Raw genomic sequence first — 56673 nt, 5'->3', positions numbered from 1 at the left:
TCTCCGTCATCGACAAGGCCACGGCCGACGGCGGCGATCTCGTGGTGCACACTTCGGTCCCGTCCCCCACCCTGCTGAGCTACCTGACCACGCTCTCGGTGGTGCCGAAGGCCTACGTGCAGCGCGTCGGGGACAAGCAGTTCGCCGTGAAGCCGATCGGGTCCGGCCCGTTCGTGCTCCAGTCGGCGACGGCGGGGTCCGAGGTCGTGCTCACCGCCAACCCGAAGTGGTGGGGCCCGCCCACGCAGATCCGCACGGCCGTGTTCCGCGCGGTGCCCAACGTGGCCAGCCGCGTGGCCGACCTGCAGTCGCGCAAGGTCGACCTCGCGACCACGCTCACGCCGGACGCCGCGGACCAGATCCGCCGCGACCCGACGCTGGCGATCCTGTCCACGCCCACCGAGCGAGTGGCCTACCTCGCGTACAACACGATCAAGGGCGGCGCCACCGACGATCCCCGCGTGCGCAAGGCCATCGCCGAGGCGATCGACTACGACGCGCTGATCAAGAACCTCCAGCGCGGTTACGCCAAGCCGATCAACTCCATGGCCACGCCGCTGGCGTTCGGCTACGACAAGTCGCTGCCGGACAACCACCACGATCCCGAGGACGCCAAACGCCTGCTGCAGGAAGCGCACGCGGTCGGCGCGAAGCTGGTGATGGCGACCTCGCCGTCGTTCGACCCGCAGGTGGTGCAGGCGATCCAGGGCGACCTCGCCGCCGTGGGGCTGCAGGTGGAGATCCAGAACAGCGACCAGGCGACGTACCTGAAGAAGGTGCAGGACCCGTCGCACGAGTGGGGCTCGATCCGCTTCGGCAAGTGGTCGTGCTCGTGCCTCGACTCCGACGGCGTGATCTACCCGCTGTTCCACACCGGCGAGATCTGGAGCTCCTACAGCAACCCCGACTTCGACAAGATCGTGGAGCAGGCGCGCGAGACGATCGACCCCGCGCAGCGGACCAAGCTGTACTCGCAGGCGTTCGAACTGCTCAACCGCGACCTGCCGGGCATCGGCCTGTTCCAGGCGTACGCGGTGTACGGCGCGAACTCGCGTCTGCAGTGGACACCCGACGCGTCGGAAAGCCTGTTCCTCGACCAGATGAAGGTGAGCTGACATGACGGCGATCGCAGTGCCGGCCCGCCGCGGGCGGACGAGGAGCCTGCCGGCCACCCCGCGCTACGTCGCGGGCCGGCTGGGCCAGGCCGTGCTCGCGCTGTTCGGCGTGACCACCATCGTGTTCTTCGCGCTGCGCCTCTCCGGCGATCCGGCGCGGCTGCTCGTACCCGAGGGCGCCACGGCGGCCGACATCGAGCGGGTGCGCGAGCAGCTCGGGCTGAGCGATTCCCTGTGGCACCAGTACCTTTCGTTCCTCGGCAACGCCGTGCGCGGCGACCTCGGGTACTCCTACGTGCAGAACCGGCCGGCGACGGCGCTGATCGCCGAGCGGCTGCCCTACACCGCGAACCTCGCGGTGGCCGCCCTGATCCTGTCGGTGGTGTTCGGCGTGGTCGTCGGGGTCGTCACGGCACTCAAGCGCGGCCGCTGGCAGGAACGCGTGCTCATGCCCATCGTCCTCATCGGACAGGCGATGCCCGCGTTCTGGACCGGGCTGCTGCTCGTGCTGGTGTTCTCGGTGGCGCTGCGCTGGCTGCCTTCCACCGGGTACGACGGGCCGCTTTCCCTGCTGCTGCCGGCCGTCACGCTCGCCTCGCTCTCGGCGGCCGCGATCGCGCGGGTGACACGGGGCGCGGTACTCGAACAGCTGTCCCAGGACTACGTGCGCACCGCGCGGGCCAAGGGCGCGAGCACCACGCGGCTGGTGCTGCGCCACCTCGCGCGCAACAGCGCGATCCCGGTGCTCACGGTCGCCGCGCTGGAGCTGGCCAACCTGCTCGGCGGCGCGGTGGTGACCGAGGTGATCTTCGCGTGGCCGGGCATCGGCCAGCTGACGATCCAGTCGGTGTCGGCGCGTGACTTCCCGGTGGTGCAGGCGATCGTGCTGTTCGCCTCGGCGGTGTACATCGTGATCAACCTGCTCACCGACCTGCTCTACGGCGTGATCGACCGGCGCGTCGCCACCGGTGGCAACGGAGGTGCGGCGTGAAGCGGCGAGCGATCGTCATTCCCCTGGTCGTGCTGGCGATCTACGTGCTGGTCGCGGTGTTCGCGCCGGTGCTGGCGCCGTTCGACCCGGACAAGGTCACGCTCGCGCAGCGGCTGCTGCCCCCGGGCGCACACCACTGGCTCGGCACCGACGCGCTCGGGCGCGACGTGGCGTCCCGCGTCATCTACGGCACACAGGTCTCGCTGCTCGTGGCGATCGGCGCCGTCGTGGCGGGTGGTGTGGTCGGCATCGCGCTCGGCGTGCTCGCGGGCTGGCGCGGCGGCTGGCTCGGCGCGGTGATCATGCGCGTGGTCGACATCGTGCTGTCGGTGCCGTTCTTCCTGCTGGCGATCCTCGTGGTGGCGGTGCTCGGGCCGAGCCTGCTCAACGTGGTGGTGTGCCTGGCGCTCGTGCGCTGGCCGCGCTACGCCCGTGTCGCCCACTCCGCGACGCTCCAGGCCCGCGGCCGCGGGTTCGTCCGCGCGGCGACGGCGACCGGCGCGCCCGCGTGGTGGATCGTGCTGCGGCACGTGCTGCCCGAGGTGCTGCCGGTGTCCATTGTGGTCGCCACGCTGGAGCTGGGGCTCATGGTGATCTACGAGGCCTCGCTGTCGTTCCTGGGCCTCGGCGTGCAGCCGCCCACCGCCTCGTGGGGCTCGATCCTCTCCGACGGCCAGCAGTACATCGCCTCGGCGTGGTGGCTCGCCACCTTCCCGGGCATCGCGTTGTTCCTGCTCGTGCTGGCCGTGAACCTGCTGGGCGACGCGGCCCGCGACCGACTGGACCCGGCGAAACGCGCCGAGCTGCCGCGACCGCGGCTGCTGCGCAGGATGGCGAGGCAGACCGCATGACCCCCGACTACCGAGGCGAGTTCACCGGCAAGCGCGTCGTCATCACGGGCGCGGCCGGGCTGATCGGCACGTGGACCGCCGAGGCGTTCCACGCCGAAGGCGCCGAGTTGTTGTTGTCCGACAACCGGCCCGGGCCGGTGAAGGAGCTGGCCGATCGGCTCGGTGCGCACGCGGCGGTGGCCGACCTGACCACCGGCGCCGGCGTCGAAGAGCTCACCGCGGCGATCGACGAGCGCTGGCCGACAGCCGACATCCTCGTCAACAACGCCGGCATCTACCCGCGCACGCCGGTCGCCACCACCGAGCGCGAGACGGTGGAGACGATCTTCGCCGTCAACGTCCTCGCGCCCTACCAGCTGGCGCGGCACGTGATCGCGACGATGACCGCGACCGGTACCCAGGGCTGCATCGTCAACCTGTCGTCCGGCGCGGCGAAACGCCCGACCCGCACCGGCGGCGTCTACTCCGCGAGCAAGGCGGCGCTGGAGATGCTCACCCGGTCGCTCGCCCTCGAAACGGGCGAAGCCGGGATCCGCGTCAACAGCGTGGGCCCGGGGTTCGCGCCCGGCAGTGAGGTCAGCGAACTGCCGGAGGAGCACGTCGCCAAGATGCGCCGGGCGATCCCGCTCGGGCGCACATCCGGGCCCGGCGACGCGCCGTCGGCGATCCTCTGGCTGTGCTCCGGCGCCGCGTCGTTCGTCACCGGCACCACCCTCGACGTCGACGGCGGCCGCACCGCCGGCGACTTCACCCCCTCCGGAGGCACGTCGTGACCTACCCCTGGCCCGGCGGCGCCCGCGCGGCCGTGTGCTTCACGCTCGACTTCGACGGCGAGTCACCGCACCTGTGGCGCACCCGTGAAAACCCGCCCGCCTCCGTCGGTGAGCTGGAGCAGCGGCGCTACGGACCGCGGCGCGGGATCCACAACCTGCTGTCCATGATGGACAACCTGCACCTGCGCGCGACAGTCTTCGTGCCCGGCTGGATCGCCGACCGCTACCCGAAACAGGTGGCCGAGGTCCACGCTCGCGGGCACGAGCTGGCTCTGCACGGCTGGTGCCACGAAGCACCGACGGGCCTGACGCGCGACGAGCTGCGCCGCACGCTGGCCCGCGCCGCGGACACGCTCACCGCGATCACCGGCGAACGGCCGGTCGGCTACCGCTCCCCCAGCTGGGACATGACCACTGACGTCTTCCCGGTCCTGCACGAGCTCGGCCTGACCTACGACAGTTCGCTCATGGGTGACGACCGGCCCTACCTCGTCGACGACCTCGTGGAGGTCCCCGTCGACTGGGCCACCGACGACGCGCCCTACTACCGCTACGTCGGCGGGGATCCGCGGCCGCCCACGACCACACCCGAAGTGCTGGCCGGCTGGGCCGCCGAGATCGCGGCGGCCAAGAAGCTCGGCTCGCTGTGCATGATCACCGTCCACCCGTGGCTGTCGGGCCGGCCCGCCCGCGTGGCCACGTTGGAAGCGCTGCTCGCCTCGGTCGTCGCCGACAACGAGCTGGCCACCCCCACCGCCGCCGAGCTCGCCGCACACCACCGCGAGCACGGCACCGGATACGAAGTCCCCCTCGAAGAGTTGGGCAGGCCCGGTCATGACTGAGCTGCTGGAAGTACAGGACCTGAAGGTCTCCTTCGGCGCCGGGCGTGACGCCGTGCGCGGGGTCGACCTCACCGTCGGCCGCGGCGAAACCCTCGCCGTGGTCGGGGAATCCGGGTGCGGCAAGAGCCTCACCGCGCTGTCGCTACTCGGCCTCGAACCCGCCGCCGCGCAGGTGACGGGGTCGGCGACGCTGGCCGGCACGGAGCTCATCGGCCGCGGTGAACGCGAGCTGCGGCGCCTGCGCGGCACCCGCGCGGCGATGATCTTCCAGGACCCGATGAGCTCGCTGAACCCGACCACCCGCATCGGCACGCAGATCGCCGAGGTGCTGGCCATCCACACGCCGATGCGGCGCTCGGCCCGGCTGCGCCACGCGGTGGAGCTCATGGAGTCCGTGGGCATCACCGACGCCGCGGCGCGGGCGCGGCAGATGCCGCACGAGCTGTCCGGCGGCATGCGCCAGCGCGTGATGATCTCGATCGCGCTGGCCGGCAGTCCCGAGCTGCTCATCGCGGACGAGCCCACCACGGCGCTCGACGTGACCGTGCAGGCCCAGGTCCTCGCGCTCCTGCGGGAACGCACGCGGGACACGGCGCTGCTGTTCATCACCCACGACATGGGCGTGGTCGCGGAAATCGCCGACCGCGTCGCGGTGATGTACGCGGGGCAGGTCGTGGAGACCGGCACCGTGCGCGAAGTCCTCGAAGCCCCGCGCCACCCCTACACCGCGGCGCTGCTGCGCTCGGTGCCCGATCCCGACCGCCCGGCGGCCGGGGAACTGCCCACCATCCCCGGGCAGGTCCCCGCCGTCGGCGCGGTGCTCGAAGGCTGCCCGTTCCGGCCCCGGTGCGACCACGCCGACGACACCTGCGCCACCGCCCCGTCCCTCGTCGAGGGTGTCGCCTGCTGGCGCCCGGTGTCCCGCGAATCCCAGGAGGTGGCGTGATGACGGATCTCGTGGTCGCGGAAGGACTGGTCAAGCGTTACCCGGTTCGCGGCGGCACGGTCGCGGCCGTCGACGGCGTCGGCCTGAGCATCGAACGCGGCACCACGCTGGCGCTCGTCGGCGAGTCCGGCTGCGGGAAGTCGACCACCGGGCGGCTGCTGCTCGCGCTGGAACGGCCCGACGAAGGCAGCGTCGAGGTCGCCGGGCAGGCCGTGCACTCGATCGGCAAGAAGCAGCTGCGCGAACTGCGGCGCACGATGCAGCCGGTGTTCCAGGACCCGTACGACTCGCTCAACGGCCGCATGACCGTGGGCCAGATCGTCGCGGAACCCCTGCGCGTGCACCACTTCCGCGGTGACCTCGACGCGCGGGTGCGGGAGCTGCTCGAAGCCGTGACGCTCGCCCCGGAGCTCGCAGGGCGGTATCCGCACGAGCTCTCGGGCGGGCAGCGCCAGCGCGTGGCGATCGCGCGGGCCATCGCGCTCGACCCGGAGTTCCTCGTGTGCGACGAGCCGGTGTCCGCTTTGGACGTTTCCGTGCAGGCGCAGGTGGTGAACCTGTTGCGGCGCCTGCAGGACGAGCGCGGCCTCACCTACCTGTTCATCAGCCACGACCTCGCACTGGTGCGCCACCTCGCCCACCGTGTGGCCGTGATGTACCTCGGCCGGATCGTGGAGGAGGGCGAGACCGAGGAGCTGTTCGCCGACCCGCGCCACCCGTACACGCAGCTGCTGCTCGCGGCCGCGCCCCGGCCGCGCGTGCGTGACCACGACCGGCAGGAACCGGTGGAGCGGCTCGGCGAGGCCACGAGTGCGCTGACGCGCTCGAGCGGCTGCTCGTTCGCCCCGCGCTGCCCGCTGGCCACGGACCTCTGCCGCACCGAAGATCCCGCGCTGCGGCCGCTCGCGGACACGCGCGCCGCGGCGTGCCACTACGCCGAGACCGCGCGGGTCGGAGCCGCATGATCACTCGCGACGAGTACGGAATTCCCTCGGTGGTGGCGGAAACCGAGGATCAGGCGTGGTTCGAACTCGGCCGCGCCGCCGCCGAGGACCGGCTGTGGCAGCTGGAGTACGACCGCCGCCGCGCCCGCGGCCGCTGGGCCGAGGTCGTGGGCGAGCCGGCCGTGGCCGCCGACCGGCTCGCGCGCCGGCTGCGCCTCGCCGACGCCGCCGACCGCGACCTGGCGGCCATGGACCCCGCCACGCTCGCGACGTTCGAGCACTACGCGGCGGGCATCAACGCCCACGTCGCCGAGCACGGCGCCGGCGTCGAGCACGAACGCGGCGGCATCGGCTGGGAACCGTGGACGCCACGGGACTCGCTGCTGATGTTCAAGATCCGCCACGTGCTGATGGGCGTGTGGCAGTACAAGATCGCCCGCGCCGTGCTGCGCGCGACGGCCGGCGCCGAGGTGGCCGCGAAGCTGGACCCGCGGCCGTTGCCGGGCATGCGCGTGACGGTGCCGCCGCTGGGCCGGGTCGACGACGCCCGCGCGAACCTGTTCGAGCAGGCGCGCGCCGACGTCGAGGCGGCGGCCGAGCACCTCGGGTTCCTGAGCGAGTCCGAGGGCGGGTCCAACGCGTGGGTGCTCGGCGGCAGCCGCACCGCGAGCGGGAAACCGTTGCTGGTCAACGACTCCCACCGCGCCCTGGACGTGCCCAACACCTACTGGCAGGCCCACGTGCGCTGCCCGGAGTTCACGGTGTCCGGCGCGACGTTCCCCGGGCTCCCGGGCTTCCCGCACTTCGGCCACAACGGCCGCGTCGGCTGGGCGATCACCAACGCCGCTGCCGACGCGCAGGACCTCTACGTGGAGCACTTCCGCGGCGAGCAGGTGCGCACGGCCGCCGGCTGGGCGGACGCGTCCGTGCGCGACGAGGTCATCCACGTCCGCGACGGCGAGGACCGCGTCGAACGCTGCTGGCTGACCCCGAACGGTCCCGTCGTGCACGGCGATCCGGCGAGCGGTGCGGCCCTGTCGCTGCGCTGGACGGCCACCGACGGCGCGTGCGAACAGTTCGGCGTGCTGCGCCGGATGCTGCTCGCCCCCGACGTACCCACGCTGCTCGACGCTCAGGACGGCTGGGTCGACCCGGTCAACAACCTCCTGGCCGCCGACAACAACAGACACGTCGGGCACATCGGCTACCTGCTGCGCGGGCAGCTCCCGGCGCGCGACAACCACGCCGCGACCCAGCTGCCGGTGCCCGGCTGGGAGCCTGCGCACCGCTGGCGCGGCCGCGTGCCGTTCGGCGAGATGCCGCGGACCGAGGACCCGCCGGAAGACCTCATCGTCACGTCGAACAACACGGTCACCGCCGCGACGCACCCGGTCGTTTCCCACGCCGTCAATGACTCCTACCGCTCCGAGCGCATCCACGAGCTGGCCGCCGCGGCCGGCCCCGCGACCGCCGACGACATGCGCGCGTGGCAGGGCGACACGACGTCGGTCGCGGCCCGGCGCTGGGCGGAGCTGCTCGACGGGCGCGGCCCGTTCACCGGCGACGCGGAGCTGGCCCGCGCCGTGATCGTGGCCGGCCGGGGCGACCTCGGGCCCGGCGAGACCACGGGGCTCGTGCACGCGTGCTTCCGCCGCGAGGTCGCCGCGCGCGTCCTGGACGCCGAGATCGGCGCGGACACGCGGGCGTGGCTGATGAAGTGCGGGCTGCCGGGCATGCCGGTGGTGCTGCGCCGCTGGTTCGCGAGCCTGACCTGGCCGCGCGAGGGCGAGTGGCCCGCCGAGCGGCTCGGCGACGACCTGCTGGCCGACGCGCTCGCCGCGGCCTGGCGCCGAGTGGCCGAAACAGGTCCGCGGCCGTGGGGCGAGGTCCACCGGACGGCGGCCAAGCACCCGCTGCACCCCGTGGCCGGCTCGGAGTTCGACCCGCCGGCCGTCGGCATCGGCGGCGACAACGAGACGATCCAGAACGGCGCCTACGGCTGGGCCCCGGGCGGGCGGTTCGACATCACCAACCTGTCGGTCTACCGCCAGGTACTCGATCTGGCCGATCTCGACGCCTCCGGCTGGGTGATTCCGGGCGGAGCGTCCGGCTCGCCCGGTTCGGCGCACTATTCTGACCAGCTGATCTCATGGCAGCGCCACGAGCTCGTCCCGATGCACCCGACGGGAGCCACAGCAACCACAGCAGCCGCAGCCACGATCGAGGAGCCGCGACCCGGTGACTGACCAGCCCCCCGAACCGGCCAGCCTGGTCCGCACCGCGTACCGGGCGATCCGCGAGGCCGTGCTGGACCGGCAGCTGCTGCCCGGCGAGCGGGTGACCGTGCGGCCGCTGACCGAGCGGCTCGGCATCTCGCCGACGCCGGTCAAGGCCGCGCTGGCGATCCTCGAACGCGAGGGGTTCCTCGTGGCTCGCCGGCACTCGGGGTATTTCGTCGCCGAGCTGACCGTCGCTGACATGCGCGACATCTACGAACTTCGCTCCGCCGTCGACACGCTCGCCGCGCGGGACATCGCCCGCACGCAGCCGGCGGAGCTGCTCGCCCGGCTGGCCGAGCTCGTCGCGGGCCAGCAGGCGGCCCTGGCCGCGCGCGACGTGCCGCGCTACGCCGAGCTCGACCGCGAGTTCCACGCCCTGATCTGGCAGGGCTCGGCCAACCGCCGCCTGCTGGCCATCGCCGATCTGCTCGGCGCGCAGCTGCAGCTGGGCCAGAACGTGACGATCACCGTCCCCGGCCGCCCCGAGGCCAGCCTCGACGAGCACGGGGAGATCCTGGACGCGCTGCGCTCCGGCGATACGGCGGCCGCGGAACAGGCGACGCGCCGGCACGTCGCTCAGGTCATCCGGGCGCTGGAGTCGGCTCTGCCCGAATAAAAAAACTGCCCGAATAAAACTGCCGTCATAACGACACACGGAGGTGGAGCTCGTGGACTTCGGGCTGACCGAAGACCAGGAAGCACTGCGCCGGGGCGCCCGCGAGCTGGCGGCGAAGTTCCCTGACGAGTACTGGGCGCGTTGCGATGCCGAGGGTGAGTTCCCGTGGGCCTTCTACACCGCGTTCGCCGACGCCGGCTGGCTCGGCATCGCGATCCCCGAGGAGTACGGCGGCGGCGGGCTCGGGATCTTCGAAGCCGCGCTGCTGCTCGAAGAAGTCGCGGCGTCCGGCGCCGGGATGAACGGGTGCAGCACCATGCATCTCACGATCTTCGGCCTCAACACCATCGTGAAACACGGCAGCGCCGCCCTGCGCGAGGAAATCCTCCCCCGCGCCGCCGACGGCTCACTGCACGTCTGCTTCGGCGTGACCGAACCGGACGCCGGCACCGACACCACGCGCATCCGCACCTTCGCCCGCCGCGACGGCGACAGTTACGTGATCAACGGCCGCAAGGTCTGGATCACCAAGGCCGGCCAGTCGCAGAAGATGGTGCTCATCGCGCGCACCACCCCGCTCGAGGACGTCGAGCGGCCCACCGACGGCATGTCGTTGTTCCTCGTGGACGTCGATCCGGAAGCGATCACGCTGAACGCGATCCCGAAGATGGGCCGCAACGCCGTCAGCTCCTACGAGGTCGCGATCGACGACCTGCGAGTGCCCGCGTCGGCCCGCATCGGCGAGGAAGGCCAGGGTTTCCGTTACCTGCTCGACGGACTGAACCCCGAACGCATCCTGCTCGCCCACGAAGCCCTCGGCCTCGGCCGCGCCGCCGTGGACCGCGCCGTGGCCTACGCGCGCGAGCGCATCGTGTTCGACCGGCCGATCGGGCAGAACCAGGGCATCGCGTTCCCGCTCGCCGAAGCCCAGACGCGCCTCGACGCCGCCGCGCTCATGGCACGCAACGCCGCCTGGCGTTACGACCAGGGCCTCTCGTGCGGGCGCGAGGCCAACATGGCCAAGTGGCTCTGCGCCGACGCGGGGTTCCAGGCCGCCGATCGCGCGATGCAGACCCTCGGCGGCATGGGCTACGCGAAGGAGTACCACGTCGAGCGTTACTTCCGTGAAGCCCGCCTGCTGCGGATCGCGCCGGTGAGCCAGGAGATGGTGCTGAACTACGTCTCCACGCACGTGCTCGGGCTGCCCAAGTCGTACTGAGACCGACCCGCCGAAGCGGCCCCACCCGGGGGATGCCGGGTGGGACCGCTTCGGTTTTCCTTGCCGCGCCTAGATCTTCGGCAAGGCCACGTCGTTCACAGTGGCCGTGCCCGCCGTCACCTTCACCTGCCGGAACTGCGGCTGGTACCCGTTGGCGGCGACCGTGACCATCAGCGGGTTGTACCCCTTGTCCAGCCACAGCCGGTAGTGGCCCTGCGCGTCGGTCTTGAGGGTGTACGAGACCTCACCGCACACTCCATTGTGGACCATCGTGCAGACCTGCACCGTGGCGTCGGCCACCGGAGCACCGGACGCGGTGTCGGTGACCGTGCCCGTGAGCTCACCCCACGCCTTGGGCGGCGTGGCCTGCAGCGTGACAGGCAGGGCCGCCACCGCGTAGGGCGAGTCGGTGTCGAGCGTGATCGTCGCCGTGTACTTGCCGGGCTGTGTGACCTTGCCGGAGTCGACGGTCACCGCGACCTTCGCGGTGGCGCCGGGTGCGAGGTCCAGTTCGGTGCTGCCTTCGGAGAGCCAGCCGGCGTCGTCGTCACCGCATTGGTCGTAGCCCGGCAGCATCGCCGTGGTGCGCAGCGCCGGCACGAACGAACCGACCTGGTAGAGCGCACACGCCCCGCGCCCGCCGCCGTAGTACTCCTGCGGCAGGTCCGGCAGCGACGACCACTTGTCGCTCACCGGGTCGTACTCGATGGTGTGCGCGGTCTCGCCGGCCTGGGACACGACCGTGCCGGTGCCGGTCTCGCCACCGGCGAGCTGCAGGCGGCCGTTCGCCCCGCTGTAGGCCATCTGGGAGACCTCGTACGGCGCGTCGGCGACCTTCGTCCACGCGGCGCTGCCCGGCTTGAACACGTAGGTCGACTTGATGTTCGTGACGCCACCGATGTACCCGCCGGCGCACACGATCTCACCGTGGATACCGGCGCAGGCCGCGTCGCTCTCGGCCTCCGGGTAGTCGGGCAGTGCCGACCAGACGTTGCGCGCCGGGTCGTAGACGAACGCCGTCTTCACCGGGTCCTTGCCGCACACACTCGCGCAGCCGCCGACCACGTACAGCTTCCCGCCGAGAGTGGCGGCGGTGGCGCCGTAGAGCTTCGCCGGCAGGTCCGCCAGCCGCGACCAGGTGTTCGTCTGCGGGTGGTAGGCGTACGTCGTGGACAGGAGGCCGGGCATCCCGGCCCCGCCGACGACGTACAGCGAACCGTCCAGGAACGCCGCCGCACCACGCATCACCGGCTCCGGCATGTCCGCGATCGGCGACCACGCGGCGGTGACCGGATCGTAAACGTAGCTGCGGGCCGAGGGCGAGAGCATGTGCATGGGCATGCCGCCCGCGCTGTAGATCTTGCCCTGGTAACCGCCGAGCGCGCTTTCGTAGGTGAACTCCGGGACGTTCGCCAGCGGCTGCCAGCCGGCCGCCGCCGACGGGTCGACCCCGGTGAATCCGGTGACGTGCTCGCCGAGCGACACGTGCACCGGTGCCGTGCCGGTGTTGGTGAGCTTCACCGTCTGGTTCGCGACCTGGCCCATCGTCTTGCTCACGGCCAGCGCGGTCGAGCCGACCGCCAGCTGCCCGGCCTTGAGCTTGACGTCCAGGCGGGCCACGGAGTTCAGGCCGGTTGTCGTCGACAACGCCGGTGACGAGTACCGCGGCAGGCTCGCCGTGTACTGGTGCGCACCGGTGGTGTCGAACAGCTCGTAGAAACCGTCCGCCAGCGCGGCGTCGTCAGGCGTGGGCGAGCTGACCGCGGAGCGGGCCGCAGCGGCCGAGTCGGCCACCGTGACGTCGTTGAGCGGCCGGCCGTTGTTGGCGTCGGTGACCACACCGGCGACCAGGCCGCCGTCGCCGGCCGTGCACGAACCGACGACCACGTCGTCGAGCTCGGCGAGCGAGTTCCCGGCACCCTGGAAGTGGAACCGCACGCGCACGGAGTCCTTGCCCGCGGCCTGCGGCAGCGGCATCGACACCTGCGTTTGCACGAGGTCGGTGGTGTGGTGCGCCAGCGGGCTCCACGTGGCACCGCCGTCGAGGGACAGATCGGCGTCGAACGCGCTGTTCCCGTCCGGCACGTACACGCCGCCGAACGACAGCACCGGGGCGTCGTCGCCGGTCAGGTCGAGGACCGGTGAGAGGAACGTGGTGTCCTCCGCCTTTCCGTCGCGGGTGATCGGGCTGGCGAGCGCGTAGTTGCCGCTGCTGATGAAGTTGAACAGCTCGATGCCGTTGTCGAACGTCCAGCCCGTCGAAGCCGGGTCGGCGTTCGTCACGGTCCACCCGTCCTTCGGGGTGGTGCCGAGCCAGCCGTCGAAGCGCGTCAGTGCGGCGTGGCCGTAACCGAGCGCGGTGCACGCGTTCGAGTCGACGGCGGCGGTGAAGTTCTGCCGCACTGCCGAATCAGCGACGGTCACCTGCTTATCGATCGCTTGATATCCGGGCTGCACCGAGGAAACGTGCAGCTGGTAGGCGGCGCCCTGCGGCAGGTCGACGCTGTAGTGGCCGGAGAACGGGTCGGTGTAGATCGCGCCGCCGGGGTAACCGTCGACGGTGATCTTCGCGTACAGCGGCCAGCCGTGGCCGGAGCCGTCGGTCACGGTGCCCGACACCGCCTGCGTGGCGATCTTCGCGACGGCGTAGTCGGAGGTGGTGGCCTGACCGTCCACGAGGGACAGCTCACCGCTGCCGTTCTCGTAGCCGAAGCGGGTGACCGCGATCTGGTAGGAGTCGGCGGCGACGGCGAGGTGGTAGGCGCCCTGGTCGTCGGTTGTGGCGTGGTAGACGTTGCCGGTGCCCTTGCCGGTGGCGGTCACCGTGGCGCCGGCGATCGGCGTGCCCGCGGTGTCGCGGACGTGCCCGGCGACCGTCCCTTGTGGAGTGTAGGCGAGGGTCGCGACGCCGTGGGGCGAGCCGAGGCCGGTGGGGCCGTCCCAGCCCGCGCCGGCAGTGCACAGCACCCCGCCGCACGAGCCGTTGGTGCCCTCGGTGACGTCGTAGAGGTCGTTGCCGTGGTTGAAGTAGGCGTAGGTCGCGGGGTTCGTGCCCGGACGCGGGTCGCCGGCGAGGGCGAACATCGAGGCGATCAGCGGCGAGGACAGGCTCGTGCCGCCCACCTGGCCCCAGCCACCCGTCTTGCCGGAGTCATAGATTCCGAAGCCGCTCGCCGGGTCGGCGATGGCGGAGACGTCGGCGATGGCGCGGTTCGCGCAGCCGGTGGCGAGTTCCTGCTGGTATTCGGGCTTCGGCTCGTACGGGGAGCAGCCGGAGCCGGCGTCGGACCAGGCCTGCTCGCTCCAGCCGCGCGGGTTCGCCGGGTCGCGGTAGAGGTTCGTGCCGCCGGCGGCGACGACGTTCGGGTTGGCGGCGGGCCAGTCCTGCAGGCCGTAGGCGTGGTCACCGGTCGAGGCGACCATCGCGACGCCCGGCACGGTGTAGTGCGAGTCGAGCGTGCCCTCTTCGGGGTCTTCACCGTCGATGCCGTAGGAGTTCGAGACGAACTTCGCGCCCAGGCGCACGGCGGTGTCCACGCCGACCACGATGTCGTACGGGCTCGTGGATGCGCCCTCGACGAGCAGGATGTGGCACGCGGGGCAGGCGGCCGAGACGGCGTCGAGGTCGAGCGCGGTCTCCTGCGCCCAGCCGTCGTCGTCGGCCGGGTAAGCCACGCCGCCGTTCTGGTCCACCTTGCGGAAGCAGCCGTTGTCCGTGGTGCACGGCGGGAGGCCGTACTGCGCGCGGTACACGGCGAGGTCGGCCTCGGCGTGGGAGTCGCCGAGCGCGTCGATGATGGCGACGGTCTTGCCCGCGCCGCCGTCGGGCAGGTCGTAGGCGGCCTTGATGTCGGCCGGGCCGAGCGAGTCCGGCAGCGGGCCGGCGTTGCTGATCAGCGGGCGCAGGTCCTTGCCCGCCTTGAACAGCGAGTTGCACGTGACGGTGTGCGGCTTCGGCTTGGCGGGGTTGCAGCCGGTCGGGGCGTAGAGCGCCTTCGGCGCCTTCGCGGCGGTCTTGCCGGTGGCCGTCCGGGTGGCCTTGTCGGCGGCGACGGGCTTCGCGTCGCCGGAGGTGTTGGCCGCGTCGAGCACGGCCTGCCCGCCGGTGGCGAGCGCGTTCGCGGACGGTTGCGATTGTGACGCGCCGGATTGTGTCGTGCCGGGTTGGGTGATGCCGACGACCAGCGCCAGGCCGGCCAGCACCGGGAGGATGAGCGCCAGCAGGCGCCCCCGGGGGACTCTCAAGGGATAACCTTTCCGTTCGCCCGGGCAGTCACAGGGGTTCGTACCCCGCGGGCAGGTCGCGCCCGGCTTCGTCGGCTGCCCGGTCGGACCGATCGCCGGGCGCCGGTGCGGCGTCGGCGGGATCCGCGGTGGTGGGGTGGGGATCCGTTCCCGCGTCGGGCCGGGGTACCGCGGTGCCGTCCACCGGACGGTCATCGCCGGGTCTCGTCGCGTTCACCGGCGAAGTATCGGGGCGCACACGCTCCGTTCGCGATTGGGCGGATGACCTAATCTCCCGCCCGCGCTTGCTTAGTCCACGGCTCCGGGCCAGCCGGTCCGCCACTTGGTTCAGTCCGGCGCGGTCGGCCGGCTCCCCTCGGCATCACGTTCCGGCCGTCGCCGGGTGGTCGGCCCCGTGATCGGCGCTGGTTCAGTCCGCCGTCGCCGGGGTGATGCCGGCCTGGGTGGCGCTCACCGCGAGCGCCGTGCGGGAGGACACGCGGTGTTTGCGCATCGCGGAGTTCAGCTGGGCCGCCACGGTTTTCGGGGAGCGGGACAGGACCCGGGCGATCTCCGGGTTGGTGAGGCCCGTCAGCAGGAGCCGCACGACTTCCAGCTCACGGGGGGACAGTTGGTCGCCGTAGCCGCGGCGGCCGCCGCGCCACACGGCGGCGCCGGGGAGGTGGGCGCGGACGCGGGAGGCGGCGGCGGAGGCGCCCAACGCGACGCAGTCGGCGTGCAGCTTTTCCAGCTGTTCCAACGCAGGTGCGCTCGAACCGCCGGCCAGCAGGCACAGTGCGGCACGTTCGCGCGCGAGCAGGGCGTCGTACGGTCGCGGCAAGGCGGCCCACGCGGCAGCGGCATCGGCCCACTCCCGCGCGGCGCCGGCGTGGTCGCCCGCGGCCTCGGTGAGCAGCGCCCGGCACCAGTGGACCGCGCCGGTCGCACCCGGGTAACCGGCGGCGAACTCGCCGACGAGCACCGAAGCCTCGCTGACCCGGCCGGCGGCCAGCAGCGCTTCGACCCGCACCGGCGCCAGTTCCGCCGCCCACAGCCAGATCTGCTTGCGCGCCACCACGGCCATCGGTTCCTCGGTGACCGCCAGCGCCGGCTCCGGGCGCCCGGCCGCGAGGTGCAGCCGGGCCAGCGCCGCGGCCGGTTCGAGCGGCATGTCGACAATCCCGCGTTGCCGGGCGGCGTCGAGCACCAGCGTCAGCTTGCGCTCGACCTCGGCCTCGCTGTCGGGCTCGGTGGCCGACTGCAGCAGCGCACCCACCAGCGTGGTGTCCAGCTGGATCAGCGGTTCCTCCGCGAGATCCGCGAACTCGGCGACACGCGAAGCCAGCCCCTGCCACGAACCGGTCAGCCAGTCGAGGCGGATCAGCGTCGCGAGCCCCATGTCGCGCAACCGCTGCAACCCCTGCCGCTCCGCCAGCTCGACGGACCGGGTCAGTTTGGCGCGCGCGTCGGCGTAGCGGCCCCACTGCAGGGCGGCGTCGCCGTAGTTGAGCAGGCCGCGGGTGATCTGCAGCGGGTCGTGGGCGTCGTCCGCTGGCAGGGTGTCCACGACCGTCCAGCCGGCTTCGTCGCCCATCTCGAGCAACGCCGTCGCGCGGTCGACCGTGAACGACAGCCGCTCGTCCTCCGGCACGGCCGAGCGCACGACGGCGTCGGCGCGGTCCAGCCACTCGAGGTGCGCCTGCGCGGGCCACGACGCCCCGGCGGGCCGGCCGAGCACGGACATCGCCTGCGCGACGGCGACTGGGTTGTCCGCCAGATCGGGGATCGCGCGTTCCAGCTCGGCGGCGCCCTCGGCGTAGTCGCCGGCGTGCATCAGCAACCGGCCCAGCTGGCTGCGGATCTCCGCGGTCTCGCGCCGGTCGAGCACGGCGCTGTCGAGCACCCCGCGCACCGTCCGCACGAGGTCGACCCGCCCGAGGTAGCCGGTGAACGCGAACAGCGGCGTCTTGCGCGAAAGTCGGGCTACGGCCGTCGGCGGCAGCGCGGGCGAGGCGAGCAGGCCATGGAGGAAGGACACGGCGGTGTGGTGGTCGCCGGACGCGAGCGCGAGATCCGCCGCGCGTTCCGCGTACTCGCACCACTTCTCCGTCTCGCCCGCTTCGCGGAAGTGGTGCGCCAGCACGGCGACCGGCGCGGGGTCCCAGGCCGACAGCGCCTTGCCCGAACGCCGGTGCAACTCGCGGCGTTCGCGCCCGCCGATGCCGTCGTACACGGCCTTCGCGGCCAACAGGTGCCGGAAGCCGAGCCGCCCGCGTTCGTCCTCCACGAGCAGCCCGCTGCGCGCGGCCTCGTCGATCGCCGTGCCCGCTCGTCCGGCCGGCAGCCCGCAGACCTCGACGACGTCAGGTTCGGCCGCGGGGGTCGCGAGCACCGCGCACGCCCGCAGCACCGCCTGGGCGTCGGGCATGAGCCGCACGAGCCGTTCGGCCAGCGCGTCGCGGATCGTCGGCGGCACGGCGATGTCGGTGAGCGAACGCCGGATCCACTCACCGCCCTGGCGGATGAGGTCGGCGCGGTCGCGCAGCAGCCGGACGGATTCCTCGAGCGCGAACGGGATCCCGTCGGTGTGCCGGTGCAGGAACCGCGCGAACGGCTCCGACACGCGCTCGTCGCCCAGCATCGACGAGACCAGCTGCGCGGTCTGGGCCACGTCGAGCGCGCCGAGGGTGATGCGCGGGTAGCGCGAGGAAAGCCGCAGCAGCAGGCTGTCGTCGCCGACCTCGTCGGGCCGGTAGGTGAGCACGAGCCCCGGCCGCTGCTCCTGCCGGGCGGCGAGGAACAGCAGGAACTCCAGCGTGGTCTCGTCGGCCCAGTGCACATCTTCGACCACGAGCACGTCGACGTCGATGCGGTCAAGCAGCTCGGCCAGCGCGCGCAGCAGGCGGTGCCGGGCCGCGCCCGCGTCGGCCAGCGCCTCCGGCGCCGGCGGCAGGTCCCACTCCGGGAACAACGGCCGCAGCGTGCCCGCCAGCGGGCTCAGCTCCAAGCCGGCGACGCCGGGGCGCGCCTGGCGCAGCGCGTCGACGATCGGGCCCAGCGTGAGCGCCTCCCGCAGCGGCGGGCAGCGCGCGACGAGCACACCGGGCTCCGGCAACAGCTCCCGCACGAGCCGGCTCTTGCCGATGCCGGCCTCGCCCGAGACCAGCACCACCCCCGGCGGCGACGCGAGCGCTGCGGCGAGACGGGCGAGCTCGTCGTCGCGGCCGATGAGCCGGGGCGTGCCGACCGCGGGGAGGTCAGGCCCGTCCGCTGCCACGTGTACCCCGCTCGCCTCGCCGATCACCGCTGGATTCTCGGCACGTCGGCCCGCGCGGGCAAGCGATCCGGACCGTGATTCACACTGCTGTCACACGTTTCCGACAAAAACCGACACGTCACGGGCAAGTGGCCCAGTGCCGTCGGCCGATCGGCGCAACCGTCCGGAGTGGACCTGCGTGCCGGGCGCGTACTTGGGTTCGACGAAGGCCGAGAACCAACCGGGTGCGACCTAGATAGCGAACAAGTTCGGCGATTTGGCCAACGCGAAGACTCTAGATTTTCGCGACGGGCAGGCCCATCGCAGCGCACGTTGTCGCGTCACCGGGGAACACGCCGACCGCGCCGACCGCCGCCTGGTCGATGTTGACGGCCGCGGACGTCAGGACACACGCAACGAGCGGAGGAACGACCCGGGGCAGCCCGGGCTTCTGCCACTGGTAGTAGTCGTCAGCCCAAGCGGTGGTGCAGAGCGAGATGATGGCGGCTGCGGCGTCACCGCGGCCGTTGGCGCTGTTGCCGCTGATGCCGACGGCGACGTGCTGATCGTCCGCGCTGCTGGTGATGTCCGCGTTCTGGTAGCAGTAGGCGATCTCGCGCTCGGTCGGCGCCGCGGTGGTGACCTGCCCGCCGGCGGCCGGGGTCACCGTCTGCGGGGTTCCGCTGGTGAATAGCGCCGCCCCGCCCAGTCCGACGAGGACCACCGCGGCGGCAGTGCCTGCCAGAGCCAGCTTGGTGCGACGCCGCACCGCTCGTGCCCCCTGCGCCTCGATCGCCTCGAAGTCCAGCGACACCGGCGGCTGGTGGGAGCCCAGGGCCTGCTCGAGCAGTTCCCGTTCTGTCGTCATGGCAGAACCCTTTCGGTCGGGCTGAGCGTGGTCGAGTCGTACGACAACAGCGTCCGCAGCGCGGCCAGGGCGCGCGCGGACTGGGACTTCACCGTGCCTTCGCTGATCCGCAGCGTCGCCGCGGTCTCGGCGACCGAGAGGTCGCAGTAGAAGCGCAAGGCCAGCACGGCACGCTGCCGTGGCCCCAACGTGCGGAGCGCGGCGCGGACATCAGCCCCGTCCTCGGGGGCCGCGGCCCGCTGCGTGCGTTCGGGGGGCGTGGTCAGTACTTCGCTGCGGCGGTGCGGCCGGCGGGAGGCGTCGATCGCCAACCGGGCCATGACCTTGCGCGCGTAGGCCTCGATTCCCGCGGGATCCAGCCGGTGCCAGCGCTTGTACAGCCGCAGCAACGTCACCTGCACGATGTCCTCGGCCAGGGCCCAGTCCCCGCACATCAGGAACGACACCCGGCACCACACCGGCGCGCGGTCCCTCGCCACGTCGGTGAAGCTCTTCCGATCCGCCACGTCACCACCCCTCGTCGACCAACCCATACGACGCGGGGGCCCTGTGAGGTTGCATGGCTCGCCAGAAATCTTTCCGGCGCGCGGCGGCTGGGCTCGCCTCGGCGTGGTTACGCCCTCCAGCGCTGGGCTGGGCCACGCAGGATCACCCGCCAAAGTCGTGGGCGCGGGTTCGTGGTCCTACCGAGTGGTCCTCAGGACGACGGCGCGATCTCCGCCGAGTCACTCAGCCGTAGCTTGCGCCGGGCCCGTTGGAAGAACGTGGTGCGGCCCAGCCGCACGACGCGGGCCGCGCTGGGGCGGGCGCAAAGTTCGATCCGTTCGCCCGGCTGGACGTAGCCCTCGACGATCCCGTCGACCTCCACGGCCAGCCGGCCGCTGCCGGGCAGGAGCTCGAGGGCCAGCGTGTCGTGGACGGAGAGCACCACGCCGCGGCCGTACGCGGAGTGCGGGGCGGCCGGCGTGACCAGCAGCGCCTCCACGGCGGGGCTCGTGATCGGGCCGCCGGCGGAGAAGCTGTAGGCCGTGGAGCCGGTGGGCGTCGCGACGATGACCGCGTCGGCCGCGTAGCTCACGAACTGCTCCTCGTTCACGCGCACCGCGACCAGCGCCCCGCCGTCGCCGGGCACGCGGACCACGGCGACGTCGTTGAACGCCGTCACGGTCCGGCCGCCGATCACCGCGTCGACCGCCAGGCGCGGCTCGACGGTGAACTCGTGCGCGTCGATCATCGACAACGCGCCGGGCAGGTCGGGCACGTCGACCTCGGCCAGGAAGCCGAGCTTGCCGAGGTTCACACCCAGCACGGGGGCGCGCTGCCCGTCTGCCAGGCGCATCGCGCGCAGCATGGTGCCGTCGCCGCCGAGGCTCACCAGCAGGTCGGACTGGGTGGCGAGCTCTTCCGCCGACACCCCCACCGCCTTGCAGTCCAGGCGCACGATCTCTTCGGCGATGCCGAGGATCTTGATCCCGCGGTTCGCGGCCCACCCGAGGACGGCCTCGACCGCCGGGGCGGAGTCCCGCTTCGGGTGCAGTACCAGTCCGGCCGAGTGCATGTCAGCGCCCCGCCGGTTCGAACAGCGCTGCCGGTTCGAAGTGCACTGCCGACGCGAAAAGCACTGTCGGTTCGAAACGCGCCGCCGGTTCGGGGCGCACTGGCTGTTCGAGAAGCATGAACCAAGTCTGCCCGGATCCGACGCCTTTGGCGAGCCCCGCCTAAGCTGGGCGTTCGTGATCGAGAGTGCGCGCGGCGCGGCCGCCAACTGGGCGGGGAACCTCACCTACGGCGCCCGCGAGGTGCTGACCCCGCGGACGCTCGACGAGGCCCGCGAGCTCGTCGCCTCCGCGGGAAGGATCAAGGCGCTCGGCAGCCGGCACAGTTTCAACGACGTGGCCGACAGTCCCGGTGGCGTGCAGCTGGATCTTTCGGGTGTGTCGGGTTCGCCGTCGCTGGACACTCGTGCTGCCACCGTGACCGTCGGGGGTTCGGTCCGCTACGGCGACCTCGTGGCCCAGCTCGACGAAGCCGGCTTCGCACTGGAAAACCTCGCGTCGCTGCCGCACATCACCGTGGGCGGCAGCGTCGCCACCGGCACCCACGGCTCGGGCGAACGCCACCCCGGCCTGGCCGCGGCCGTCTCCGCGGTGGACCTGCTGACCGCTGACGGCTCGCTGCTGACCTTCACCCGGGGCGACGCCGACTTCGCCGGTGTCGTCGTCGGCGTCGGCGCTCTCGGCGTGGTGACCCGGCTGACGCTCGACCTGGTCCCGTCGTTCACCATGCGCCAGGACGTGTTCGACAACCTGCCGTGGTCCGCCGCCGTCGAGCACTTCGACGAGATCCAGGCGGCGGGCTACAGCGTCAGCCTGTTCACGAACTGGGCCCGCGACGTCGTCGACCAGGTCTGGCTGAAAAACCGCACCTCAGCCGAGGTTCCGGCTTCGCCGGCCGCCGCTGTCCCGCCTTCACTGTTCGGCGCCGTCCCCGCCGACGGTCCCCGCCACCCCGCCCACGCCGCCGGCGTGCCGGCCGGCAACACCACCGCCCAGCTCGGCGCCCCCGGCCCCTGGTACGACCGCCTCCCCCACTTCCGCCTCGGCTTCACCCCGAGCGTCGGCGCCGAGCTCCAGACCGAGTACTTCGTGCCCCGCGCCGCCGCCCCCGCCGCGTTCGAGGCCCTGCGCGGCATCGGCCACCTCATCGCCCCGCTGCTCCTGGTGTCCGAAATCCGCACCATCGCCGCCGACGACCTCTGGCTCAGCCCCTCGTCGGGCCGCGACAGCGTGGCGATCCACTTCACCTGGTTCCCCCGCCAACCCGAGGTCGAGACCCTTCTGCCGACCATCGAGTCCACCCTCGCCCCCTTCGCCCCCCGCCCCCACTGGGGCAAACTCTTCCACGGCGAGGCACTCGACCTGGCCTACCCGCGGTCGGCCGACTTCCGCTCCCTGGCGACCCGGCTGGACCCTGCGGGGAAGTTCCGCAACCCGTTCCTGGACCGGCACGTCTTCGGCAGCTGATCACACCGCACCGCTCACCACGCATGGGCGAGCTTTCGCGCGCCCCGAGTTCCGCTGATCACAGTCGGCAGTCTCAATAGAGAGCGTATGCAACTATTGCCAGCGACGGTAGTTGTCCACGCTTCAGGAGGAAGTCCCATGCCGCTCGCCCTGCTCGCGCTGGCCATCGGCGCGTTCGGCATCGGCACGACGGAGTTCGTGATCGCCGGGTTGCTGCCCGAGGTGGCGGCCGATTTCGGGGTGTCCATCCCGGCCGCCGGGTGGCTGATCACCGGGTACGCGCTGGGGGTGGCGGCCGGCGCGTTGCCGATGACGGCGCTCGGCACCAGGATGCGGCGCAAGCACCTGCTGCTCCTGTTGATGGGAGTGTTCATCGTCGGCAACGCGTTGTCGGCGCTGGCGCCGAGCTACGGGGCGCTGCTGGCCGGCCGGATCGTCGCGGCGTTGACGCACGGGGCGTTCTTCGGGGTCGGCGCGGTGGTGGCCGCGGACCTGGTCAAGCCGGAGAAGAAGGCCAGCGCCATCGCGCTCATGTTCACCGGGCTGACGCTGGCCAATGTGCTCGGCGTGCCGCTGGGCACGTTCATCGGGCAGGGCCTGGGGTGGCGAGCGACGTTCTGGGTGGTCGCGGGACTGGGCGTACTCGGGCTGGCCGGTGTCGCGGCGCTCGTGCCGGACACCCCGAGGCCGGAAAACGCCAGGATCGGCGCGGAGTTCGCCGTGTTCCGCCACGCAAGGGTGTGGCTGGCGGTCGGCACGACGATCCTGGGCTTCGGCGGGGTGTTCGCGAGCTTCACCTACATCGCGCCGATGATGACCGAGGTCGCCGGCCTGCCGAGCAGCGCGGTCAGCTGGCTGCTGGTGCTGTTCGGGGTCGGGCTGGTGCTCGGCAACCTCGTCGGCGGCAAGTTCGCCGATCGCGCTCTGATGCCGACGCTGTACACGGTGCTCGCCGCGCTGGCCGTGGTGCTCGCCGTGTTCGCCTTCACCGCCCACGCGGCCGTGCCCGCGATCATCACGCTGTTCCTGCTGGGCGGCTTCGGCTTCGCCACCGTGCCGCCGTTGCAGATGCGGATGCTGGCCAGTGCGGAAGCCGCACCCACGGTCGCCAGTGCCGTGAACATCGGCGCGTTCAACCTCGGCAACGCGCTGGCCGCCTGGCTCGGCGGCGTCGTCATCGCCGCGGGATACGGCTACGCGTCGACCAACTGGGTCGGCGCCGCCATGACGGTGGCCGCCCTGGCGCTGGCCGTCGTCTCAGGCCGATTGGATCGCACGAAAACACCAGTACCAGTGCACTGACCACAGTGGACACCGCGGGCCCGGCACACTCGCCGGGCCCGCGGCACTCACGTCACACCAGCTTGCGCAACCGCGGCAGGATCTCCGTGCCGTAGGCCTTCAGGAACCGCTCCTGGTCCGGCCCGGGGGCGTGGAACACCAGGTGCGTGAAGCCCAGGTCGAGGTACCGCTTGATCGCCGCCACGTGCTCGTCCGGGTCGGACGACACGATGAACCGGCTCGCGGCCCGCTCGATCGGCAGCGCGTCGGCCAGCCGCTGCATCTCGACCGGGTCCTCGACACCCGTCTTCTCCTCCGGCTTCAACGCCAGCGCGCCCCAGAACCGCGTGTCCTGCAACGCGCGGTCGGCATCGGCGTCGAACGAGACCTTGACCTCGATCATCATGTCCACGTCGCCGACCGCCCGGCCCGACTGCTCCACGCCTTCGCGCACGGCGGGCAGCAACGTGTCCGTGTAGAGCGACGGCGCCTTGCCGCTCGTGGTGATGAACCCGTCACCCCGCCGGCCCGCGAGCCGCGTGGCAGCCGGGCCGGAGCCCGCGATGTAGAGCGGCACCGGCACCTCCGGCCGGTCGTACACCGTGGCCTTCTCCGTGCGGTAGTGCGCGCCTTCGAAGTCCACGCGCTCCTCCGTCCACAGGCGGCGGATGAGCTCGATCGCCTCCTTCAGCCGCGCGAACCGCACCTTCGGCTCCGGCCACTCGATGCCGAGCGGGGCCTCGTTCATCGACTCGCCCGACCCGATGCCCAGCACCACGCGGCCCGGGAACAGGCACCCGAGCGTGGCGAACGCCTGCGCCACCACCGCCGGGTGGTAGCGGAACGTCGGCGTCAGCACGCTCGTGCCGAGCACCACCCGCTCCGTCGCCGAACCGAGCGCGCCCAGCCACGGCAGCGCGGCCGGCGCGTGGCCGCCGTCGTGGCGCCACGGCTGCAGGTGGTCGCTCACGAACACCGAGTCGAACCCGTTCTCCTCGGCCAGCACGCCGTAGCGCAGCAGCTCCGCCGGCGCGAACTGCTCCGCCGACGCCTTGTACCCGAACCTCACCACTGGACTCGTCCCTTCTCAGACGCCCGCGTTCACCTTGCCGATGATCTCCGACCCGAGCAGCTCGATCTGATCGAACCACCGATCGAACTTGAACCGGAAGTCGAACACCAGGTGCTCCACCCCGGTCGCGGCGAAGCGGTCGATCTCCTCCAGAGCATCCTCCGGTGTGCCGACGATGAGCTGCCCTGAGAGATCCTTCACGGTCTCGAAGGTGCCCGACGGCGGCTTCACCGCGAACTTCGCCTTGTTCGCCCAGGCCAGCAGGCCCGGGACGTTCACGTGCTTCACCGCCTCCTCGTACGTAGGCTCGATCGACGTGGGCGGGATCACGGCCACGGTCGGCATCGTGCGCCCGGCCTGGTCCGAGAGCTCCCGCATGGTCGTCACGCGCTTGTCCAGCGTCGCCATCGAGATCCGGCCCGGCATCCAGCCGTCGCAGAACTCGACCGCGAGCCGGGCCGAACGAGGGGTGGCGCCGCAGTACCAGAACGGTACCCTCCCGCCCAGCGGCTTCGGTTCGATCGTGATGTCGCTGAACGAGAAGTTCGCGTCCGAGTAGGTCACGTCGTTCTCGGTGAACACGCGCTTGAAAATCTCGGCGTTGGAGCGCACGAGCTCCACGCGGTCGCGCTCGCCCCACTCGATGGCCTCGAACTCGTGGTCGAACGTGCCGGCGCCGAACCCGAGGATCACGCGCGGGCCGAACAGCTGGGTCATCGTGCCCGTCATCAGGGCCGTGACCAGCGGGTGCCGGAACGGGATCAGCGAGCCCGTGCCCAGCTCGATGCGCTCGGTCACGGCGCCGATGGCCGTGAGCGTGGTGAGCGCGTCGTAGAACGTGCGGTTGGGTTTCTCCATCTCGCCGTGCGGCTCGAACACCAGGTGGTCACGCACCCAGACCGAGTCGAACCCGGCCTTCTCGGCCATGATCGCGCCCTGGAGCACGTTGTCGCGCGAGGCGTGCTCGCCGAAATGCGGGAGCAACAGTCCGAACTTCATGCGTTCTGCACCTTTCCTGACACCGCCTGCTTGCCGTGCCCGGCCTCGCCGGTCACCTTGCCGCCCGCGAACACCTCGGTGCCGCGGACGTAGGTCTGCTCGATGCCGGCCGTGAGCTGCCGGCCGTCGTACGGGGTCCAGCCGATCTTCGACAGCACGCCGTCGTTGGTGATCGTCCACGGCGCGTCGAGGTCCGCGATCACGAAGTCCGCGTCGCAGCCCGGGGTGAGTGCGCCCTTCACACCCTGCAGGCCGAACTTCGCGGCCGGCGCACCGGCGACGAGCTCCACCGCGCGGTCGAGCGTGAGCAGGCCCTTGTTCACCGCGTCGAGCGCGAGCGGGTAGAAGTACTGGATGCCGGGGGTTCCCGTGTGGGAGCTCCACATCTGCGTCCAGCCGATCTCCTTTTCCTCGCGCGTGTGCGGCGCGTGGTCGGAGGAGAACATGTCGATCGTGCCGTCACGCAGGCCCTCCCACACGGCTGCGCGGCCGTCGTCGGGCACCCAGTAGGACAGCGCGTACGGGCCGAGCTTCTCCACATCGTCCCAAGTGGACAGGAACGGCAGCCAGTGGTTGACCTCACACGTCACGTCCACACCGTGCTCACGAGCCCGGCGAACCGCCTCGACGGAGCGGCGCGTCTGGATGTGCGCGAGGTGCACCTTGCAGCCCGAAGCCTCGGCCAGCCGCAGCACGACCTCGATCGCCGTGTCCCAGATGACGCCGTTGCGCGCGGCGTAGGCCGACGCGTAGCCCTGCGGCGTGTTTTCCCCGCGCGCCAGGCATTCACCCTCGATGTAGTCCATCAAGGACTGGTCGTGCGGATGGATGATGAAGCGCTTACCCGTCTTGGCGATGGTGTCCATCATGCGCAGCAGGTCGCCGTGCCCGTGCATGCCGGTGCCGGCCGGATGCGGGTAGGTGCGGCCGGTGTCCACGACCATGTAGATCTTGTACGCGTTCACGCCCATCGCGGCCATCGGCGCGATCTCGTCGGGCTGCGTGGCCGCCGGGTTGTGGTTCCAGTCCACGATGGACTTCTCGGCGTAGAGGCCGAACACCTCGCGCAGCGTCTTCGCGGTGGTGGTCGGCGGGTTCAGGTTCGGCATCCCGAAGATCGTGGTGACGCCGCCCGCGGCCGCCTGCAGCGACGTGGTGTAGATGTCTTCCTTGTGCTCGAACCCGGGCTCGCGGGTGTGCACGTGGACGTCGACCATGCCGGGCAGCACCAGCTTCCCGGTGGCGTCGACGGTGCGGCCGACGTCGGCGATCTCGACGGAGCCGGACACGACCCCGACGACCTTGCCCTCGTTCACCAGCAGGTCGCCGTCGACGGCGCCGCTGGGCAACTGCACGCGGCCACCGGAAACACGGAGATCGATGCTCATGCCTTCACCTCCACTACGGCCGGGTGTCCGCCCGGCCGGCTCGAACGCACGACCACATCGGCCGGGCGGAGATACTCCTCGAACCACGCGACGATGCGGGGCGTCGTCGCGGTCCAGTACTTGTCGTAGGCGGCGTAGTGGCTCGTGTGCCGCTGCATGATCAGTTCCTTCGGCCCGCGCGCGGCTTCGTAGATCTGCTCCGCATGGTCGGTGGGCGTGGTGGCGTCGTTCTCCACGCCGATCACGAGCAGCGGCGTGGTCAGCGTCGCCGCCGCCTCGGCCGGCCGGTAGGCGATGATCTCCTCCGCCGCGGCCAGGCGCACCTGCTTCGGCACGCGTCCGTCCACATCGGACTTCACGCTCGTGGCCCGGCGTTCCGAGGTCGGCACCATGATCTCTTCGCGCGGGTTCACGAGCTTGCCCACACCGTGCAGCGTCCGCTCGCGCCGGTCGGCGTCCAGCTCGGCCAGGAAGTCGAGCCACTGGTACTCGCTGCGCATGCGGTGCAGCCAGTCGCCGCCGTCGGCCACGGGCAGCTGGCTCACCGCCGCCCGCACCCGCGGGTCGACGGCCGCGAGCAGCACCGCGTTGCCCCCGCCCGTGCCGCCGCTGCCGAACACGCCGATCGAGTCGGGCAGCACGTCGGGCCGCGCCTCGGCGTAGGTGACCGCACTGCGCAGGTCGGCCAGCTGGCGGGCCGGCGACAGCAGCTCCGGATCGCCCTCGGAATCGCCGAAGCCGCGGTAGTCGAACACCAGCACGGCGAACCCGGCGTCGGTGAGCGCCTGGTGGTAGCGCACATAGAGCTTCGCGTCCTTCAGGCCCATCCAGCCCGGGCCCTGCACGACGACGCGGTAGGGCCCGTCGCCCTCGTCCGGGGTGCGCCAGAGCCCGCTGATGCGTTCGCCGTCGCTGAACCAGGAGACCTCGTCAGTTCTCATGCCGTTTCCGTTCACTCCTGCCCGCCGGTTTCCGGGCAGGGGGTACCTGCCCGGCAATTCGGCCGGGTTTGCGGACAACGCTGTATTCGATTGCGGAACTGTGTTCGACTGAAGGGAAAGGATTCTGTTACGCGGGGAATTCGCTGTCGGGTTCGCGATCGCTTTCGCCGGAAAGGATCTTGGCGACGCCTTCGCTCACTTCGCGAAGGTGGTCGTGCAGCGCCGCTTCGGCCTTCTCGACGTCACCGCGCTCGACGTGGTCGACCAGCGTGGTGTGGCGCCCGTGGTGGCTGCGGCTGCCCGACACCCGCCAGCCGAGCAAGTACCGCCCGACGCTGCTGCGCAGGTCCTCGATCAGCTCCACCAGCCGCGGGTTGCGCTCGGCGTCGTAGAGCTCCCGGTAGAACCGCACTCGGACGTCGAGGAAGCCTTCGCCCTCCTCCTCGGCGTCGAGCAGCTCCGCGTTGCGGCGCAGGCTCGCGATCCGGTCCACGGTCATCGTCTTCATCGACTTGCGCAGCGCGTGGGTCTCGAGCAGGTCGCGCAGCTCGTAGATCTCCACGAGCTGCTCGGCCGTCAGCGTCTTGACCACCGCGCCGCGGCGCGGGTGGAACTCCACGAGCCCCTCGGCGTCGAGCCGCAGCAGCGCGGCCCGCACCGGGAGCCGGGACACCCCGATCGCAGTGGCCAGCGCCTCCTGCCGGAGGTGCTCCCCGGGGGCGAACGCCCCGGAGAGCAACGCCTGGCGCAGGACCTCGTAGACCATGTCGCCGATCGAACGGTAGCCGCTCGACAACCGCGACACGACCTCGTCGAAGCTGGCGCGGCCGGTGATCGCGGCCCCTTCCGGGGTGCCGCCTCCCGTACCGCCGCCGGCTCCCCCGGACTGACGCTGAGCCATCGTGACCTAGCCTCCCCTCGACCGGCGTGCGCCGGCCGTCAAGCGGTTACCATTCGTCCTGGTTTTGCCGGACAATCGTATCCTGGATCCATTATCGGACCGACCCGGACGAGTCCTTTCCCACTGGGGTTTTTCACCGGGTCTTTCCGTTGCGGACCAGGTGGGTCAGTTGATCTTCATGGCCGCCGTCGCCTTGTCCCACGTAGCGGTGTCGACCCAGACGGACGTGGCCGGTGCCTTGGTGATCGCGCCGACCTTGTTGGCCAGATCCTCCTGGACCTTCGCCGAAGCCTCGGAGTAGGCGTCCTTCGTCGCGGGAAATGTGTCCGCCGCCTTGAGGGCGTCGTAGGTGCTCGACGCTTCCTTCTCGTCCGCCTTGGCGTAGGCGACCGCGGCCTTGACCCACTGGTCCTTGTCGGTGTTGAAGATCTGCGCCGCCTTGATCCACGCCTGGTCGATCGCCACGGCCAGCGCGCCGTGGCTCGTGAGCCACTGCGGTGAGGTCGCGAGGAACGAGTCCGCGAGCTCAGGTGCGGTCTTCGACATAGTCACGAGGTCGTGGAAGCCGGCCGAGGTCAGCTTCGAGACGTCGGTGGCGTGCGCGAACGTCGCGTCGATGTGGTGGGTGAGCATGGCGCTCACGCGCACCGACGCGCCACCGGCCACGGTCGTGGTGACCGCCTTGGGGTCGATGTTGTTCTTTGCCAGCAGGTCGGCGAACATCAGCGCCTCGACACCGTGGACGTTGGAGGTGCCGTAGACGTGGCCGGGCAGGTCCTTCATCGAGCTCAGCGAAGGGGCGCCGATGAAGTGGTAATCCAGCCGCGGCTGGCTCGGCCCGAAGATCTTCAGGCCCGAGTTGATCGACGACGATACGGCGAGCGTGCCGATGTCGGCGTCGCCGGCGAGCAGCACCCGGATGGCCGAGGGGTCGCCGGTCTGGTTGACGATCGACGCGTCGGCGCCCCAGCTCTTGAGCACCTGCGCCACGAGGGCGATCTTGGTGTCCTCGATGGCGGGGGCGGCGCCGGTGACGATCCGGATGGTGGTGCCCTTGAGGTTCGGCGTGCCGTCGGCCGAGGTCGGCAGCTTGTCGCCGGTGCCGGTGGCCGCGTCGCCGGAGCCGCACGCGGCCGTGAGCGACACAGTGAGCGCGGCGATCGCGCCGACGACGAGCGCCGTGCGGCGCCGCCGCGAAGAGGGAGCGGACATCGCGGACCCTCCTTTCTGGACTGGATCTGACGGTGGGGTGGGGATGGGGGTTGGGAGAGCGGTTCGAGCGTGGTTCTTCGGTGCAGAAACTTCAGTCAGGAACTTCAGTGCGGGAACTTCAGTGCAGGCCGAGCACGATGCCCAGCACGTGGTCGCGCAGCTTCGCCACCTCGGGATCGCCGAGCAGCTCCGCGTGCGTGCGCGGTTTGGGGAACGGGACCTCGACGACATCGCGGACCGAGCCGGGCGAGGTGCCCATCACCACGATGCGGTCGGAGAAGAACACGGCCTCGTCGACGTCGTGCGTCACGAGCACCGTGGTCGCGCCGATGCCTTCGATGATCGTGGCGATGTCCTGCTGCAGCCGGCGCCGGGTGAAGGCGTCGAGCGCGGACAGGGGTTCGTCCATGAACAGCACGTCGGGGTCGCAGGCCAGGGCCCGGGCCAGACCGGCGCGCTGTTGCATGCCGCCGGACAGCGCCGACGGGTAATAGCCCGCGAAGTCCTGCAAGCTCGTCATCTCGAGCTTCGCGGCGATCGCGGCGTCGACCTCTTCGGGCGGAAGCTCCTTGGCCTTCAAGGCGAAGACCATGTTCTCGCGCACGGTCTTCCACGGCAGCAGCGCCGGCTCCTGGAACACGAACCCGATCGACCCCGGCACGCCCTGCACGGGGTTGCCGTTGATGCGGATCTGGCCGTCGTCGACCGGGATGAGCCCGGACATCATCCGCAGCAGCGTGGTCTTGCCGCAGCCCGAGGCGCCGATCAGCGAGATGAACTCACCCTGGCGGATGTCGAAATGCACGTCGGAGACGGCGAGGAAGCTCTCGGCCTTGCGGCCCGGGCGCTGGTAGCGCTTGGACACGTGCTCGATCTCGATGCAGGCCGTGGGTGCGCTCATGGCGAACCTTTCATTGACGGTGCCGGGTTCAGACGCGGGTGTGGGCCGAGGCGTTGGACGACCACGGGGCGAGCTTGCGGCGCAGGACCTCGAGGATGATCGTGCCGATCACGCCGACGATCGAGGAGCTGATGATCGAGGCGAGCAGCGGCGCGGTCTGGAACGAGTCGCCGTAGTTCTGGATCAGCCCGCCGAGACCCTTGAGGCTGATGTCCATCTCGCCGATGATCACACCGATCAGGGCCTTGGCCAGCGCGATGCGCAGGCCGGCGAAGATGTAGGGCACGGCGTTGGGCATCGCGACGTGGCGGACCACCGACCACTCCCCCGCCCGGTAGACCTTCGCCATGTCGAGCAGGATCGCCGGGGTGTTGCGGGTGCCTTCGGCCGTGTTGATGATGATCGACCACACCGCGAGCAGGAAGGTGATCGTGACCTCGGAGGCGAACCCGATGCCCGTCCAGATCACCACGAGCGGCGTGAGCGCGATCAGCGGCGTGGCCTGGAAGAAGCTGACGTAAGGGTTGAGCACGCGCGACACCGTTTCGCGCCGGCCCATCCACACGCCCACCGCGATGCCGACCACGGCCGAGAGCCCGAAGCCCGCCGCGAGCACCTCCATCGCCCGCAGGAAGGCCGCGCCGAGCTCACCGTTGCCGATGATGTCCACAAAGGACGCGGCGACCGCCGACGGGGTGGCCAGCAGGATCGGGTTGACCTGCGCGCCGAAGATCTGCCACACGCCCAGGAACACCACGACCGACGCGACGGGCAGCACCCGCCGGCGGACCTTCGCGTTCCACGGGATCCGGAACTTCCTGGGTGGCGCGGCCGGCGGTCCGGCCCGGTCCGGGGCCGAACTGGCCAAGCTCGTGTCTTCGGTGAGGGACACCGTGACCTCCTCCGGTTGTCAGTTGGAGCCTGGATCCATTCGACATCAAGGTCAAGCAGTCCGGCCGTGAACTGTTCGTTTCGGGGATGACGTTCGTGTGCAGCGCGGGTTTCGTGCACTGTGGACACGAGGAGTGCGCACAACGACTGCCACCGGCCGGTTTTCCCCGGCCGACGGTGTTCTGTCCTGTGTGGAGCTGTCCTGTGTGGTCAGGCGGCGAGCACACCGGCGCGGCGGCCGAGGTGCACGTAGTGGTCCCAGAGCTTGCCGGGGCGGTGCCCGCCGCGGTCGTAGCTCTCGGCGACCTGCACGATCTCTTCGGGCGTGAGCGGCAGCGGCGTGCCGAGCTGGCGCGCGATGAGGAGCGTGCGGGCGTTCTCCTCGAGGTCGAGGCAGTCCATCAGCAGTTCCTGGATGCGGTTCGCGACCACGACCGTGCCGTGCGAGCGCAGCAGGCACGCGCCGGCGTCGCCGAGGGTCTTCGCCACGGCGTCACCCTGCTCGCGCGAGCGGATGTGCGTGGGGTCGGGGTGCACGGCCAGGCCGTCGGGGAACTTGTACGCGAAGTGGCGCATCGGCAGAAACGGGTGGTCGACCATGGTGAAGGTGGTCGACAGCGTGGGGTGGCCGTGGCAGATGAAGTCCACTTCGGGCCGCGCGCGGTAGACACCGGTGTGGATGGCCGTCTCGGCCGGCGGCGGGAGCTCGCCCTCGACGAGATTGCCGTCCAGGTCCACGACCAGCAGGTCTTCGGGTCGCAGCGCGGCGCGGCTCGCGTCGCGCGGCTGGATGAAGATGCGGTCGTCGGTGCCCGGCACCCGCGCGGTGAGGTGTCCGCTGTAGTCGAGGACACCCTTGAACACGAGCAAGCTGGTGCAGGTGACGAGATCGGCCCGTACTCGGTCGGCGTCGGTGTCGGCCTGGGAATCGATCATGAAAGCCCTTCCTCTCGGATTGGCGATTGGATCCAGGATAAAGGAGACACTTTCACAGCGGAAGTATCTCCAGGTCGCGAACCGGCCACGGAGTTGCGACCGGCGTGCGGGGTGGGGCTGGTGTTGCGGGAAGGTTAGGCCTCCGCGCCGCCCGGCGCCATCATCTGAGGTAACGCTTCCGATTTTCCCGATCAGGTCGCGACGCGACAGTCGGCAACATCGGAAAGTGCTTCGAGAACACCTTCGCGGCCATCAGGACCACGCACGGTGACCGGCGCGGGCCCGATGGCCGCGAAATGACCTTTGTGGACAGTGAAGCTCAGGTGGTGCGCGTGAACTCGCCGATCAGCCGGGCCAGCTCGGCGGGCCGGTCGAGCGGCAGCAGGGTGTAGCTGTCGTCCACTTCGGATAGTTGTGCCTTCGGCAGCAGCTCGGCCAGCCGTCGCCCGTGTTCTGGTGGCATCACGCGGTCCTCGCTCGCCCACACCACCAGCGTGGGCCGGTCGAACTCCGGCAGGTGCGCCGCGGCTTCGACGAGGATCCCGGGTTCGGCCGCCGCGGCCCGCAGCACGCGGACGGTGTCGCGGCGGATCCCGGGCTCTGTCAGCAGGGGCCGCAGCCACGGGACCACGGCCGCGTCGCCGCGCTTCGTCAGCCACCCGAACGAGATCGGCAAGCGGCGCAGGGCTTTCAGCCGCATCTGTTGCATGAAGGCCCCGAACAACCCCGGTGACAACCGGCCCGTGAGGAACAGTGTCTTCCCCGTCAGCCCCGGCGGGAAGTTGTCGAACGCGTCGCACGACGCGAGCACCACCCGCCGCACCCGGCCGACGTCCCCGGCCATCAGCAGTTGCACGAGCGCCCCACCGGTATCCACGCCGACCAACGTCACCTCGCGAAGATCCAAGCGTGACAAGAACTCCCCCGCCAGCCGCGCGAGCGCCGGCATCGACAGCTCGGCGTCGGGCCGCATCGCCTTCCGGTGCGCCCCGAGCGGCAACGTCGGCGCGACACACCGGAACTCCCCCGCGAGATCCGCGATCGTCTCCGCCCACAGCGACGAGTCCATCAGCAACCCGTGCAGGAACACCAGAACCGGCCCGTCGCCGCCCGTGTCCTCGTACTCGATCGTCCCCGCGGACAGCTCGATCTCGTTCATTCGCCCGCCTCCCCCGCGGACGGACCGCCGTGCTCCCCGAACCGTGCTCGCCGACACCCCATGCGGACCTCCCGGTCGTTCGCCCCGCCAGAAGTGAACCACGTGGTTCGCAAACGGGTCCAGTCCCGCCGCCCCGGGAAACCACCCGAGCGGCTCAGTCCCCCGCGGCTTCCTCCCGTTCCAGCGCCCGCTCCAGCGCCGCGAAGCCCGCGTCGGCGCCGCCGGGATCGTCGCTGGTCAGGCGGTGCACGACGAACCCGCGCAGCGTCGCCAGCACGAGCTCGGCCACCTCCCGTTTGCGCTGCTCGGGCCACGGCTGCGGGCAGAACGACACCAACAGGTCCAGGTACTGCCGCGTCGAGCCGCGGCCGAGGTCGGCGTAGCGCTCGGGGTCGTACATGGTGAGCCCGACGGCCTGGTCGAGCACGCGGCGCAGACCCGGCTCCTCGTCACGCAGCGTCTGCCACGCCACGCGCACGCGGCCGGCGAGTGTGCGCTGCTTCGCGCCGTCGGCCATGGCCGCGAGCGCGTTGCCGATCCGGCGGTCGCGCAACGCGAACACGGCCTGCGCGAGCAGGTCCTCCGCTCCGGCGAAGTGGTAGAGCAGCACCTTGTGCGTGGTGCCGGCCGCCCGCGCCGCGCGCCGCAGGGAGAAGTCGACGAGGCCGTTCACGGCGAGGTCGTCCGTCACACGCGCCAGCAGCTCGCGCCGCCGCGCCTCCCCGCGCGGCGACCCCGCCGACCGCCGATAGCCCGTCCGTTCCGCCGAATCGTCGTCCACCCCGACAGCTTCCCTGATGCCCGTGCGGCGCGCAGTGACCGGCCTCTTACTTGGCGAACGCGGTCAGGAACCGGTCCCGGAAGGTGTCCATGCGCCATACCGGCGCGTTGGTCGCCGGGCGCATGCCGTCGGTCCAGTTCCACGACGACACCCGGTTCAGCACCGCCGGGTCCTTCGCCACGATGGTGATCGGAACCTGGTGCGTCACCCCGGCCGGCGTGACCACGGGCGGCTGGTGGTCGCCCAGGAACACCAGCACCGTGTTGTCGTTGCCGTAGGTTTGCAGGTAGGACGTCAGCGTCGAGAGCGTGTACTGGATCGCCTTGCCGTAGGCGTCGCGGATCTGGTTCGGGTCCTTCCACACCTGCTCCGGGTCCTCGCCCATCGCCGGCTGCGGGTCGAAGATCGAGCCGTCGCCGACCTTGTTCCAGTCCACAAGCGACGGGCGCGGCGACCACGGCGCGTGGCTCGACACGAAGTCGACCTCGGCCATCACGGGTTTGCGGTTCTGTGCGGCGAGTTCGGTGCGCTGCAGGAAGGACAGCGTGTACTGGTCGGGCATCGTGGCGTACGCGTAGCCCGGGCCCTGGTAGCCGACAGTGTGGAAGTCGTAGTACTGCTGGAACCCGTAGTACTTGCCTTCCGGCCACGGCATCGTGTGGGCCGGCACGTCCTGCACCGTCTTCCAGCCGGCCTTGCCGAACGCGCGCGTCAGCGAAAGCCGGTTGCTCGCCAGGAGGTCGTTGTAGCGCTGCTGGTTGTCCACCCACGTTCCCGATTGGACGGTCGAGTGCGCGAGCCAGCTGCCGCCGCCGAAGGTCGACGAGTCCAGGAAACCGCTCTTCGCCGCGAACCCGGCCGTCTGCAGGCTCTTCGTCTCCTGGTCGAGCTGGGCGTCGATGGCCGGGGCGATGTCGGAGCCCTCGATCGCGAAGCGGCCGTAACTCTCCACAAAGGTCAGCAGCACGTCCTTGCCCTTCAACCCCTGCAACAACTGGTCGCCCGGAGTGTTGGCGAAGGGGTCGTCGGCCAGCTGCGCCGCGAAGTCCTGCTTGTCGTGCAGGTCGGTCCCGACCTGCCGGATGTCGTCGAAGGCAAGCGCGGCCGCACTGCGCGACGCGATCGGCTGCCCGGGCGCGAGCTGCACCCCGAACACCGCCGCGACGATCCACACGACCCCGAGCACCGCCACCACGCGCGTCGACGCCGTGCGCCGCCCGGCCGCCAGACGCGTGAGCCGCATCGCGGCGAGCGTCGTGAACACGACCACCGCCAGGATCAGCAGCACCACGCCCACCGCGGAGGCGATCGCCCCGGCGCCGCCGACCTCACCACGCAGGAAGTCGAGCCCCGCGCTCACGAAGCTCCAGTCGAAGATCGGGTCGAACGGGCGCGAGAGCACCTCGTTGAACCCCATGTCCACGAGCTTCAGCACCGTCAGCACGCCGAGCACCGCGCCGACCACGCCGGCCAGCACGCGCCGCCACCGCGGCGGCAGCACCAACGCGAGCGCCGTGACGACCAGCGCCTCCACCGGAATCCGGACGAACGCCGCGGGCGAGAGCTCCACCAGGTTGTTCGGCGCCACCAACGCGAACAACACGAGCAGGCACGCCAGCACCGTCAGCACCACAGCCGTCACGCGCCGCGCCCGACCGCGCTCCGGCGGCGCGGGGTCCGGTTCCTCCACTCCGGACTGCTCGCGATCGTCGGTGCGCGTGAAGAGTGACACGGGGTTCCTTTCCGCCCGAAACCGGCACGGCGGCCGGTGCTCCTCTTCCTTACACGGACGGAAACGCCGAGCGGTTCAGCGGGTTGCCCCGGATCACACCGAAGTGAGCCCCTCCCGGCACCGCAGCCCCGGCACCAACACGTGGACCACCGACACCCGGCCGGTGTGGTGCTCGCGCAGGTAGGCCGTCAGTTCCCGCGCGGCGAGGCTGTCCAGGAGCTCGGCCAGCAGCTCCGGCGCCGTGCCGGAGAGGTTGTTCTCCCGGAACGGCACGAATTCCGCGGCCTCGGCCAGGGCCGGGTACCGGGCGGCCGGGGTCGCGGCGCGGCGGCGCAGCAGGCCGGTCAACGCGTCGGTCAGGGCGCACCGCCGGCTGAACGACACGCCGGCGCCCCAGGCGGCGCGGTCGCCGGCCAGGTAGGCGGGCACGCCGAGCTGGGGCGTGAGGTCGGCGACGCGCACGGGCCCGCCCGCGGCGAGCGACGCGGAGGCGAGCAGCGCGGCCAGGTCCGAGGGCAGGCCGGCCGGGTCGAGCAGCGCCGGGCGGGCACCGGCGAGCATCGACTCGTGGGCGTTGTGGTCGAGCAGGCCGATCAGCGCGCGCACGGTCGCCTCGGCGCTGGTCGTCGCGGCGCCCCACGAAGCGGCGGCCGGCCGGGTCCCGAGGGCGTCGTAGCCCACGACGTCGCCCACGGAGTGGCGCAGCAGCAGGTGCCCGGCTCGGCCGTAGTCGGTGATCGCGAGCACGGCCGGCACGGCGGCGACCGGGCCGAGGCCGGTCGGCATCAGCCGCCGGTACGCGAGCGTGCCCACGGGCAGGTCGGTGTAGCGGGCCAGGGAGCACACGGTCTCGTCGGCGGCCAGCGGGCCCGTCGCCAGCTCCGGCGCCGGCACCGCGCGCACGTCGGCCGGGCGCAGCCAGGCGGCGCCGCCGAAGCGGCGGGTCAGCGCGTCGAGCACGGCGTCGCGTTCCGCGGTGGCACCCGCGCCGTAGCCCGGCCCGGCCGAGAGCGCCACGCCGTCGCGCAGCAGGTCGCAGCGCCACACGGCGGCGATCCCGCCCGCCACCGGAGTCAGCTTCGCGGTCAGCCCCAGGTCGGCCACCTCGGCCAAAACGTCGTCCATCTTGTTCGCACCAGCTCGTCGTCCGGGGTCCTGAGAAGGACCCACCTGCCCCCTGCCCGCATCAAACTCGATCACCGCCGGGGAGTCGAGCACTTTCCCGCACGCGTGACCGAACGGCCACCGCCGCGGGGTGCTCTGCGCGGCCACTGAACGACGACTGAACGCGCCCGGAGTAGTTGATCAGTCCATTCGCGCATGCTGACAGCATGAACCAGACCCTGCGGACCGGAACCGTGCGTACCCTGCTCTCGGTCTCCGACGCGCTCACGCGCGCGTGCCTCGAAAGCTACTTCGACGGGAAGCCCGAAGTAGCCGTGGTCGACCGCACCCGCCCGATGGGCGCCGAGGTCTCGCTCGTGGTCACCGACCGGTTCACGCCGCGCACGCGCGACATCCTGGAACGGGTCGCCGCGACACTCGACATCCCGTCCGTGCTGGTCATCGGCCGGCTCGACGACCTGCCGATCACCGAGCTCGCCCAGCACCGCGTGGTCACGATCCTGGACAAGACGACCAGCCGCAGCGAGGCCGTCACGCAGGCCGTGATCGACGCGGCCGGCGCGCACCCGGCGGACCCGGTCGAGCGGCTGAGCACGCAGGTGCGCCGGCTGACGCACGCGGCGGCCCGGCAGAACCGCCTCGACCGCCGCGAGACCGACATCCTGCGCTTCCTCGCCGACGGTCTCTCGGCCGGCGAAGTGGCCAACCAGCTGGGTTACAGCGAGCGCACGGTGAAGAACATCATCAGCAAGATGACCGTCCGGCTGGAGCTGCGCAACCGCGCCCACGCCGTGGCCTACGCGATCCGCGAAGGCCTGATCTGACCGCTCACGCGCCCGGCGGCGACACCACGCGGGAGACCGGGTCGCCGAGGCGCAGCCGCACGTCGTCGGCGGCGGGCATGCCGAACGCGTCGAGCACGTGGAGCGCCTCGCGCCACGCCTTCTCCGCGCCTTCCGGATCGCCCGCCGCGCTGAGCGCGTCGCCGAGCGCCACGAGGGAGTCGGACTCGTCGGAGCGGTTCCCGAGCTCGCGGTAGTAGGTCACGGCGCGGCGCCACGCGTCGATCGCCTGGTCGAGGTGCCCGAGCGAGCCGTACGCGGTGGCCAGGGTGCTCCAGCAGTTGCCTTCGCCGTTGCGGTCGCCGATGTCCTCGTAGAGCTTCATCGCCCGCAGGATCAGCGGCACGGCCTCGGCGTTGCCGCCCATCTCGCTGAGGCAGCGGCCGATGCCCTCGAGCCCGATGGCCTCGCCCTTCACGTTGCCACTGGCCCGGTACAGCTCGAACGCGCGCTCGTGGTGCTCCAGCGCCGCGTTGAACCGGCCCAGCTTGGCGAACACCGTGCCGAAGTTGCTGTGCACGTAGGCCTGGTCGGCCGCCAAACCCAGCTGTTCGAACAGTTCCGCGGTGCGGTTGAGGTGCTCCAGCGCTTCGTCGTAGCGCTCGACGAAGTGGTAGGCGCCCGCGAGACTGCGGTGCACGTTGGCCTGCGCCACCAGGTCTCCGGTGCCGACGGCGACGCGCAACGCGAGCTCCGCCTGCGTGACCCAGTCGTGGTAGAGCGCGCTGCGCTGGTAGTACGGCTGCAGGCTCAGCACCAGCTTCCACACGTTCCCGGCCAGGCGCGGCACCCCGGCGATCTGCCGGATCAGCAGTGTCAAAGCGGGCAGCTCGGCCTCGAACCACTCCATCGCCTCGCCGTAGCCCCGCGCGAGGTCGGCGGTCACGCCCGGCTCGAGCACGGGCGGCTCGATCGGGAGCTGGTGCGGGTTCAGCGCGAGGTACGCGCCGTGGGTGCTGCACAGGTAGTGGTTCACCAGCCGTGCGAGGGCGTCGGCCTGTTCGTCGGCCGGGTCGGTCTGCTCGCGCAGCTCCATCGCGTACGAGCGCACGAGGTCGTGGGCGAGGTAGCGCCCCGGGCGGTGCTCGCTGAGGTAGCGGATACGCGTGAGCTCTTCGAGCAGGTCCTGCGCCTGCAGCAGGGGTACCCCGGCGAGGCTCGCGGCCGCCGCGGTCGAGAAGTCGGCGCCGCGGTGCAGCGAAAGCAAGCGGAACAGCCGCGCCGCACCGGGTTCGAGCACGCGGTAGGACCAGGAGAACACCGTGCGCACGTCGCCCGCGCTGTCGCCGCGAAACGCCTCGAGCGTCCCTTGGGTGGCGCGCAGCTTCGCGGTGATGTCGGCGAGCGAGAACTGCGGGTGCGTCCGGGCGCGCGCGGCGACGATCGCCAACGCGAGCGGCAGCCGGCCGCACAGCTCGATGATCTCCTCCACGGCCTCGGGTTCGGCCGCCACCTTCGCCTCGCCGAGCCGTCGCACGAGCGTCTCGCGGGCTTCCGACGACGACAGCGTGTCGAGCGTCAGCACGTCGGCGTCCTCGGTGGCGACCAGGGCACTGAGGCGGTTGCGGCTGGTCACGATCACGGCCGAGCCGGCGCTGCCCGGCAGCAGCGGCCGCACCTGCTCGGAGTCGCGGACATTGTCGAGCACCACCAGCATCTGGCGCCCGGCGAGCAGGCTGCGGTAGAGGCCGCTGCGCGCGTCGAGACCCGAGGGCGCCTGCGTGGCCTCGATGCCGAGCACGTCGAGGAACCCGCGCAGCGCGTCGGCCGGGTCGACGGTGGCACCCGTGGGGTCGAAACCGCGCATGTTGACGTAGAGCTGCCCGTCGGGGAAGCGCTCGGCGACCTGGTGCGCGAGGTGGATGGCCAGCGAGGTCTTTCCGGTGCCGGCCAGCCCGTCGATCACCGCGACGGTGACGCGCCGTCGCTCGGCGGCGCAGTCGAACAACCCGGCGAGCCGGGTGAGCTGGTCGCGGCGGCCGGTGAACGTCGGCAGGTCCGGCGGCAGCTGCGCCGGTCGCACCACGGGCCGGGCCTGCGGTGCGCGGACCGCGGGCACTTCCTCGGCCTGCTGCACCAGTACGTCGTGCTGCATGCGCGTGAGCTCCGCGCCGGGCTCGACGCCGAGCTCGTCGACCAGCCGCTTGCGGATCTCGCGGTACACCTCGAGCGCCGCGGCCCGGCGCCCGACCGAGTCGAGCGCGAGCATGAGCCGGGCGTGCACGGTCTCGTTGAAGGGATCGGCTTTCACGGCCCGCTCGAGGTGCAGCAGCAACGGCTGCAGCGGGCGCCCGGCCGCGTGGGCGACGTCGGCGGCCTCCACGACCGTGGCCAGGCCCTCCTGGTCGATGCCGGCCAGCAGCGCGCGGGCGCGCCCGGGCATCATCAGCCCGGCCGCGCACGGGCCGCGCCACAGGGCGAGGGCGGCGTTGAACTCGGCGAGCGCGTCGTCGGCGTTCTCCGCGCGGCGCGCCCGCTGCACGCGTGCGCGGAACTCGACGAGGTCGGAGGAGACGGCGTCGACCTGCAGGCCGTAGCCGCCGGGGTGGCGCACGAGCCAGTGACCGGGCGAACGCGCGGGCAGGTCGGGCTCGACGAGCCGGCGAAGGGCGCCGACGTAGCGCTGGATCACGTTCACGGCGCTGGCCGGCGGCTGGTCGTCCCACAGCAGGCCCACGAGCTCGTCGACCCCGGTCGGCTGGCCGGCGCGCGCGAGCAGCACCGCCAGCAGCAAGTTCTGCGCCGGCGACCCGATCGCGAGCTCGTGGCCACCGCGCCAGGCGCGCAGCGGTCCCAGCAGCTCGAACCGGACGCCGACGGGGGCACCGGGTTCGCTCACCGGTTCCTCCCTCGCTCACCGGTTGCGGGCACGTCTCCCGTTGAGCGTAGCGCCCGCTACGGCGCGGGTCCGCGAGAGCGCCCTGCCGACAGGACATCGGTCCCGTAGGTAGGACGTGGGACGATCACGGCCAGATCACCGCCGGGCAAACAGTTCTCCTTGGTACAAAAGCGATTGTGCGTGCGGTTGTACGGCGGGTGTACGACCACGCCGGAGCCTGGGAGCACTTTCGGCAGCCGCCCCGCGATCGCGGGGACGGCCCCCAGGACGGAGACCGACAGTGAATCTGAGACGTGTCGCACGAGGACTGCTCACGGCAGTGGCCGGGGCGACGGCGTTCGCCGCGGCGGCCGTGGTGCCGGGCGCGACCCCCGCCGCGTCGGCCGACGCGGCCAGCACGGTGGTGTACCAGGCCGGCACCGGCGGCTACTCGTGCTTCCGCATCCCCGCCATCGTCAAGGCGAACAACGGCGACCTGCTCGCCTTCGCCGAGGGCCGCAAGAACAGCTGCGCCGACACCGGCGACATCGACCTGGTCATGAAGCGCCAGGCCAAGGGCAGCTCCACGTGGGGCCCGCTGCAGATCGTGATCCAGGGCTTCGGCGACGTGAAGGGCAACCCCACGCCCGTCGTCGTGCCGCCGACCGCGGACGAGCCCAACGGCCGCGTGGTGCTTCTCTCGGTGATGCAGTGCGTCGCCCCGCACGCCGCTTGCGGCCGCGTTCCGCGCGTGAGCATCAGCAAGGACAACGGCTCCACGTGGGCCGCGCCCCAGGTGCTCACTACGCAGCTCGGCTTCACGGCGGCGCCGGGCTGGCTCGCGACCGGGCCGTCGCACGCTTCGGTGCTCACCCGCGGTGCCCACAAGGGGCGCCTCGTCGCGGGCATGAGCTACCAGGTCAACGGCTCCGCGCCCGACACCGGCTCGATCATCTACAGCGACGACCGCGGCGCGACCTGGCACCGCGGCGCCACCGACGCGAGCACGAACAACAGCACCCTCAACCCTCAGGAGATCAGCCTCACCGAGCTCCCCGACGGCAAGATCTACGCCTCGGCCCGCAACAACGCCGGCACGATGTGCTCCACCATCGAGCGCGCGTACGCGATCAGCTCCGACGGCGGGCAGACGTTCAGCCAGAAGTTCGTGACCGAGCCGGGCCTGGCGAAGACGCCCGACGTGCAGGGGTCCACGGTCGCGATGAGCGCCACGGACACCGGCGGCGCGTACACCCGGCTGATCTTCGCCGGCCCCTCGGTGTGCGACCACCGCCACGCGCTGCGCATCCGCTCGTCGTTCGACGAGGGCGGCAGCTGGCAGGGTGACACCGACGGGTTCCTGGTGTGGAGCCAGGACGCGGCGTACTCCGACCTCGTCTCGCTCGGCACCGGCTCGGCCGGTGTCCTGTTCGAGGGCGGCCCGCAGGGCAACTCCAGCGCGGCGATCCGCTGGGCGAAGTTCACCGACGCGGACCTGGGCGCGCCGGCGTGCGGCTGGGGCTACGGCGTGATCGACCAGGGCTCGCTCGGCACCGCGGGGACAGTGTACTTGTCCTACAACGCGGCCACCGGCAAGAACTGCGTGAGCACGATGAAGAACTCCGGCGCGGGCACGCCGTCGCAGACCACCGCCTACCTGCAGGTGCAGGGCGGGACGAAGCAGACGGACTCCGGCTCGTTCTCCTGGTTCGCCGGGCCGGTCACGGCTTCGGCGGCCGGCAAGTGCGTGACGTGGGGAGGCTCGATCGGCACCGTGAAGTTCGACGCGCCGCTGGGGCACTGCGGCTGACTTCGCGTGCCGCTGCTGCGGCGGCGCCACCGAAAAAGGGGCTGAGGGTGGTCGTGGTGACCACCCTCAGCCCCCTTGTCTTGCTCGGTGTCAGCGCTCTTCGCGGAAGTCCACGTGCTCGCGGACGACCGGGTCGTACTTGCGCAGGACCATCCGGTCCGGGTCGTTGCGGCGGTTCTTGGTCACCACATACGTGTAGCCCGTGCCGGCGGTGGAACGCAGCTTGATCACCGGGCGCAAAACGCTCTTCGCCATCGGTTCTCACCCCTTCCTGCTCGTGGCGGTCGCCGGGTTCCTCCGGCTTCCGCAGCAGATGTAACAGTGGGAGGGCACGGAAAAGTCCCGGCGGGCAGTGGCCGGGGTCACGCCGTCGGGCGACCGTCGACTTCGGACGGGTGGGCTGGGGTCGTGTTCGGGATGCCGTCCTCGCGGGGCGGCTTGCGTTGGGGGGGAGCACCCCGAAGTTTGATTGTGCTGACGGCCGTTGACCCCGTGTAAAGGCGGGAAAGCGTGCCTTGACACGCGGTCGGCGGCCGTAGGGAGGCTTCGGATCGGGGTGGCGGGGTGGGGCTGGGTGCAGGGCTTGGTTGCGTTGTCGGCCGGCGGTTGGCGAGGTGCGGCGCGTGGCTTGGGTGGGCGAGGAGTTGGTTCGGCGGCCGGCGGCTGGGCAGGCCAAAGCGCCCCAATGTGGCGTTCGGTGCGCTCAACGCACCCAATGTGGCGTTCGGTGCGTCGAGCGCAACCAATGCCGCGTTGGGGCGCGAGCGGCGGGGTGGCGGGCGCGGAGGAGGGCGGTGGTGAAGGCGACGTACTCGCCTACGAGTGTCGGCGCGGGCGGAGCCGGGTGGTGGTGCGCGCCGGCGCGTGGAGCGGGCGGTCGTCGGAGGCTGGAGACGTTCTGACCACGCGGTGGGTGGGCCGCGACGTGACGTGGCACGGGCGAACGTTGTACGTGCCCAACGACCACCCCGAGTGGCCGCTGCACCGCGCGTCGCTGCTGGAGCCGCGCGACGACCTGGCGGAGCTGGGCGGGGTCGCGGTGGCGGGCGAGCTGGTGAGCGTGCTGTATTCGCCGGGGGTGCCGGCGCGGTTCGGAGCGCCGTTCGTGGTGTGAGGTGCTAGTGGGTGCAGGCGGCGCAGGCCTTTGCCGCGGGTTCGACCGGGGCCGGTGGCCGCCGGGGCTGGGGTACGGCGGCCGCCCGGCACGGCTGGCACGAGCCGACGGCCGGCCCGAGTTCGACGATGATCTGTTTCGGCGGGGCGATGGGCACGGGCCGCACACGCGGCAGGACCTCGGCGACCGCGCGCAACTCCTCCGCGAATCGCGCCTGCGTGCGGACGGCGCGCGCCGTGCGCAGGGCGGGGCGGCGGCGCAGCACGAGCAGCGCCGCCGTGAGCGGCCCGCCTGCCAACGGCAGACCGGCGACCACCGTCGCGAACAGTTCCATCACCGACCCCAGAGGTGCGCGGACACCGGCACCGTGACCGCTCGGCTCGGCGGTCCGTCCCCCGTACTTCGCGGGGTAGTCGATGCTAACGCCGGTTGCCACGTGGCCAACAGGATCACCACCCGGCCGTGGTGGCGTCCGCCTCGTGAACGTCACTTGACATGGTGAGGGAGATTCGTCACGCCCGTGTCGCCATTGCCCGGTCGACCACCAAGCCGTGGTACGAACGACCCTTTTCGCGCGGTGCTCCATCTTCTACAGAAGCGCGCAGACAGGACCGAAAAGAGAAGTGTGTCTGTCCTACCTTGGGGGAGGTCGTGCTAACGTCCGCGCCAGCGCGCGGATGCACGTGCAGATTCCCGAGCTGGCAACGGAAGGCGGGACGATGAACCACCACCGAGCGGCCCGGCCACCCTGTGACGTCGAATCCGGCCTGCGCGCCCTCATCGCCCGCGGCTACCAGTTCGTGCACCCGAGCGACGCCACCGGCGCCGTCCTCGCGGTCGTCGGCGTCCGCGTCCACGGCGACGTCGTGGACGTCGTCCGCCTCGACGCCGAGGACGACGCCACCGCCACCCGCATGCCGGCGGACGAGGAAAACGTTTTCACGCCGAGCACCTGGCTGTGGCGCACGAGCGGCCCCGCCACCCTCGTGCTGGCCGACCTCCTCGCCCTCCCGGACGAAACCACCCCCGCCGTCGCGGGCGGCTGCTGGGTCCCGGGCCGCCCGGGCACGGCGAAGTGGCTCGCCGCAAGCTGACCCGGCTCACCAGCGCCTGACAAGCGCACGCGGGTTTGCCGCGCCCGCCGGCGAAGTCGCCAGGTGGCTCGTCGCGAACCGACCCAGCTCCCCCAGCAGCCGCCACTCCCCCAGATCTCACCTGATCACAACCCCGCCAACACCTCCGCCTCCTCGGCCGCCGACAGGCCCGAGCGCCGGTCGCGGTCCAGGCCCAGGTCGCGTTCGCGCGCCAGGGCGCCCGCGACGGCGTCGGCGAGGGGGCGGACGTCCAGGCCCGCCGCCAGTGACGGGGCCGGGTCGTGGGAGGCGAGGCCGGCGTAGGTGGGTGGGAGCCACAGCGGCAGGGAGCGTGGACCGGACCACGGGGCGACGCCGGCGGTTTCCAGCTGGGTATCCGTGGCGGGCACGAACTCGACGTCGGTCCCGACGGCCGCGGCGATGTCCGCGAGCAGCTTGCCCAGGTCGGCTGCGGGGCCGATCCCGTCGAAGGTGCCGCCCAGCCCGGTCTCGAACGCGGTGACGATCCAGGCCGCGAGGTCGCGCACGTCGATGTACTGCGCGAGCCGGTCGGAGGCGGGCACGAGCACGCGCCCGCCGCGGGCGAAGCGGCCGGGCCAGTAGCCGAAGCGGTCGCTGCCGTCGCCGGGGCCGGTGATCAGGCCGGGCCGCACCACGAAGGCGCGCTCCCCCAGCGCGGCGCGCACGGCGTTCTCGCTGGCCACCTTGATGCCGCCGTACAGCCCGGTGCCGCCTTCCGCGGTCAGGTCGTCGCGGGTCGCGTGGCGCGGCAGCGGGTCCACGAGCGGGCCGGTCGCCGGGGTCTGGCCGGGCGTCGCCTCGTCGGCGTAGACGTTGATCGTCGAGACGAACGTCCAGTGCGCCACGCGGTCCGCGAGGACCGCAAGCGCCCGCTGCACCCACGGGAACGACATCGGCGCCACGTCCACCACGGCGTCGAAATCGGGCAGCGAAGCCAATCCGTCCGGATCGTCGCGGTCCACCTTGATCAGCCGCGCGCCGTCGGGCACCGTCCCCGACTCGCCGCGCGCCGCGCACACGACCTCGTGGCCCCGTCGCAGCGCCTCCACCGCGACGGCCCGTCCGACGAACACCGTCCCACCCAGCACGAGAAGTCTCATGCCCTCACCCTGGCGCGCCCGCCCCGGCGCCACCACCGGTCTCGCGGAGGGCGAACGCACGCCTCAGCCCAGCACCCGCTCCGCCGCCAGCGCCGCCTGCGTGCGGCTGCCCACCTGAAGCTTCGCGAGCAGGTTGCCCACGTGGACCTTGACCGTGCGTTCCGCCAGGCCGAGCTCGGCGGCGATGTCCCGATTGGACAGTCCGCGGCCGAGCAACGCCAGCACGTCGCGTTCGCGCGGGGTGAACAGTTCGGCCGGCGCCCCGAGCTCCGCGGCGACGGCCGGGCTGACGGCGGTCACTCCCGCGTGCGCCGCGCGGACGGCGGCGGCCAGCTCTTCGCCCGTGGAGTCCTTTGAGCACGAACCCGTCCGCGCCCTCAGCGAGGGCGCGGCGGATGTCGCTCGCCCGCCGGATCGTCGTCAGCATCACCACGCGCGGGCGGGGCGTGCGCGCCCGCAGCCGCCGCAGCACCTCGTGGCCGTCGAGGCCCGGCAGGTTCAGGTCCAGCAGCACCACGTCACCCAGGTCGCCCGGCACAGCGAGCAGCCCGGCGCCGTCGGCGTGCACGCCCGTCACCGTGAGGTCCGGCTGCGCGGCGAGGATGAAGGCGAGACCTTCGCGGACGAGCGCGTGGTCGTCGACGACGCGGATCCCGATCACCGGCGCGCTCTACCTTCGGCCCGTGCGCCGACTCGCCGATCGACGGCTCCTCGCCGACCTGGCGACCACGCTGCTGGTCGCCGTCCTGCTCGCGCTGGGCGGCACGTGGCAGCCGGGCCACGGCGGGGCCGGCCTGCTGCTCGTCGTGGCACAACTGCTGCCGCTGCCCCTTCGCCGGCGGTTCCCCGGCTGGGTGCTCGCCGTGGTCGCCGCGACGACCGTCGCCCACCTCGTCACCAGCGCGCCGCGCAACCTCGACTACCTCCCGGTCCTGCTCGCCCTCTACACCGCGCCGATGTCGCCGCGCCCGCTCGTGCGGTTCTGGCTGTGCGGCGCCACCACGGCCGAGGTCGGCGCGGCGATGGTGCCCGCCAAGGGTTTCGTGGACGGCGCGCTGCTCACCGCCACCATCTGTGTCGTCGCGTGGCTGCTCGGCGTGGAACGCCGACGTCACGTCGCCGAACGCGCGGAGGTCGCCGCGCAACGCACGCGCCACCGGCTGGAACGCCTTGCCGCCGAACGCCGTGACCGCACCGCGCGGCGGCTGCACGACACGCTCGCGCGCACCACCACCGTGATGCTCGTGCAGGCCGAGGCCCTGCGCGCGGTCGGCGACCCGACCGACGCCGACCGCCGGCGCGTCGACGCGATGCTGTCGGCCGGGCGCGACGCACTGGGCCAGGTCCGCGCGACGCTGCGCGAACTCCACGGCGAGGACGAACCCACCGCCGAACCCGCGCTGGCCGACGTGCTCGACCAGCTGCGCTCCGCCGGTCTGGTCCTCGACGCCGTGCCGGACGCGGCGGCCTTCCCCGGCCCCGTCCGCCCGCTCGCCGGACGGGTGATCGCCGAAGCCGCCACCAACGCCCTGCGCCACCACGGCCCGGGCACGCGCCTGGGCGTCGAGGTCGCCGTGACCGGCGGGCAGGTCCGGATCGCCGTCGCGTCGAAGGTTCAGACCCCACCGGCCGGGGAAACCGCCGGTGCCGGCTACGGCCTCACCAGCCTGCGCGCGCAGCTGGCCGAGCACGGCGGCTCGCTCACCGCCGGACCCGTGGCAGGCGGCTGGTCCGTGGTGGGCGTCATCCCTTGCCCCGCAACGCCAGCAGCTGCGACACCGTGACGAACCGGTAGCCCCGCGCCCGCAGCCCGTCAATCGCGGGGCCGAGCCATTCCCGCGTCGCCTCGCGAGCGGGGTACATCGCGTGCAGCACCACGATCGAGCCCGGACGCACGTGGCTCACCACGTACTCGGCGGTCGCGGTGGCCGAAGCGTCGACGGCGGGGTAGGAGTTCGGCTCGACGTCCCACATGATCGTCTGCCGGCCGTGCTGGTGGAGGTAGTACGGGAGCGCGAGCAGCTTCTTGCCGTTGGGCGGGCGCACGGTGATCTCGCCCCGGTAGCCGGTCCGGCGGATGAGCGCGTCGGTGCGTTCGATCTCCGACGCGACGTAGCCGGGCGTCACCAGCACCATGCGCTCGTGCGAGTAGGTGTGGTTGCCCAGTTCGTGCCCGGCCGCGGCGAGCTCACGGCCCAGCTCGGGGTGTGCCTCCAGTTCTCGTCCGATGAGGAAGAAAGTGGCCTTCACCCCGCGGCGCGAGGCCAGCGTCGCGAGCACGGGCGCCACGCCGGCCGGATCGGGCCCGTCGTCGAAGGTCAGCGCCACGACTTTCTGCGAGGTCTCGACCCGTTCGGTGAGACCGCCGAAGAACTGGAACGTGCGCGCGTCGACCACCCGCAGCAGGGCGTACCCGCCGCCGAGCACCAGCACGAGCGCGACGGCGAGCGAGATCGTCCAGCGGGCCCGCCGGGACAGGTGGGGACGGATCATGCGCGCCACCCTGCCCACCCGGCCCGCGCGCCGGAAGCGGCGGAGGTACTAGTCCCTCCGATCGATCACGGCAGTACCGGTGATCGCGAGTCCGGAGTAGAACGACAGGGGTGATCACCGAAATCGCGATCGTCGACGTGAAACCGGGCGCCGGCGACGAATTCGCCGCCGCATACGCGAAAGCCCACGAGCTGCTCGCGACCACGCCCGGCTGCCGCAGTGCGCGGATGATGCGCAGTGAGGAGAGCCCGGACCGCTTCGTCGGCGTCGTCGAGTGGGAGTCGAAGCAGCACCACCTGGAGCACTTCCGGGGCACCGACCGCTACGCGGCGTACGGCGCGCTGCTCGGGCCCTACCTCGCCGCGCAGCCGCGGGTGGAGCACTTCGAGGCCGTCTGACGGGTCAGGCGCTGCGGCGGGACCGGACGCCGGCCGCCCGCGCGATCATCCCGGCCAGGTCGGCGACCGGGGCCGGGTCGTCGGGGAGCTGGCCCACGGCGACGCGGATGTGCGGCGCGCCGGAGCGGCCGGTGAAACACCGGCTGCCCGCGCCGACGGAGACGCCGTGCGCGGCCAGCGTGACCAAGGTGCGGGTCTCCTCGGGCACCAGCACCCACAGCGTGAGCCCGTCGCCCACGGCCACGTCGAGGCCGTGGTCGCGCAGCGCCTCGGCGAGCACCGCCCGGCGACCGGCGTAGCGCCGGCGCGCGCGGTGGACCAGCGCGTCCGTGGCGGTGTCGGTGAGCAGGAACGCCTGCGCGTCCTGCAGCACCCGGCTGGACCACGCGGTGCCGAACGCCCGGTGCGCGCGCACCCGCTCCACGAGCGCGGCCGAGCCGCCGAGCACGCAGCTGCGCAGCTCGGTGCCGAAGGCCGTGCAATAAGACCGCACCAGCAGCACCTGCCCGGGCAGGTGCGTGCCCAGGCTCGCCCCCGCCGAGGCGGCGAGCGGGCCGAAGTCGTCGGCCTCGATCACGGCGGTGTCGGTACGCGCGAGCACGGCGGCGAGCTCGGCGACGCGAGCGGCGGACACGGTGTGACCCAGCGGGTTCTGCGCGCGCGGCTGGTAGACGAAGGCGACGGGCCGGTGCGCCAGCGCGGCTTCGAGCGCGTCGGCGCGCGGGCCGGCTTCGTCGCGGCGCACCGGAACCACGTGGATGCGCGCCGCGCGCAGGTGCCGCAGCAGCCACGGCGCGGTCGGTTCCTCGACCGCGACCACGTCGCCGGGCCGGGCCACCGCCCGGCACGCCAACGCCACACCTTCCTGACCACCGGCGGCGACTGTCCACGCCTCCGCCGCGAACGGCCACTCCGGCTTCACCGCCGCCCGCAGCCGGGAGCTGATCGGTTCCTTCACCGCCCGCCGCTCCGACCGCACCCCGGCGGCCACCGCGTCCTCCAGCGGCGGCAGCAGCGCGGGATCGGGTGAGCCGTGCTCCAGGTCCACCGACTGCCAGCCCGGGAACATCCGCGCGGGCGGGAGCCCGGCGGGCGGCGCCAGCACGGTCGTGCCGCGACGGCGGCCGGTGCCGATCAGCCCGGCCGCGCGCAGCTGCGCCCACGCCTCCGCGATCGTCGTGGGACTCACCGACAGCTCGGCCGCGAGCGCGCGCGGTCGGCAGCCGCGTGCCGGGCTGCACCTCACCGTCGCGGATGAGGCCCGACACGGCGCCCGCGATGCCGCGCGCCGTGCGTTCGCCGATCCGCACGGCGAGCCAGCCGAGCCCGACCGGCGCCGTCGTCGCGAGTTCGCCCGAGGCCACGCACCGGCTCCCCTCATTCGGTGAGAAATCGATCTGTCGGGCTCAAAAGCTAGGCCGCTCGCACCCCGCCGCAAAGCGGTTTCACATCCTGGTCGGCCCCGGCAAAGGCGGTACAAAACCGCAGCTTCGCCCACCTGTGCGCATATTCCTTCGGTGACCGAATGAACTCGACGGAACCGGTTCCGCCGATTCGACCACCGGATCAGACCACTGGTACGTCCACACCGGACCGGACCCGAAAGTGTTTGCGAGATCGCCCGGCCGGGTACTTCGAAACCATCGGTCCCCATTACGGAACAGCTGGAGAATCCATGATCGTGCTCGGAGTCATCCTGCTCGTCGTCGGTTTCATCACCGGCATCTCGATCCTGTGGACGATCGGCATCGTCCTGCTGGTCATCGGTGCGGTCCTGGCCATCCTGGGCGGAACCGGCCGCAGGGTCGGCGGCCGCGCGCACTGGTACTGAGCCACTTGTTCACCGGGCGACTTGTTTGAACCGCCGGAAAACGGGTAACCACCCGGCCTTCGCGAAAGGAGCGGTCGTGAACGACAAAATGCAGAACAAGGCCGATGAATTGAAGGGCCGCGCCAAAGAAGCACTCGGAAACGCCACCGGAAACGAGCAGTGGCAGGCCGAAGGCAAGGCGGACCAGGCCAAGGGTGCCCTCAAGCAGGCCGGTGAGAAGGTCAAGGACGCGGTCGACGGGCTGAAGAACAAGAACTGACACGCGGGGGAACGCGCGCCGCCGGGTCCCGCCCGGCGGCGCTCGCGCGTCCCGGGATGTGAGGCGCCCCAAGGGAAACCGCCCCCGAACGAGTGAGATCGCGGTCTCACAAAACCGAGGATTGAACCAAAGGGTGAGAGGGTAGCCGTGGGACGCCGCCCGTCCCGACCGGCGCGGCCACGATCGCGGTGTGGCTGACCGCCCGACCAGGGAGAATCGCCATGACGACCTCACTCACCCCCGAGATCACCGAAAAGGCGCCCGCGAAACTCGCCGGACGCTCCGAATTCCCGCGTGCGGCACCGGCTCCGGCCGCGCCCGCACCGGACGCAGGCGCGCCGGGCGCCACCGCGCCGGACCTCACCGGCGTGCACACGACCGCCCCGGACACGAATACCGACACCGGGGAATCCGGCTCCCAGCTCCACCGCCTCGCGGCCATGGCTTCACTGCAGGAGTGGATCCGGCGCAGCAGCCCCGTTCTCATGCACGACGCCGTTCTCGCCGGTGAAAGCCCTGCCGAGGTCGCCGCGGCCGCGCGGCTGTCGGTCGCCCAAGCGCACCTCACCTGGAACACGTGGGCCACCCGCCGGCTGGCCTCCCCCACGCCCGGCGAAGCCCTTCCGCTGCGCCAGTACCTGCGCGTGCACACTGCCTTCGCCCGGGCGCTGAACGACGCCTGATCATTCGGTCACCGAACCGGTCGGCGGCCCGAGAGGGCCCGGCACTGCACCGAGCGGGGTACGGCCGGGCGCAACGGACGCCGGCTTGGCATCATTTGCGCATGGCTGAGTCCGGTGCCCCCGGCGACGACGCGGGCCGGGTGGAAACCACGGGGGGCGCCGTCGCGCTGAGTGAGGACGACGGTGCCACGGTGCTGGCCGTGAGCGGCGCCCTCGACCTCGCGCTCGCCCCCAAGCTGCGCCGGCTCGTGGACCGCGCCGCGCGCACGGGGGCGCCGGTGCTCGTGATCGACCTCAGCGCGGTCGACTTCCTGGCTTCGGCGGGGATGGCGGTGCTCGTGTGGGCCCACCGGCAGGCCGAACCCGCCGACGTGCGCGTGGTCGCGAGCAGCCGGCTCACGCTGCGGCCGCTGGAGCTGACCCGCCTGACCGACGAGCTCGCCGTGTTCCCCTCGGTGCCCGCCGCGCTGGCGGGCGCATGACCACCGCCGACGGCCTCGGGCCCGTGGCCGCGGCCGTGCGCAAGGCGTTCGTCGACGCCGAGGGCCGGCCCGTGGCCGTGCGGATCCGCCGGCTCGACGCCGCGGACTACCGGGGCCGGGGCCGGATCGTGGTCCCCGACGCCGCGACCGTGGCCCAGCTCGTCCCGGCTCAACGCGTGACAGGCGCCGTGGTCGTCGTCACCGACGAGGACGCCACCGTGCTGCTGCACACCGACGCTCCCGAAGGCGCCCGCCTCGCACCGACCGCAGCCGGGGTCGACGCCGCGACGGCCGAGCTCACCGGCACCGTCAGCCGGCTGCGCGCCGAGGCCGGCGTCGTCGACGCCCTGCACTCCATCGGCCGCCGGCTCACCGCCCAGCTCGACCTCGACGTCGTGGTCCAGGAAGCGACCGACGCCGCCACCGGCGCGACGGGGGCCGCCTTCGGCGCGTTCTTCTACAACCTCGTCGACCAGTTCGGCGAGTCGTACACGCTCTACACCCTCTCCGGCGTGCCGCGCGAAGCGTTCTCCCGCTTCCCCATGCCCCGCAACACCGCCGTGTTCGGCCCGACGTTCGACGGCACCGGCACCGTCCGCAGCGCGGACATCACGGCCGACCCGCGGTTCGGCCACAACGCGCCCTACCACGGCACGCCCGAGGGGCACCTGCCCGTGCGTAGCTATCTCGCCGTATCGGTCGTCAGCCCCACCAGCGGCGAGGTGCTCGGCTGGTTCTTCTTCGGCCACCCCGAAACCGGCCGGTTCACCGAGCGCCACGAGTACCTCGCCGAAGGCATCGCGGGGTACGCCGCCATCGCGTTGGACAACGCCCGCCTCTTCGAACGCGAGCGCACCCTCGCCGCAGAGCTCTCGCGCAGCATGGTGCCCGCCGCGCCGCGGATCCCAGGCCTCGACCTCGTCACGCGCTACCTGCCGGTCGCCACCGGCAGCAAGGTCGGCGGCGACTGGTTCGACGTACTCCGCCTGGGTTCGGGCGCCACCGCGTTCGTGATCGGCGACGTCGTCGGCCACGGCGTCGCCGCCGCCACCGTGATGGGCCAGGTCCGCACCGCGATCCGCTCGTACGCGCTGCTGGAGCTGCCGCCGTCGGAGGTCCTGCGCAACGTCTCACAGCTCACCGGCCGGTTCGCCGAGCCGAGTTTCGTGACTTGTTTCTACGCCGTGCACGAGCCCGCGGACCACTCGCTGACGTACGCGGACGCCGGGCACCTGCCCGCCGTGCTCGTCCACGCCGACGGCACGCCCCAGCAGATCGGCGAGGCGCTGGCCCAGCCGCTCGGCGTCGGCGCGGAGTTCCCGCAGGAGCAGGTGGCTTTCCTGCCCGGCACCGACCTCGTGCTCTACACCGACGGTCTGGTCGAGAGCCGCACCCGCGATCTCACCGTCGGCATCGCCGGGCTGCTCACCGCGCTCGGTGCCCTGCACGATGCCCTGCACGATGCCCTGCACGATGGGTCCGACGCGGAAACCGCGTGGGACCGCCTGATCCACGACCTCACCGGCGGCAGCCACGACGACGACATCGCCCTGATCCACGTGCGCCGCCGCGACGGAGGTGCGGCGTGACGGGGCGCGCGACCGAGGATCGCCTGACGCCGGAGTTCCGCCGCCGCGTCACCGCCGCGCCGGAGCCGCTGATCGGCCTGCGCCGCGCCCTCGCCGGCTGGGTCGCGGGGCTCGGCATGAGCACCACGCAGCAGGAGGACGTGGTGATGGCGAGCTACGAGGCCATGGCCAACTCCGCCGAACACGCCTACGAGGGCCGGGAAACCGGCGTCCTCGACGTCCTCGCGACCTGCGTGGGCGAAACCGTCACCGTGATCGTCACCGACTACGGCCGCTGGCTGCCGCCCCGCTCGACCAACGGCCTGCGCGGCCGCGGCCTGCCGTTGATGCGGGGCCTGGCGCACGAAAGCGAGTGCCTGCAGCGCCCGGACGGCACCACGGTGACGCTCAGCTGGCGGCTCGAACCGGCCGGATAGCGGGCCGCAGGATGCGGTTCGCCGACCAGGCGAGCAGCAGGAGCTCGGCCACGGAAAAGCCCAGCAGCGCCATCGGGCTCGACACCCACACCAGCGCCAGCCCGACGGCGAGCACCGGCACGACGAGGCCCGCGTAGGCCGCGAGGAACAGCGCCGCCAGCACCTGCCCGCGCGAGCGCGGACCGGCCAGCGTGGCCACGGTGGTCACCGACGCGCGGAATCCGAGCCCCATGCCCGTGCCGGCCAGCACGCTGCCGGCGAAGAACAGCCACAGGGAAGGCAGCAGCGCGGCGACCGGCAGCACCACCAGTCCCACGGCCATCAGCGTGAAGCCGAGCCGCAGCTGGCGCGCGAGAGTGAGCCGCGCGAAGACGATCTGCCCGAGCGCGGCGGCGACCAGCAGTGACGCCGCCGCGATCCCGGCGAGCAGGTGGCCGCTTTGGTGCAGGCCCTGGGCGAGCAGCGTCGGCGCCAGGGCCGCGAACAGTCCCGTGATCGCGAACGAGGCGAACACGGCGATGGCCGCACCGAAGAACGTCGGCTTCGCGTCGGCCGGCAGCGAAAGCCGCTGCGGCCGGTACGCGGGCGGCTCGTCCCACGGCTCGACGGTCTCGGGCACCAGCGCCACGGCGATCGCGGCCGCGAGCAGCACCACCAGGAACACCGCGAACGGTGTGGTGAGCGGGCTGGTCGCGTACTTCGCGAAGAACCCGCCGACGAGCGGGCCGAGGCCGAGCCCGCCGAGGTTCACCACGCTCGCGATCAGCCTGGCGTGGCCGGCGTGCTCACCGGGCCGCGCGACCGCGCGCAGCTCCGACAGGTGCGCGGTGGCCGTGGCGGTGAGCGCCCCGATGCCGGCGCCGCTGATCAGCCGGGCCAGCAGGAGCACCGGCACCTCCGGCGACGACAGGAACAACGCGGCCGCCAACGCTTCGGCGAGGGTGGCGGCGACGATCACGCGGCGCCGGCCGAGCCAGTCGCTCACGTGGCCGGCGAGGTAGAGGCTCGCCATCACGCCCACGGCGTAGGCGACGAAGACGAGGGTGACCACGAACGTCGGGAACCCGTCCTGGCGCTGGTAAATCGCGTACAGCGGCGTCGGCACGGTGGAGAAAACGAGCGACGCGGCGAACGCGAGGGCGATAACGCGGAAGCCCCAGTCGTGGGTGAGCCGCCGGCGGACTGTGCGGGCTGTGACGGGCGAAACGGTGTGGACCATGGCTTGCCTTCCCCGGAAGATCCTTGTGCCTTCAACCATCCCCTCGGCAACTCATTCCGTCCAACGAAAAGTCTTGGCGACAGTTATCGCTCGATGCGATAATTCACGCCGTGGAGACCCGTCAGCTCGAGTACTTCGTGGCCGTGGCCGAGGAGCTCAGCTTCACGCGCGCGGCCCAGCGGTTGTTCGCCGTCCAGTCCACGGTGTCGGCCACGATCCGCACGCTTGAGACGGAGCTGGGCACGACGTTGTTCGACCGCTCGACGCGCAGGGTCGCGCTGTCGGCCTCGGGCGCGTTGTTCCTGCCGGAGGCGAAGGCCGCGCTCGACGCCGTGGAGCGCGCCCGCGAGGTGGTGCAGGAGGCCTCGGCCGGCCTGCGCGGGAGCCTGCGGGTGGGCACGCTCACCAGCGTCGGCGCCCTCGACCTGCCCGCGCTGCTCGGCGCGTTCCACGACCGGCACCCGCTGGTCGACCTGCACCTCACGGTGTCGGTGACGGGCTCGACCGGCCTGGCCGAGGACGTCCGCCACGGCCGGCTCGACCTCGCGCTGCTCGGCCTCCCCGAGAGCGAGCTGCCGGGCCTGACCGTGCGCACGATCGTCACCGTCCCCTACTTCGCCGTGCTCCCGGCCGCGCACCCGCTCGCCGGCCGGCCGTCGATCTCGTTGCGGGACCTGGCCGGCGAGCGGTTCGTGGACGCGCCGCGCGGCTTCGGCAACCGCATCGCCATCGACCGGGCCTGCGAGTCGCTCGGCGTCGGGCGCCGGGTTCCCGTGGAGGTCGCCGACCTCCGGGTGATGCCGCTGTACGTCGCCGCGGGGCTGGGCGTCGCCGTGGTCCCGGACCTCGTGCCACTGACCGCTCCCGGCGCGGCCGTGGTGCCGCTGGACGACGCCGGGCTCACGTGGCCGCTCTCGGTCGTGAGCCACGGTGAAAAGGCCCCCGGCCGGGCGCTGCGGACCCTGCTCGATCTGCTGGTGGAGACCGATTTCTTACAGAAGTCGGACGGGGGCGCAATCGGCCGTCCGAGGGAATAGAAAGTGCCCGTACGGTGTCTTTATAACTGCACGTCCAGGTGCGTTTCACCTGGTTCCCCAGCCCGAGCCGAGAGGCCGCGAAGGGAGAGCTGTGTCCCAGCAGACCCAGTACAACAAGAACCCGGAAGCCGTGTCCCGGCTGACCCCGGAGCAGTACCGCGTGACCCAGCAGGACGGGACCGAGCGGGCGTTCGCGAACGC

The 56673-nt window shown here is 71.8% G+C and carries 52 protein-coding genes and 1 pseudogene (1 of these 53 only partly in view); 25 read left to right on the top strand and 28 right to left on the bottom strand.

Annotated features, from left to right (window positions below; translation table 11 throughout):
* The 10 genes in view from AB0H62_RS21370 to AB0H62_RS21325 are tightly spaced (at most 52 nt apart) and all read left to right on the top strand, a layout consistent with a single transcriptional unit that may run on beyond the window.
* Positions 1–1115, top strand: the 3' portion of a protein-coding gene (locus AB0H62_RS21370; RefSeq protein WP_360587648.1) for an ABC transporter substrate-binding protein. Its footprint begins 406 nt before the window's first position; only the last 1115 of its 1521 coding nucleotides appear in the window; its start codon lies beyond the left edge, outside the window; the stop codon is at positions 1113–1115.
* 1 nt (position 1116) lies between these two features.
* The gene (locus AB0H62_RS21365; protein ID WP_220239270.1) at positions 1117–2106 is read left to right on the top strand and encodes an ABC transporter permease; all 990 of its coding nucleotides are present in this window, start codon (positions 1117–1119) and stop codon (positions 2104–2106) included.
* Positions 2103–2957 (top strand): ABC transporter permease, encoded by an 855-nt coding sequence (locus AB0H62_RS21360; protein ID WP_360587646.1) that lies wholly within the window; start codon positions 2103–2105, stop codon positions 2955–2957. The genes AB0H62_RS21365 and AB0H62_RS21360 overlap by 4 nt, the downstream gene beginning before the upstream one ends.
* Positions 2954–3730: an SDR family oxidoreductase gene (locus tag AB0H62_RS21355; protein WP_360587644.1), complete on the top strand. Its 777-nt coding sequence runs from the start codon at positions 2954–2956 to the stop codon at positions 3728–3730. The genes AB0H62_RS21360 and AB0H62_RS21355 overlap by 4 nt, the downstream gene beginning before the upstream one ends.
* Positions 3727–4572 (top strand): polysaccharide deacetylase family protein, encoded by an 846-nt coding sequence (locus AB0H62_RS21350; RefSeq protein WP_220239267.1) that lies wholly within the window; start codon positions 3727–3729, stop codon positions 4570–4572. The genes AB0H62_RS21355 and AB0H62_RS21350 overlap by 4 nt, the downstream gene beginning before the upstream one ends.
* Positions 4565–5518: an ABC transporter ATP-binding protein gene (locus tag AB0H62_RS21345; protein WP_220239266.1), complete on the top strand. Its 954-nt coding sequence runs from the start codon at positions 4565–4567 to the stop codon at positions 5516–5518. Before AB0H62_RS21350 ends, AB0H62_RS21345 begins: the two co-directional genes overlap by 8 nt.
* On the top strand, positions 5518–6483 hold the full coding sequence (locus AB0H62_RS21340) for an oligopeptide/dipeptide ABC transporter ATP-binding protein (RefSeq protein ID WP_360587641.1): 966 nt from the start codon (positions 5518–5520) through the stop codon (positions 6481–6483). Before AB0H62_RS21345 ends, AB0H62_RS21340 begins: the two co-directional genes overlap by 1 nt.
* Positions 6480–8708 (top strand): penicillin acylase family protein, encoded by a 2229-nt coding sequence (locus AB0H62_RS21335; protein ID WP_360587639.1) that lies wholly within the window; start codon positions 6480–6482, stop codon positions 8706–8708. The genes AB0H62_RS21340 and AB0H62_RS21335 overlap by 4 nt, the downstream gene beginning before the upstream one ends.
* Positions 8701–9357 carry a GntR family transcriptional regulator gene (locus AB0H62_RS21330; RefSeq protein WP_220239263.1) on the top strand — a complete coding sequence of 219 codons (657 nt, stop codon included), beginning with the start codon at positions 8701–8703 and terminating at the stop codon, positions 9355–9357. The genes AB0H62_RS21335 and AB0H62_RS21330 overlap by 8 nt, the downstream gene beginning before the upstream one ends.
* A gap of 52 nt (positions 9358–9409) precedes the next feature.
* Positions 9410–10576, top strand: coding sequence for an acyl-CoA dehydrogenase family protein (locus AB0H62_RS21325; RefSeq protein WP_220239262.1), 1167 nt, complete (start codon positions 9410–9412; stop codon positions 10574–10576).
* Between the two features lie 69 nt (positions 10577–10645).
* Here AB0H62_RS21325 and AB0H62_RS21320 read toward each other — a convergent pair whose 3' ends face one another.
* The 6 genes from AB0H62_RS21320 to AB0H62_RS21295 all read right to left on the bottom strand — a co-directional run bounded on the left by AB0H62_RS21320 (position 10646) and on the right by AB0H62_RS21295 (position 20482).
* Complete coding sequence (locus AB0H62_RS21320) at positions 10646–14821, bottom strand: carboxypeptidase regulatory-like domain-containing protein (protein ID WP_360587637.1); 4176 nt, start codon at positions 14819–14821, stop codon at positions 10646–10648.
* A gap of 28 nt (positions 14822–14849) precedes the next feature.
* On the bottom strand, positions 14850–15038 hold the full coding sequence (locus tag AB0H62_RS21315; RefSeq protein WP_220239260.1) for a hypothetical protein: 189 nt from the start codon (positions 15036–15038) through the stop codon (positions 14850–14852).
* Between the two features lie 192 nt (positions 15039–15230).
* Entirely contained in the window at positions 15231–18104 is a 2874-nt protein-coding gene (locus AB0H62_RS21310; RefSeq protein ID WP_360587635.1) for an AAA family ATPase, read from the bottom strand.
* A gap of 247 nt (positions 18105–18351) precedes the next feature.
* Positions 18352–18924, bottom strand: coding sequence for a hypothetical protein (locus tag AB0H62_RS21305; protein WP_360587633.1), 573 nt, complete (start codon positions 18922–18924; stop codon positions 18352–18354).
* Complete coding sequence (locus AB0H62_RS21300) at positions 18921–19430, bottom strand: sigma-70 family RNA polymerase sigma factor (protein WP_255637805.1); 510 nt, start codon at positions 19428–19430, stop codon at positions 18921–18923. Before AB0H62_RS21300 ends, AB0H62_RS21305 begins: the two co-directional genes overlap by 4 nt.
* 191 nt (positions 19431–19621) lie before the next feature.
* Complete coding sequence (locus tag AB0H62_RS21295) at positions 19622–20482, bottom strand: NAD(+)/NADH kinase (RefSeq protein WP_220239256.1); 861 nt, start codon at positions 20480–20482, stop codon at positions 19622–19624.
* A 175-nt stretch (positions 20483–20657) separates the two neighbouring features.
* On the opposite strand from AB0H62_RS21295, the gene AB0H62_RS21290 reads away from it, so the two are divergent.
* Both AB0H62_RS21290 and AB0H62_RS21285 read left to right on the top strand, forming a co-directional pair.
* A complete protein-coding gene (locus AB0H62_RS21290; RefSeq protein WP_360587630.1) occupies positions 20658–21947 on the top strand; it encodes an FAD-binding protein in 1290 nt (429 codons plus the stop codon).
* A 138-nt stretch (positions 21948–22085) separates the two neighbouring features.
* Positions 22086–23249 (top strand): MFS transporter, encoded by a 1164-nt coding sequence (locus AB0H62_RS21285; RefSeq protein ID WP_360587628.1) that lies wholly within the window; start codon positions 22086–22088, stop codon positions 23247–23249.
* Positions 23250–23301: 52 nt separating this feature from the next.
* Here AB0H62_RS21285 and fgd read toward each other — a convergent pair whose 3' ends face one another.
* The 13 genes from fgd to AB0H62_RS21220 form a co-directional block, all read right to left on the bottom strand.
* Positions 23302–24300, bottom strand: a complete 999-nt coding sequence (gene fgd, locus AB0H62_RS21280; RefSeq protein WP_220239253.1) for a glucose-6-phosphate dehydrogenase (coenzyme-F420) — start codon at positions 24298–24300, stop codon at positions 23302–23304.
* 15 nt (positions 24301–24315) lie between these two features.
* The gene (locus AB0H62_RS21275) at positions 24316–25299 is read right to left on the bottom strand and encodes an LLM class flavin-dependent oxidoreductase (protein WP_220239252.1); all 984 of its coding nucleotides are present in this window, start codon (positions 25297–25299) and stop codon (positions 24316–24318) included.
* The gene (locus tag AB0H62_RS21270) at positions 25296–26687 is read right to left on the bottom strand and encodes a dihydroorotase family protein (RefSeq protein ID WP_360587626.1); all 1392 of its coding nucleotides are present in this window, start codon (positions 26685–26687) and stop codon (positions 25296–25298) included. Before AB0H62_RS21270 ends, AB0H62_RS21275 begins: the two co-directional genes overlap by 4 nt.
* Positions 26684–27628, bottom strand: coding sequence for an alpha/beta fold hydrolase (locus AB0H62_RS21265; RefSeq protein ID WP_354884474.1), 945 nt, complete (start codon positions 27626–27628; stop codon positions 26684–26686). Before AB0H62_RS21265 ends, AB0H62_RS21270 begins: the two co-directional genes overlap by 4 nt.
* A gap of 127 nt (positions 27629–27755) precedes the next feature.
* Positions 27756–28529, bottom strand: a complete 774-nt coding sequence (locus AB0H62_RS21260) for a GntR family transcriptional regulator (protein ID WP_220239249.1) — start codon at positions 28527–28529, stop codon at positions 27756–27758.
* A 165-nt stretch (positions 28530–28694) separates the two neighbouring features.
* Complete coding sequence (locus AB0H62_RS21255; RefSeq protein WP_360587623.1) at positions 28695–29741, bottom strand: ABC transporter substrate-binding protein; 1047 nt, start codon at positions 29739–29741, stop codon at positions 28695–28697.
* Between the two features lie 118 nt (positions 29742–29859).
* Positions 29860–30642, bottom strand: coding sequence for an ABC transporter ATP-binding protein (locus AB0H62_RS21250; protein ID WP_354884468.1), 783 nt, complete (start codon positions 30640–30642; stop codon positions 29860–29862).
* A gap of 28 nt (positions 30643–30670) precedes the next feature.
* Positions 30671–31534: an ABC transporter permease gene (locus tag AB0H62_RS21245; RefSeq protein WP_360587621.1), complete on the bottom strand. Its 864-nt coding sequence runs from the start codon at positions 31532–31534 to the stop codon at positions 30671–30673.
* Between the two features lie 209 nt (positions 31535–31743).
* Positions 31744–32469 (bottom strand): class II aldolase/adducin family protein, encoded by a 726-nt coding sequence (locus AB0H62_RS21240; RefSeq protein ID WP_360587619.1) that lies wholly within the window; start codon positions 32467–32469, stop codon positions 31744–31746.
* Positions 32470–32788: 319 nt separating this feature from the next.
* Positions 32789–33628, bottom strand: a complete 840-nt coding sequence (locus AB0H62_RS21235) for an alpha/beta hydrolase (protein ID WP_360587617.1) — start codon at positions 33626–33628, stop codon at positions 32789–32791.
* Positions 33629–33782: 154 nt separating this feature from the next.
* Complete coding sequence (locus AB0H62_RS21230; RefSeq protein ID WP_360587615.1) at positions 33783–34409, bottom strand: TetR/AcrR family transcriptional regulator; 627 nt, start codon at positions 34407–34409, stop codon at positions 33783–33785.
* Positions 34410–34455: 46 nt separating this feature from the next.
* Entirely contained in the window at positions 34456–36141 is a 1686-nt protein-coding gene (locus tag AB0H62_RS21225; RefSeq protein ID WP_360587613.1) for a sulfatase-like hydrolase/transferase, read from the bottom strand.
* Between the two features lie 93 nt (positions 36142–36234).
* Positions 36235–37266, bottom strand: a complete 1032-nt coding sequence (locus AB0H62_RS21220; protein WP_220239242.1) for a hypothetical protein — start codon at positions 37264–37266, stop codon at positions 36235–36237.
* 206 nt (positions 37267–37472) lie between these two features.
* Between AB0H62_RS21220 and AB0H62_RS21215 the strand changes: the two genes are divergently transcribed.
* Complete coding sequence (locus tag AB0H62_RS21215) at positions 37473–38090, top strand: LuxR C-terminal-related transcriptional regulator (RefSeq protein ID WP_220239241.1); 618 nt, start codon at positions 37473–37475, stop codon at positions 38088–38090.
* Between the two features lie 4 nt (positions 38091–38094).
* Here the strand turns inward: AB0H62_RS21215 and AB0H62_RS21210 are convergent, their stop codons facing one another.
* Entirely contained in the window at positions 38095–40947 is a 2853-nt protein-coding gene (locus AB0H62_RS21210) for a BTAD domain-containing putative transcriptional regulator (protein WP_360587611.1), read from the bottom strand.
* A gap of 280 nt (positions 40948–41227) precedes the next feature.
* Here AB0H62_RS21210 and AB0H62_RS21205 point away from each other — a divergent pair, with 280 nt between their 5' ends.
* Positions 41228–42736 carry a sialidase family protein gene (locus AB0H62_RS21205; RefSeq protein ID WP_220239239.1) on the top strand — a complete coding sequence of 503 codons (1509 nt, stop codon included), beginning with the start codon at positions 41228–41230 and terminating at the stop codon, positions 42734–42736.
* Between the two features lie 90 nt (positions 42737–42826).
* On the opposite strand, the gene rpmG is transcribed toward AB0H62_RS21205, so the two are convergent.
* Complete coding sequence (gene rpmG / locus AB0H62_RS21200; RefSeq protein ID WP_220239238.1) at positions 42827–42991, bottom strand: 50S ribosomal protein L33; 165 nt, start codon at positions 42989–42991, stop codon at positions 42827–42829.
* A gap of 490 nt (positions 42992–43481) precedes the next feature.
* Between rpmG and AB0H62_RS21195 the strand changes: the two genes are divergently transcribed.
* Positions 43482–43850: a DUF2071 domain-containing protein gene (locus AB0H62_RS21195; protein ID WP_360587608.1), complete on the top strand. Its 369-nt coding sequence runs from the start codon at positions 43482–43484 to the stop codon at positions 43848–43850.
* Positions 43851–43854: 4 nt separating this feature from the next.
* Here AB0H62_RS21195 and AB0H62_RS21190 read toward each other — a convergent pair whose 3' ends face one another.
* Positions 43855–44286: a hypothetical protein gene (locus AB0H62_RS21190; protein WP_360587606.1), complete on the bottom strand. Its 432-nt coding sequence runs from the start codon at positions 44284–44286 to the stop codon at positions 43855–43857.
* Positions 44287–44569: 283 nt separating this feature from the next.
* Between AB0H62_RS21190 and AB0H62_RS21185 the strand changes: the two genes are divergently transcribed.
* Positions 44570–44944 (top strand): hypothetical protein, encoded by a 375-nt coding sequence (locus AB0H62_RS21185; RefSeq protein ID WP_360587604.1) that lies wholly within the window; start codon positions 44570–44572, stop codon positions 44942–44944.
* Positions 44945–45069: 125 nt separating this feature from the next.
* Here AB0H62_RS21185 and AB0H62_RS21180 read toward each other — a convergent pair whose 3' ends face one another.
* The 3 genes and pseudogenes from AB0H62_RS21180 to AB0H62_RS21170 all read right to left on the bottom strand — a co-directional run.
* Positions 45070–46065, bottom strand: a complete 996-nt coding sequence (locus AB0H62_RS21180; protein ID WP_360587602.1) for an NAD-dependent epimerase/dehydratase family protein — start codon at positions 46063–46065, stop codon at positions 45070–45072.
* Positions 46066–46128: 63 nt separating this feature from the next.
* Complete coding sequence (locus tag AB0H62_RS21175; RefSeq protein WP_255637804.1) at positions 46129–46365, bottom strand: LuxR C-terminal-related transcriptional regulator; 237 nt, start codon at positions 46363–46365, stop codon at positions 46129–46131.
* 106 nt (positions 46366–46471) lie between these two features.
* A pseudogene (locus tag AB0H62_RS21170) lies at positions 46472–46726 on the bottom strand (response regulator transcription factor); the annotation flags it as partial.
* A 22-nt stretch (positions 46727–46748) separates the two neighbouring features.
* On the opposite strand from AB0H62_RS21170, the gene AB0H62_RS21165 reads away from it, so the two are divergent.
* Positions 46749–47849, top strand: coding sequence for a histidine kinase (locus tag AB0H62_RS21165; RefSeq protein WP_360587600.1), 1101 nt, complete (start codon positions 46749–46751; stop codon positions 47847–47849).
* On the opposite strand, the gene AB0H62_RS21160 is transcribed toward AB0H62_RS21165, so the two are convergent.
* The gene (locus tag AB0H62_RS21160) at positions 47809–48558 is read right to left on the bottom strand and encodes a polysaccharide deacetylase family protein (protein ID WP_360587598.1); all 750 of its coding nucleotides are present in this window, start codon (positions 48556–48558) and stop codon (positions 47809–47811) included. The two genes, AB0H62_RS21165 and AB0H62_RS21160, sit on opposite strands and share 41 nt — an antisense overlap.
* Positions 48559–48668: 110 nt before the next feature.
* Here AB0H62_RS21160 and AB0H62_RS21155 point away from each other — a divergent pair, with 110 nt between their 5' ends.
* Positions 48669–48956 (top strand): antibiotic biosynthesis monooxygenase, encoded by a 288-nt coding sequence (locus AB0H62_RS21155; protein WP_220239232.1) that lies wholly within the window; start codon positions 48669–48671, stop codon positions 48954–48956.
* A 4-nt stretch (positions 48957–48960) separates the two neighbouring features.
* On the opposite strand, the gene AB0H62_RS21150 is transcribed toward AB0H62_RS21155, so the two are convergent.
* Positions 48961–50145 (bottom strand): aminotransferase class I/II-fold pyridoxal phosphate-dependent enzyme, encoded by a 1185-nt coding sequence (locus AB0H62_RS21150; RefSeq protein ID WP_360587595.1) that lies wholly within the window; start codon positions 50143–50145, stop codon positions 48961–48963.
* A 486-nt stretch (positions 50146–50631) separates the two neighbouring features.
* Here AB0H62_RS21150 and AB0H62_RS21145 point away from each other — a divergent pair, with 486 nt between their 5' ends.
* The 6 genes from AB0H62_RS21145 (at position 50632) to AB0H62_RS21120 (ending at position 54216) form a co-directional block, all read left to right on the top strand.
* Positions 50632–50787: a DUF6131 family protein gene (locus tag AB0H62_RS21145; RefSeq protein WP_220239230.1), complete on the top strand. Its 156-nt coding sequence runs from the start codon at positions 50632–50634 to the stop codon at positions 50785–50787.
* A gap of 76 nt (positions 50788–50863) precedes the next feature.
* Entirely contained in the window at positions 50864–51046 is a 183-nt protein-coding gene (locus tag AB0H62_RS21140) for a CsbD family protein (protein ID WP_220239229.1), read from the top strand.
* A gap of 221 nt (positions 51047–51267) precedes the next feature.
* Positions 51268–51729: a hypothetical protein gene (locus tag AB0H62_RS21135; RefSeq protein ID WP_360587593.1), complete on the top strand. Its 462-nt coding sequence runs from the start codon at positions 51268–51270 to the stop codon at positions 51727–51729.
* A gap of 101 nt (positions 51730–51830) precedes the next feature.
* Positions 51831–52211 carry an STAS domain-containing protein gene (locus AB0H62_RS21130; RefSeq protein ID WP_220239227.1) on the top strand — a complete coding sequence of 127 codons (381 nt, stop codon included), beginning with the start codon at positions 51831–51833 and terminating at the stop codon, positions 52209–52211.
* Positions 52208–53800 carry a GAF domain-containing SpoIIE family protein phosphatase gene (locus AB0H62_RS21125; RefSeq protein WP_360587591.1) on the top strand — a complete coding sequence of 531 codons (1593 nt, stop codon included), beginning with the start codon at positions 52208–52210 and terminating at the stop codon, positions 53798–53800. The genes AB0H62_RS21130 and AB0H62_RS21125 overlap by 4 nt, the downstream gene beginning before the upstream one ends.
* A complete protein-coding gene (locus AB0H62_RS21120; RefSeq protein WP_220239225.1) occupies positions 53797–54216 on the top strand; it encodes an ATP-binding protein in 420 nt (139 codons plus the stop codon). The genes AB0H62_RS21125 and AB0H62_RS21120 overlap by 4 nt, the downstream gene beginning before the upstream one ends.
* Here AB0H62_RS21120 and AB0H62_RS21115 read toward each other — a convergent pair.
* Positions 54188–55435 (bottom strand): MFS transporter, encoded by a 1248-nt coding sequence (locus AB0H62_RS21115; RefSeq protein WP_360587589.1) that lies wholly within the window; start codon positions 55433–55435, stop codon positions 54188–54190. The two genes, AB0H62_RS21120 and AB0H62_RS21115, sit on opposite strands and share 29 nt — an antisense overlap.
* A 110-nt stretch (positions 55436–55545) precedes the next feature.
* Between AB0H62_RS21115 and AB0H62_RS21110 the strand changes: the two genes are divergently transcribed.
* On the top strand, positions 55546–56472 hold the full coding sequence (locus AB0H62_RS21110; protein ID WP_220239223.1) for a LysR family transcriptional regulator: 927 nt from the start codon (positions 55546–55548) through the stop codon (positions 56470–56472).
* Positions 56473–56673 lie beyond the last annotated feature (201 nt).

Source organism: Amycolatopsis sp. NPDC050768 (assembly GCF_040654155.1).
Lineage (GTDB): Bacteria > Actinomycetota > Actinomycetes > Mycobacteriales > Pseudonocardiaceae > Amycolatopsis.
This window is presented reverse-complemented; position numbering and strand designations above follow the sequence as displayed.

Bases quoted from the DNA above. Each gene is read 5' to 3' on its own strand.
- AB0H62_RS21185 (WP_360587604.1), top strand. From the start codon at position 44,570: ATGAACCACCACCGAGCGGCCCGGCCACCCTGTGACGTCGAATCCGGC.
- AB0H62_RS21270 (WP_360587626.1), bottom strand. From the start codon at position 26,687: ATGAGCATCGATCTCCGTGTTTCCGGTGGCCGCGTGCAGTTGCCCAGC.
- AB0H62_RS21250 (WP_354884468.1), bottom strand. From the start codon at position 30,642: ATGAGCGCACCCACGGCCTGCATCGAGATCGAGCACGTGTCCAAGCGC.
- AB0H62_RS21240 (WP_360587619.1), bottom strand. From the start codon at position 32,469: ATGATCGATTCCCAGGCCGACACCGACGCCGACCGAGTACGGGCCGAT.
- AB0H62_RS21195 (WP_360587608.1), top strand. From the start codon at position 43,482: ATGCCGCGTTGGGGCGCGAGCGGCGGGGTGGCGGGCGCGGAGGAGGGC.
- AB0H62_RS21355 (WP_360587644.1), top strand. From the start codon at position 2,954: ATGACCCCCGACTACCGAGGCGAGTTCACCGGCAAGCGCGTCGTCATC.
- AB0H62_RS21335 (WP_360587639.1), top strand. From the start codon at position 6,480: ATGATCACTCGCGACGAGTACGGAATTCCCTCGGTGGTGGCGGAAACC.
- rpmG (WP_220239238.1), bottom strand. From the start codon at position 42,991: ATGGCGAAGAGCGTTTTGCGCCCGGTGATCAAGCTGCGTTCCACCGCC.
- AB0H62_RS21135 (WP_360587593.1), top strand. From the start codon at position 51,268: ATGACGACCTCACTCACCCCCGAGATCACCGAAAAGGCGCCCGCGAAA.
- AB0H62_RS21260 (WP_220239249.1), bottom strand. From the start codon at position 28,529: ATGGCTCAGCGTCAGTCCGGGGGAGCCGGCGGCGGTACGGGAGGCGGC.
- AB0H62_RS21180 (WP_360587602.1), bottom strand. From the start codon at position 46,065: ATGAGACTTCTCGTGCTGGGTGGGACGGTGTTCGTCGGACGGGCCGTC.
- AB0H62_RS21130 (WP_220239227.1), top strand. From the start codon at position 51,831: ATGGCTGAGTCCGGTGCCCCCGGCGACGACGCGGGCCGGGTGGAAACC.
- AB0H62_RS21215 (WP_220239241.1), top strand. From the start codon at position 37,473: ATGAACCAGACCCTGCGGACCGGAACCGTGCGTACCCTGCTCTCGGTC.
- AB0H62_RS21285 (WP_360587628.1), top strand. From the start codon at position 22,086: ATGCCGCTCGCCCTGCTCGCGCTGGCCATCGGCGCGTTCGGCATCGGC.
- AB0H62_RS21145 (WP_220239230.1), top strand. From the start codon at position 50,632: ATGATCGTGCTCGGAGTCATCCTGCTCGTCGTCGGTTTCATCACCGGC.
- AB0H62_RS21235 (WP_360587617.1), bottom strand. From the start codon at position 33,628: ATGAACGAGATCGAGCTGTCCGCGGGGACGATCGAGTACGAGGACACG.
- AB0H62_RS21275 (WP_220239252.1), bottom strand. From the start codon at position 25,299: ATGAAGTTCGGACTGTTGCTCCCGCATTTCGGCGAGCACGCCTCGCGC.
- AB0H62_RS21255 (WP_360587623.1), bottom strand. From the start codon at position 29,741: ATGTCCGCTCCCTCTTCGCGGCGGCGCCGCACGGCGCTCGTCGTCGGC.
- AB0H62_RS21340 (WP_360587641.1), top strand. From the start codon at position 5,518: ATGACGGATCTCGTGGTCGCGGAAGGACTGGTCAAGCGTTACCCGGTT.
- AB0H62_RS21265 (WP_354884474.1), bottom strand. From the start codon at position 27,628: ATGAGAACTGACGAGGTCTCCTGGTTCAGCGACGGCGAACGCATCAGC.
- AB0H62_RS21295 (WP_220239256.1), bottom strand. From the start codon at position 20,482: ATGCACTCGGCCGGACTGGTACTGCACCCGAAGCGGGACTCCGCCCCG.
- AB0H62_RS21115 (WP_360587589.1), bottom strand. From the start codon at position 55,435: ATGGTCCACACCGTTTCGCCCGTCACAGCCCGCACAGTCCGCCGGCGG.
- AB0H62_RS21220 (WP_220239242.1), bottom strand. From the start codon at position 37,266: ATGGACGACGTTTTGGCCGAGGTGGCCGACCTGGGGCTGACCGCGAAG.
- AB0H62_RS21160 (WP_360587598.1), bottom strand. From the start codon at position 48,558: ATGATCCGTCCCCACCTGTCCCGGCGGGCCCGCTGGACGATCTCGCTC.
- AB0H62_RS21125 (WP_360587591.1), top strand. From the start codon at position 52,208: ATGACCACCGCCGACGGCCTCGGGCCCGTGGCCGCGGCCGTGCGCAAG.
- AB0H62_RS21305 (WP_360587633.1), bottom strand. From the start codon at position 18,924: ATGACGACAGAACGGGAACTGCTCGAGCAGGCCCTGGGCTCCCACCAG.
- AB0H62_RS21365 (WP_220239270.1), top strand. From the start codon at position 1,117: ATGACGGCGATCGCAGTGCCGGCCCGCCGCGGGCGGACGAGGAGCCTG.
- AB0H62_RS21345 (WP_220239266.1), top strand. From the start codon at position 4,565: ATGACTGAGCTGCTGGAAGTACAGGACCTGAAGGTCTCCTTCGGCGCC.